This is a genomic window from Hymenobacter psychrophilus, assembly GCF_900107135.1.
In the GTDB taxonomy this organism is placed as follows: Bacteria; Bacteroidota; Bacteroidia; order Cytophagales; family Hymenobacteraceae; genus Hymenobacter; species Hymenobacter psychrophilus.
The window spans coordinates 344,319-401,806 of the sequence record NZ_FNOV01000002.1; the positions used below are offsets into that span (position 1 = coordinate 344,319).

The 57,488-nt window shown below is 62.8% G+C and carries 46 protein-coding genes and 3 tRNA genes (2 of these 49 cut by a window edge); 19 read left to right on the forward strand and 30 right to left on the reverse strand.

The window, feature by feature from the left end; all coding sequences use genetic code 11:
- On the forward strand, positions 1-363 hold the 3' end of the coding sequence (locus BLW21_RS03925; protein WP_245711801.1) for a bile acid:sodium symporter family protein. 696 nt of this gene lie to the left of the window's left edge; the window shows 363 of its 1,059 coding nt (coding positions 697-1,059); its start codon lies beyond the left edge, outside the window; it ends in the stop codon at positions 361-363.
- A gap of 128 nt (positions 364-491) precedes the next feature.
- Entirely contained in the window at positions 492-944 is a 453-nt protein-coding gene (locus BLW21_RS03930) for an ankyrin repeat domain-containing protein (RefSeq protein WP_175470850.1), read from the forward strand.
- Between the two features lie 103 nt (positions 945-1,047).
- Here the strand turns inward: BLW21_RS03930 and BLW21_RS03935 are convergent, their stop codons facing one another.
- The gene (locus BLW21_RS03935) at positions 1,048-3,717 is read right to left on the reverse strand and encodes an MGH1-like glycoside hydrolase domain-containing protein (protein WP_092738330.1); all 2,670 of its coding nucleotides are present in this window, start codon (positions 3,715-3,717) and stop codon (positions 1,048-1,050) included.
- A gap of 234 nt (positions 3,718-3,951) precedes the next feature.
- Entirely contained in the window at positions 3,952-4,830 is an 879-nt protein-coding gene (locus BLW21_RS03940) for a sterol desaturase family protein (protein ID WP_092738136.1), read from the reverse strand.
- Between the two features lie 341 nt (positions 4,831-5,171).
- Here BLW21_RS03940 and BLW21_RS03945 point away from each other — a divergent pair, with 341 nt between their 5' ends.
- Entirely contained in the window at positions 5,172-6,716 is a 1,545-nt protein-coding gene (locus BLW21_RS03945; RefSeq protein ID WP_092738138.1) for a SulP family inorganic anion transporter, read from the forward strand.
- A 153-nt stretch (positions 6,717-6,869) separates the two neighbouring features.
- On the opposite strand, the gene BLW21_RS03950 is transcribed toward BLW21_RS03945, so the two are convergent.
- From BLW21_RS03950 to BLW21_RS03990, 9 genes are all read right to left on the reverse strand, one after another.
- Entirely contained in the window at positions 6,870-7,817 is a 948-nt protein-coding gene (locus tag BLW21_RS03950; RefSeq protein ID WP_092738140.1) for a radical SAM protein, read from the reverse strand.
- A gap of 230 nt (positions 7,818-8,047) precedes the next feature.
- Positions 8,048-8,791: an ABC transporter ATP-binding protein gene (locus BLW21_RS03955; RefSeq protein ID WP_092738142.1), complete on the reverse strand. Its 744-nt coding sequence runs from the start codon at positions 8,789-8,791 to the stop codon at positions 8,048-8,050.
- Between the two features lie 221 nt (positions 8,792-9,012).
- On the reverse strand, positions 9,013-9,666 hold the full coding sequence (locus tag BLW21_RS03960) for a hypothetical protein (protein WP_092738144.1): 654 nt from the start codon (positions 9,664-9,666) through the stop codon (positions 9,013-9,015).
- Positions 9,659-10,279, reverse strand: a complete 621-nt coding sequence (locus tag BLW21_RS03965) for a hypothetical protein (protein WP_092738146.1) — start codon at positions 10,277-10,279, stop codon at positions 9,659-9,661. Before BLW21_RS03965 ends, BLW21_RS03960 begins: the two co-directional genes overlap by 8 nt.
- Positions 10,280-10,517: 238 nt before the next feature.
- Positions 10,518-11,279 carry an ABC transporter permease gene (locus BLW21_RS03970; RefSeq protein ID WP_092738148.1) on the reverse strand — a complete coding sequence of 254 codons (762 nt, stop codon included), beginning with the start codon at positions 11,277-11,279 and terminating at the stop codon, positions 10,518-10,520.
- A 180-nt stretch (positions 11,280-11,459) separates the two neighbouring features.
- Entirely contained in the window at positions 11,460-12,305 is an 846-nt protein-coding gene (locus BLW21_RS03975; protein ID WP_092738150.1) for an ABC transporter permease subunit, read from the reverse strand.
- Positions 12,306-12,535: 230 nt separating this feature from the next.
- Complete coding sequence (locus BLW21_RS03980) at positions 12,536-13,753, reverse strand: ABC transporter substrate-binding protein (protein ID WP_092738152.1); 1,218 nt, start codon at positions 13,751-13,753, stop codon at positions 12,536-12,538.
- A 167-nt stretch (positions 13,754-13,920) separates the two neighbouring features.
- Positions 13,921-16,962 carry a TonB-dependent receptor plug domain-containing protein gene (locus BLW21_RS03985; RefSeq protein WP_092738153.1) on the reverse strand — a complete coding sequence of 1,014 codons (3,042 nt, stop codon included), beginning with the start codon at positions 16,960-16,962 and terminating at the stop codon, positions 13,921-13,923.
- 110 nt (positions 16,963-17,072) lie between these two features.
- Positions 17,073-17,807 (reverse strand): TIGR04282 family arsenosugar biosynthesis glycosyltransferase, encoded by a 735-nt coding sequence (locus BLW21_RS03990; RefSeq protein ID WP_175470851.1) that lies wholly within the window; start codon positions 17,805-17,807, stop codon positions 17,073-17,075.
- Positions 17,808-17,947: 140 nt separating this feature from the next.
- On the opposite strand from BLW21_RS03990, the gene BLW21_RS03995 reads away from it, so the two are divergent.
- The 3 genes from BLW21_RS03995 (at position 17,948) to BLW21_RS04005 (ending at position 21,125) form a co-directional block, all read left to right on the forward strand.
- Complete coding sequence (locus BLW21_RS03995) at positions 17,948-19,006, forward strand: aldo/keto reductase (protein WP_092738155.1); 1,059 nt, start codon at positions 17,948-17,950, stop codon at positions 19,004-19,006.
- Between the two features lie 159 nt (positions 19,007-19,165).
- Complete coding sequence (locus BLW21_RS04000) at positions 19,166-20,158, forward strand: aldo/keto reductase (protein WP_092738156.1); 993 nt, start codon at positions 19,166-19,168, stop codon at positions 20,156-20,158.
- 28 nt (positions 20,159-20,186) lie between these two features.
- Positions 20,187-21,125: a helix-turn-helix domain-containing protein gene (locus tag BLW21_RS04005; RefSeq protein ID WP_245711802.1), complete on the forward strand. Its 939-nt coding sequence runs from the start codon at positions 20,187-20,189 to the stop codon at positions 21,123-21,125.
- 7 nt (positions 21,126-21,132) lie between these two features.
- Here BLW21_RS04005 and BLW21_RS04010 read toward each other — a convergent pair whose 3' ends face one another.
- Both BLW21_RS04010 and BLW21_RS04015 read right to left on the reverse strand, forming a co-directional pair.
- Entirely contained in the window at positions 21,133-22,017 is an 885-nt protein-coding gene (locus BLW21_RS04010; RefSeq protein ID WP_092738158.1) for an SDR family oxidoreductase, read from the reverse strand.
- Between the two features lie 50 nt (positions 22,018-22,067).
- Positions 22,068-23,051: an NAD-dependent epimerase/dehydratase family protein gene (locus BLW21_RS04015; RefSeq protein ID WP_245711803.1), complete on the reverse strand. Its 984-nt coding sequence runs from the start codon at positions 23,049-23,051 to the stop codon at positions 22,068-22,070.
- A gap of 103 nt (positions 23,052-23,154) precedes the next feature.
- On the opposite strand from BLW21_RS04015, the gene BLW21_RS04020 reads away from it, so the two are divergent.
- On the forward strand, positions 23,155-24,459 hold the full coding sequence (locus BLW21_RS04020) for a S41 family peptidase (protein ID WP_139255073.1): 1,305 nt from the start codon (positions 23,155-23,157) through the stop codon (positions 24,457-24,459).
- Positions 24,460-24,545: 86 nt separating this feature from the next.
- Here the strand turns inward: BLW21_RS04020 and BLW21_RS04025 are convergent, their stop codons facing one another.
- Positions 24,546-25,244, reverse strand: coding sequence for a TIGR04283 family arsenosugar biosynthesis glycosyltransferase (locus BLW21_RS04025; RefSeq protein WP_092738161.1), 699 nt, complete (start codon positions 25,242-25,244; stop codon positions 24,546-24,548).
- Between the two features lie 231 nt (positions 25,245-25,475).
- Between BLW21_RS04025 and BLW21_RS04030 the strand changes: the two genes are divergently transcribed.
- The 4 genes from BLW21_RS04030 to BLW21_RS04045 all read left to right on the forward strand — a co-directional run bounded on the left by BLW21_RS04030 (position 25,476) and on the right by BLW21_RS04045 (position 29,494).
- Complete coding sequence (locus tag BLW21_RS04030; RefSeq protein WP_092738162.1) at positions 25,476-26,255, forward strand: DUF547 domain-containing protein; 780 nt, start codon at positions 25,476-25,478, stop codon at positions 26,253-26,255.
- A gap of 122 nt (positions 26,256-26,377) precedes the next feature.
- Complete coding sequence (locus BLW21_RS04035; RefSeq protein ID WP_092738163.1) at positions 26,378-26,983, forward strand: DUF6134 family protein; 606 nt, start codon at positions 26,378-26,380, stop codon at positions 26,981-26,983.
- 197 nt (positions 26,984-27,180) lie between these two features.
- Entirely contained in the window at positions 27,181-28,377 is a 1,197-nt protein-coding gene (locus tag BLW21_RS04040) for an MFS transporter (protein WP_092738164.1), read from the forward strand.
- Positions 28,378-28,528: 151 nt separating this feature from the next.
- Positions 28,529-29,494 carry a hypothetical protein gene (locus BLW21_RS04045; protein WP_092738165.1) on the forward strand — a complete coding sequence of 322 codons (966 nt, stop codon included), beginning with the start codon at positions 28,529-28,531 and terminating at the stop codon, positions 29,492-29,494.
- Positions 29,495-29,664: 170 nt separating this feature from the next.
- On the opposite strand, the gene BLW21_RS04050 is transcribed toward BLW21_RS04045, so the two are convergent.
- The 11 genes from BLW21_RS04050 to BLW21_RS04100 form a co-directional block, all read right to left on the reverse strand.
- Complete coding sequence (locus BLW21_RS04050) at positions 29,665-30,006, reverse strand: hypothetical protein (RefSeq protein ID WP_092738166.1); 342 nt, start codon at positions 30,004-30,006, stop codon at positions 29,665-29,667.
- Between the two features lie 270 nt (positions 30,007-30,276).
- Positions 30,277-32,508: a xanthine dehydrogenase family protein molybdopterin-binding subunit gene (locus BLW21_RS04055; RefSeq protein ID WP_092738167.1), complete on the reverse strand. Its 2,232-nt coding sequence runs from the start codon at positions 32,506-32,508 to the stop codon at positions 30,277-30,279.
- A gap of 228 nt (positions 32,509-32,736) precedes the next feature.
- Complete coding sequence (locus BLW21_RS04060) at positions 32,737-33,756, reverse strand: FAD binding domain-containing protein (RefSeq protein ID WP_092738168.1); 1,020 nt, start codon at positions 33,754-33,756, stop codon at positions 32,737-32,739.
- Between the two features lie 78 nt (positions 33,757-33,834).
- Positions 33,835-34,371, reverse strand: a complete 537-nt coding sequence (locus tag BLW21_RS04065) for a (2Fe-2S)-binding protein (RefSeq protein WP_175470852.1) — start codon at positions 34,369-34,371, stop codon at positions 33,835-33,837.
- Between the two features lie 392 nt (positions 34,372-34,763).
- Complete coding sequence (locus BLW21_RS04070) at positions 34,764-36,005, reverse strand: serine hydrolase domain-containing protein (RefSeq protein ID WP_092738169.1); 1,242 nt, start codon at positions 36,003-36,005, stop codon at positions 34,764-34,766.
- A 287-nt stretch (positions 36,006-36,292) separates the two neighbouring features.
- Entirely contained in the window at positions 36,293-36,592 is a 300-nt protein-coding gene (locus BLW21_RS04075; protein WP_092738170.1) for a putative quinol monooxygenase, read from the reverse strand.
- A gap of 167 nt (positions 36,593-36,759) precedes the next feature.
- Positions 36,760-39,387: a TonB-dependent receptor gene (locus BLW21_RS04080; protein ID WP_217633833.1), complete on the reverse strand. Its 2,628-nt coding sequence runs from the start codon at positions 39,385-39,387 to the stop codon at positions 36,760-36,762.
- A 33-nt stretch (positions 39,388-39,420) separates the two neighbouring features.
- Positions 39,421-39,714, reverse strand: a complete 294-nt coding sequence (locus BLW21_RS04085) for a hypothetical protein (RefSeq protein ID WP_092738171.1) — start codon at positions 39,712-39,714, stop codon at positions 39,421-39,423.
- A 117-nt stretch (positions 39,715-39,831) separates the two neighbouring features.
- A tRNA-Arg gene (locus BLW21_RS04090) sits at positions 39,832-39,905 on the reverse strand.
- A 100-nt stretch (positions 39,906-40,005) separates the two neighbouring features.
- Positions 40,006-40,079: transfer RNA gene (locus tag BLW21_RS04095), tRNA-Pro, on the reverse strand.
- A gap of 93 nt (positions 40,080-40,172) precedes the next feature.
- Positions 40,173-40,260, reverse strand: a tRNA-Ser gene (locus tag BLW21_RS04100).
- A 191-nt stretch (positions 40,261-40,451) separates the two neighbouring features.
- Here BLW21_RS04100 and BLW21_RS04105 point away from each other — a divergent pair.
- From BLW21_RS04105 to BLW21_RS04120, 4 genes are all read left to right on the forward strand, one after another.
- A complete protein-coding gene (locus BLW21_RS04105; protein ID WP_139255074.1) occupies positions 40,452-41,453 on the forward strand; it encodes a VWA domain-containing protein in 1,002 nt (333 codons plus the stop codon).
- Positions 41,450-42,427 carry a hypothetical protein gene (locus BLW21_RS04110; protein WP_092738173.1) on the forward strand — a complete coding sequence of 326 codons (978 nt, stop codon included), beginning with the start codon at positions 41,450-41,452 and terminating at the stop codon, positions 42,425-42,427. The genes BLW21_RS04105 and BLW21_RS04110 overlap by 4 nt, the downstream gene beginning before the upstream one ends.
- 272 nt (positions 42,428-42,699) lie before the next feature.
- Entirely contained in the window at positions 42,700-43,881 is a 1,182-nt protein-coding gene (locus BLW21_RS04115; RefSeq protein ID WP_317040217.1) for an acetyl-CoA C-acyltransferase, read from the forward strand.
- A gap of 135 nt (positions 43,882-44,016) precedes the next feature.
- Positions 44,017-45,441: a toxin-antitoxin system YwqK family antitoxin gene (locus BLW21_RS04120; protein WP_092738174.1), complete on the forward strand. Its 1,425-nt coding sequence runs from the start codon at positions 44,017-44,019 to the stop codon at positions 45,439-45,441.
- Between the two features lie 183 nt (positions 45,442-45,624).
- On the opposite strand, the gene BLW21_RS04125 is transcribed toward BLW21_RS04120, so the two are convergent.
- A complete protein-coding gene (locus tag BLW21_RS04125) occupies positions 45,625-47,406 on the reverse strand; it encodes a DUF885 domain-containing protein (protein ID WP_092738175.1) in 1,782 nt (593 codons plus the stop codon).
- A gap of 220 nt (positions 47,407-47,626) precedes the next feature.
- Between BLW21_RS04125 and BLW21_RS04130 the strand changes: the two genes are divergently transcribed.
- The 3 genes from BLW21_RS04130 (at position 47,627) to BLW21_RS04140 (ending at position 52,829) form a co-directional block, all read left to right on the forward strand.
- A complete protein-coding gene (locus tag BLW21_RS04130; protein ID WP_092738176.1) occupies positions 47,627-48,130 on the forward strand; it encodes a hypothetical protein in 504 nt (167 codons plus the stop codon).
- 412 nt (positions 48,131-48,542) lie between these two features.
- Positions 48,543-52,232, forward strand: a complete 3,690-nt coding sequence (locus BLW21_RS04135) for a type IIG restriction enzyme/methyltransferase (RefSeq protein WP_092738177.1) — start codon at positions 48,543-48,545, stop codon at positions 52,230-52,232.
- Positions 52,233-52,352: 120 nt separating this feature from the next.
- Positions 52,353-52,829, forward strand: coding sequence for a hypothetical protein (locus BLW21_RS04140; RefSeq protein WP_092738178.1), 477 nt, complete (start codon positions 52,353-52,355; stop codon positions 52,827-52,829).
- A gap of 429 nt (positions 52,830-53,258) precedes the next feature.
- Here the strand turns inward: BLW21_RS04140 and BLW21_RS04145 are convergent, their stop codons facing one another.
- From BLW21_RS04145 to BLW21_RS04160, 4 genes are all read right to left on the reverse strand, one after another.
- Entirely contained in the window at positions 53,259-53,711 is a 453-nt protein-coding gene (locus BLW21_RS04145) for a hypothetical protein (RefSeq protein ID WP_092738179.1), read from the reverse strand.
- 54 nt (positions 53,712-53,765) lie between these two features.
- Positions 53,766-54,221, reverse strand: a complete 456-nt coding sequence (locus BLW21_RS04150) for a hypothetical protein (protein WP_092738180.1) — start codon at positions 54,219-54,221, stop codon at positions 53,766-53,768.
- A 216-nt stretch (positions 54,222-54,437) separates the two neighbouring features.
- A complete protein-coding gene (locus BLW21_RS04155; protein ID WP_092738181.1) occupies positions 54,438-54,896 on the reverse strand; it encodes a hypothetical protein in 459 nt (152 codons plus the stop codon).
- 78 nt (positions 54,897-54,974) lie between these two features.
- Entirely contained in the window at positions 54,975-55,988 is a 1,014-nt protein-coding gene (locus tag BLW21_RS04160; RefSeq protein WP_139255075.1) for an endonuclease/exonuclease/phosphatase family protein, read from the reverse strand.
- A gap of 106 nt (positions 55,989-56,094) precedes the next feature.
- Here BLW21_RS04160 and BLW21_RS04165 point away from each other — a divergent pair, with 106 nt between their 5' ends.
- Positions 56,095-57,488, forward strand: partial view of a DNA/RNA non-specific endonuclease gene (locus BLW21_RS04165; RefSeq protein ID WP_092738183.1) — the 5' portion only. It continues 67 nt past the right edge of the window; only the first 1,394 of its 1,461 coding nucleotides appear in the window; the start codon lies at positions 56,095-56,097; its stop codon lies off the right edge, out of view.

The following is a 57,488-nucleotide window of genomic DNA, read 5'->3' on the forward strand; positions in this document are numbered from 1 at the left end:
TTCACCTCGTTCTGCGAGTCGTTTGCCCAAGGCGTATTCCGCAGCTACGCACCGGCCACGGTGGCGCTGCTGGGCGCAGGCATGGTGGGGTTGTATTTTGGGGTATTTGGGCTGGTGGCCGGGGCCAGCCGGCTATTGGGCTTCGCGGCTCCCGACCGCACCACGGCCATTTTCTGCGGCTCCAAAAAGTCGCTGGTGCATGGCAGCGTGTTTGCCAGTCTGCTGTTTCCCGGGGCCGCTGCTACCGGGGCGCTGCTGCTGCCGCTCATGCTCTACCACGCTCTGCAAATCGTGCTGGCCAGCATCATGGCCCAGCAGTTTGGGCGGGCAGCCCTGCGCGCCGAAGCCCAACCGGAGAGCTAGGCAAAATTGACTTTTAGGCTGATACCAGCCGGATCGGAAAGTTCTTAAACGAAATGCCTGACAGCAGATTTTCCTCCGAAATCGTATCTTCCGACCGTTTTCCCTATATTTCACGCCTGCTTTCCGGAATGAAAAAACTTCTTCTTGTTTTTGCGCTATTTCTGACCGGCGCCACCGTAGCCGTGGCCCAGACGACGCCTACCCAGAAAGTGTATTCGGCAGTAGTCAAAAATAATCCTGCCGATGTGGAGGCGCTACTCGCGGCCGGCGCCGACGCCAACGCGCCGGTCGAAATGATGCCCGGCTTCCCGACCACCTTCCTGGTTATTGCCGCCGGCAATGGCCACTTGGCCGTGGTAAAAGCCCTGCTCCAAAATAAGGCGCAGATAGATAAAACCGATTCCTTCCAGATGACCCCGCTCATGGCCGCTGCCGCCAACGGCAGCCTCGATGTGGTAGAGTTTCTGCTGGCTAACGGTGCCAACCCCAAGGCCAAGGACAAGGAAGGCAAAGACGTACTGGCCGCCGCCAAAGAAGGCGAGAACGAACAGGTTATTAAGCTAATAAAAAGCAAGATGTAAATTTCAAATCAAGGAGAAAAAGCCAAAAGTAAAAGCCGTTGAACAAACCAAGGGGTGATGTTCAACGGCTTTTACTTTTGGCTTTTTCTCCTTGATCTACATTCTATTTCGACTTCTTCCCGCCCAAAAGCCGTACCACGAGGCCGGTCCAGCCGGTTTGGTGGCTGGCGCCGAGGCCGCGGCCGGTGTCGCCGTGGAAGTACTCGTGGAAGAGCAGGTGGTCGCGGAAGTGCGGGTCGGTCTGCATTAGCTCGTCGCCATTGAAGGCCGGGCGCAGGCCGTTGGCGTCCTTCAGGAAAAGTCGCGTTAGGCGCTCCGAAAGAGCCTCGGCAATTTGTTGGAGCGTGTGCATGTTGCCCGATCCGGTCGGGTATTCCACCTGGAAAGCGTCGCCGTAGTAAGCGTAAAAGCGCTGCAACGACTCAATGATGAGGTAGTTGATGGGAAACCAGATGGGTCCGCGCCAGTTGCTGTTGCCCCCGAACATGCTGCTTTCGGCTTCGCCGGGCACATACTGCACCGTGAAGTCGGTTTCGGGGGTGTGGTACACGTAGGGGTTGGCCAGGTGGTCGCGCGACAGGGAGCGAATGCCGTAGTCGGAGAGGAACTCGGTTTCGTCGAGCATGCGGTGCAGCAGGGCCCGCAGGCGCGAGCGGCGCAGCAGGCTTAGCAGGTGGCGGGCACCTTTACCGTCGCCGTCGGTTCCCTTCTCGCGCCAGCGCGACACGAGCTGGGCCAGGTGCGGGCGGTTTTCGAGCAGCCAGCGGGCCCGCTCCGTGAAGTCGGGCAGCTCGCTGAGTAGCTCCTCGTCAATCACTTCCACGGCAAACAACGGAATCAATCCTACGATAGAGCGCACTTTGAGCATGGTGCGGGCACCGTCGGGGGTGTGCAGCACGTCGTAGTAGAACTGGTCGTCCTCGTCCCAGAGGTTGAACTGGCCGTCGCCGCCGCGCGTCATGGCATCGGCGATGTAGAGGAAGTGCTCGAAGAATTTGCCGGCCATTTCCTGGTACACCGAGTTGGTGCGGGCCAGCTCCATGGCAATGCGCATCAGGTTGAGGGCAAACATGGCCATCCAGCTCGTGCCGTCCGACTGCTCGATGTGGCCGCCGGTGGGCAGCGGGGCCGAGCGGTCGAATACGCCGATGTTGTCGAGACCCAGAAAACCGCCCTCAAACACGTTTCGCTCGCTTTTGTCCTTGCGGTTTACCCACCAGGTAAAGTTGAGCACCAGCTTGTGGAACACGGCTTCGAGGAAAGCCGGGTCGCCGTGGCCATTGCGCTTCTTGTCCATCTGGTACACCCGCCAAGTGGCCCAGGCATGCACCGGCGGGTTCACATCGGACAGGTGCCACTCGTAGGCCGGCAGCTGGCCGTTGGGGTGCATGTACCAGTCGCGGCACAGCAGCCGGAGCTGGTTTTTGGCGAATTCGGCATCCACCATGGCCAGCGGAATGCAGTGAAAAGCCAGGTCCCAGGCCGCGTACCAGGGGTATTCCCAAGTATCAGGCATCGAAATGATGTCGTGGTTGCGCAGGTGACGCCAGTTGTGGTTGCGGCCCTTGCGGCGGCGGGTGGCGGGCACCCGTGGCAGGGCCGGGTCGCCGTCGAGCCATTGGGCCACATCGTAGTAGTAGAACTGCTTGCTCCAGAGCATGCCCGCGAAAGCCTGACGCTGCACGTTGCGGGCGTCGGTAGCATCGGCAGGCAAATCCTGCTGAATGCCCTCGTAAAACTCGTCGGCCTCGCGCTGACGGGCTTCGAACACGGCCCCAAAATCGGCGAAGGGCATTTCCAGCGCGGCCTGGGTCAGGCGCACCTGTACGGTAACCGACTCGCCGGCCGGCACCTCGAACTGGTAGTGAGCGGCCATTTTGGTACCCCGGCGAGCCGGATTTACGGCCGTTGGGTCGCCCTCCACCACGTAGTCGTTGATGCCATCCTTGAAGTAGCGGCCGGGGTTATGGTAGTCGGCCATGCTCCCGGTGCGGTAGGCATTGGTGTCGTTGTCGCAGAACAGCAGCTCGGCCGCCGGCTGGTCGCAGTAGCAGTAGTACTGGCCCAGCGCAGGATGGGCGGCCAGGGCCGTGCCGGGAGCATGGGCGGCCAGCACCGGCCGAACCTCCTGACCGGGGTAGCCCCAACTCCAGGTGTTGCGGAACCACAGCTGGGGCAGCACATGCAGCGGCGCCGCTTCGGGCCCGCGGTTGTGGGCCCTAATGCGCAGCAGCATGTCATCGGGGCCGGCTTTTGCGTACTCGATGAACACATCAAAGTAGCGCTGCTGGTCGAACACGCCGGTATCGAGCAGCTCGAATTCGGGCTCCTGGCGGGTGCGGGCGGCACTTTCGCGCCGGAGCTGCTCGTACGGAAATTCGGCCTGCGGATACTTGTAAAGCATCCGCATGTAGGAGTGCGTGGGGGTGCTGTCGAGGTAGTAGTACAGCTCCTTCACGTCCTCACCGTGGTTGCCTTCGGGGTTGGTCAGGCCAAAGAGGCGCTCCTTAAGCAGTTCGTCCTGCCCGTTCCAGAGGCCCACGGCCAGGCACAGGCGCTGCTCATCGTCGCTGATGCCACCAATGCCATCCTCGCCCCAACGGTAGGCGGTACTGCGGGCCTCGTCGTGAGGCAGGAAGCTCCAGGCCTGTCCGTCGGGGCTATAGTCTTCGCGGACTGTGCCCCACTGTCGCTCAGTGAGGTAGGGGCCGAATTTCTTCCAGGGAGTGGTCAGGGCATTGGCATCGGCCAGCCGCAGTTGTTCGTGCGTCATAAATAGAATCGGGCCGGCCAAAGGCCGCCGGTTCAGGAAACCAGAAATCAGGCCCTGTTAAGCTGGCAAAGATACCGGGTTATGGGTTGCCAGTGATGAGTTACCAGCAAAAAACCCTGTCATCCTGAGCGGAGCGAAGGACCTTACCACGTAACAACGACCTGTGCTTACGTGATAAGGTCCTTCGCTCCGCTCAGGATGACAGGGTTTTTCCTTGCAAACGTTTTCTCCCGCTTACTCCGCCAGCTCCGTCATCGGCTTGGCGTACTCGGGGTGTTCGGGCACCTCGCCGTTGGGCAACGCCCAGGTATCCTGGGGTTCCAGGGGCAGGGCCAGCAGGCGGGCCACGGTTTGGCCGGCCGGGTCGGCGTAGGCGGGCACCCCGATGGTGAGGTCCTGCTGGGGCACGTTGAGGCGCAGGGTGCGGTGGAGCCGGTCCCAGAGCGTAAGCACGACGCCGAAGTTGCTCTGCGTTTCGCGGTCGACCATGGAGTGGTGAATGCCGTGGGCCCGGGGCGTAACCATGAACGGGGCCAGGCGGCGCTCTACTTTGAAGGGCAGCTCCAGGTTGGTGTGGTGGAAGGCGGTGCAGGCTTCAAACACCACCTCGAAGCCCAGGGCCGTGGAGCCGCGCACGCCCATTAGGGCCGCAATACCGGCCCGATACGGAATGCTGGCCAGCATCTCGCCGAAATGGAAGCGCCAGCCGGTGGTCAGGTCCATATCGAGGTCGGAGTGGTGGACGCGGTGGAAACGCCAGAGCAGCGGCGAGTGCAGCAGCCGGTGCCAGGAGTAGCCCAGGTAGTCGAGCAGCAGCACTTCGGCCAGCATGCGGGCCGGCTCGGGCAGGCGCGAGAGGGGCGTGCGGTACGGGGCCATCAGGTTGCCCAGGCCTACCATGGCGGGCAGCAGCGTCAGGCGCATGGCGGGCATGGAAGGAGCCGCCAGCACCGCGTTGCGTACCCACCGCTCGGTGCGGGGCCGGGTGCGCTGGCGCAACGGCCGGCGGGTTTCAAGCAGCAGCAACCCCAGGCCCACCACGGCCAGAATGGGCGTGGCGTATTTATCGAAGCGCTTGAGCAGCGGGTGAGAGGTAGGAAATAGGTTCATCATTTGTCAGTTGCTGGTTGTCAGATACGGGAAGTAAACAAAGAACGTCATTCCGAGCGGAGCCGAGGAATCTCGCGTGCTGACATTGTGCTAGTAATCATACGTCAGGATTACCATTGCACGCGAGATTCCTCGGCTCCGCTCGGAATGACGTTCTACTAACAACTGACAACCAACAACTGCTACCCAATAACTGAATCCGTACCTTTGCGGGCGCTTATGCTCTTTTTCGGTTTCCCCATCTTTCAGCTGACCCCACCCTGAGGCCGGGTCCTTAGCTTGTCCGCCGCCGCTCCTGATTCCAGGGGCTGGCGGCTTTTCTTTGGCCTTTTTCAACCGCATTTATGCAACAAGTCCTGCACTACTTCACGCAGTATAAAGTCAATTACAAGAACGAAATCCTTTCGGGCCTAACGGTAGCTTTGGCCCTGATTCCGGAGGCCGTGGCCTTTTCCATCATTGCCGGCGTGCCCCCGCTGGTGGGCCTATACGCGGCCTTCATGATGGGCCTCGTAACTTCGGTGCTCGGCGGCCGGCCGGGCATGATTTCCGGGGCGACCGGGGCCGTGGCCGTGGTGCTGGTGGCGCTGGCCAAAACGCACGGGGTCGAGTACATCTTCGCTACCGTGATTTTGGCGGGCCTGCTACAGGTGCTGGCGGGCGTGCTGCGCCTGGGCAAGTTCATCCGGCTGGTGCCCCACTCCGTGATGTTCGGCTTCGTTAATGGCCTGGCCATCATTATCTTCCTGTCGCAGCTGGTCCAGTTCCAGGCCGTGGGGGCCGATGGGACGTTGCACTGGCTGACGGGAACTGCGCTGCTGACGATGGCGGGCCTCGTGGGCCTCACCATTGCCATCATCGTGCTGCTGCCGCGCCTGACGAAGGTGGTGCCGGCCTCACTGACGGCCATTCTGGTGGTTTCGGCGCTGGTTATCGGCTTCGGCATCAACACCAAAACGGTGGGCGACATTGCCTCGATTCAGGGCGGCTTCCCTCCCTTCCACATCCCGAGCGTGCCGTTCACGCTGGGCACCCTGGGCCTGATTTTCCCCTACGCCGCCATCGTGGCCGGGGTGGGTCTGATTGAGAGCCTGCTCACGCTGAACCTGATCGACGAAATCACCGAAACCCGGGGCCGCAGCAACAAGGAGTGTGTGGCCCAGGGTACGGCCAACATCCTCTCGGGCCTGTTTTCGGGCATGGGTGGCTGCGCCATGATCGGCCAGAGCCTCATCAACATCTCCTCCGGGGCCCGGGCCCGCCTTTCGGGCATAGTGGCCTCCATTATGCTGCTGGTGTTCATCATGTTCGGCGCTTCGCTGATTGAGCAGGTGCCGATGGCGGCCCTCACCGGCCTCATGATTATGGTGTCGGTGGGCACTTTCGAGTGGGCTTCGCTCAAAACGTTCGGCAAAATGCCGGTTTCCGACCTCGTGGTAATGATTCTGGTGACTTTGATTACGGTCGTGCTCCACAACCTGGCCCTGGCCGTGCTCATCGGGGTAGTTATTGCGGCGCTGGTATTCGCCTGGGAGAATGCTCGCCGCATCCGGGCCCGCAAGCACCTCGACGAGGCCGGCGTGAAGCACTACGAAATCTTCGGGCCGCTGTTCTTCGGCTCGGTGCAGGCCTTCGCGGAGAAGTTCGACGTAGCCGACGACCCTACCGAAGTCATCATCGACTTCGCCGAAAGCCGGGTGACCGATATGTCGGCCATCGAAGCCCTCAACAAGCTCACCGAGCGCTACCATCGCCTGGGTAAAACCGTGCACCTGCGCCACCTCAGCCCCGACTGCCGCCACCTGCTCCAGCGCGCCGACTCCCTCATCGACGTGAATATCCTGGAAGACCCGACGTACCACGTCGCGGGGGCGGATTTGATGTACTAGACATTTATTGGTTGAATTAGAAACCGCCTGTCATCCTGACGAAGGAAGGACCTTATAACGTTGCAGCACGTCGTTTCAACGTTCGTGCAAGCGTAATAAGGTCCTTCCTTCGTCAGGATGACAGGCGGTTTCTACGTCCTGTTTTTCACTAATTTACGCCAACACCTTCGGCTCTTCTGAGGCTACCAGCGGGCCTTCGAAGTGCTGCTCAAAGAACTCGTCGCACCACTTGCATACATTCTGAAGGTCCTCGGTACGGGCCAGGGCGTGGGCTTCCGAGACGCCGATGGATTCGCCCATTTTCCAGGGCTCGCCCGCGTTGAGGCGCTGCATGATTTCCGATTTGGAGGCCCGTAGCAGCACATCGGCCACCTTTTCCTTGCGGGCGTCGCCGAGGGGGAACTTGGTGCCGGGGCAGCAGGGGTTGATTTTCCAGAGCTGGATGCTGATTTCCTGGGGCAGCTCGGTGCCGCCCAAAAAGCCCTTCGCGCCCGAGAGAATGGCGCAGAAGTTATGGCTGGGGTCCTTGAGCCAGATGTCTTTTTCCAGGGCCCGGCCGCGGGCCCAGTTGCCGCCCAGCCACATATCCTCGCTGGCGCCCCAGTAGCCCCAGCTCAGGCGGTGCTCCTCGATGGTGGTCAGGTGCTCCTTGTCGATGAGCGGGTCGTGGTCGTCACCGTTTACGCCGCGGCTTTCGAACAGGTCGGCCAGCGTCATCAGCCGGGCCCCAGCAGCCTTGTGGTAGCGGTCGATGCTGGCAATATCGAAGCGGGTAACGCCCTTTTCGATGAGCAGATCCAGGATTTTCTCGGTGAGCAAGTCGCCGTTGGTTTGCAGCATAATCTGGGTGCGGCCCTGGTACTTGCGCTGCAAGGCCTCCAGAATGGAGTAGAGCTTGACCTTATCGGCCAGCGGCTCGCCGCCCGACAGAATCAGGCGGTCCACCCGCTCGGGCAGGTTGTCAATAATTCGGAAGCAATCCTGGACACTGATGCGTGTGCCCTGGGGCCCGGAGCTGTTGTAGCAATGGTCGCACTTGTCGTTGCAGACCTGGGTAAATACCCAGTAAATGGATTCGCAGTGCGTGAAATCGGTCTTCATTCGGTGATTTTAGGGGATGCGGGTTGCTGTCTAAAACTTAGAAGCTATAGCTAGTTCCCCTCCTTGGAAAGGAGGGGTTAGGGGTGGTTGATGATGGAAGAACAGCTGCTAGGTCGCCCTTAATAACCGTTCTGCTAGCTTCCACCACCCCTAACCCCTCCTTTCCAAGGAGGGGAACTAGATTCTAACTCTAGTCAGTGCGCAACTTGAGTTAACGGTCATTCTATTGTTCATTCGGCAACCGATAGGTTAGCCGTGCGCTGGATATTCTCCCAGAAAGACAGCTCGGCGGCAATATTGGTGCGCGGGTCCTGGATAAACTCGGCCACCGTGGCGAAGCTGGTGAGCACGCCCCGCTCCAGGTAGCCGAGGCGGGAGCCCACGGTGAGGGCCTCGCGGCTGTCGTGGGTGACGAAGATGGAGGTGATGCCGTGCTGGCGGCTGACACAGCCGAAGAGCTCCTGCATGGCGGCGCGGGTCTGGGCGTCGAGGTTGCCGAAGGGCTCGTCGAGGAGCAGCAGGCGCGGCCGGATGATGAGCGCCCGCCCGAACGACACCCGTTGCCGCTGCCCGCCCGAGAGCTGGTGGGGTGCCTTCTGGGCATGCTCGCTCAGCTCCAGCTCGGCCAGCAACTCCGTTACCTGCCGCTTGATTTCCGCCTCCTTCACCTTGCGAATCCGCAGCCCGAAGGCCACGTTCTCGAACACCGTGAGGTGCGGGAACAGCAGCGGCTCCTGGTACAGGTACACCATCTGCCGCTCGTTGGGCGGCACGGGCAACAAATCCTGGCCGTGGAGCGTGAGCGTGCCGGTATCGGGCGTTTCGAGGCCGGCCAGGATCTTGAGCAGGGTGGTTTTGCCGCAGCCGGAGCGCCCGAGCACCGCCAGTACCTCGCCCTCGGCCAGCCGCAGCGAAATGTCGCGCAGCACGGGTTGGTCGTGGAAGTGTTTGGAGAGGTGGGAAACGGTGAGCATGGGGTGGGTTTGAGGGTTTGGGGGGGGCGGGGGGACTGAGTTGATGGGGGACTGGAGGCTGAGGGATTAGGTTGGCAGAGGTTTAGGGACCTGTCATCCTGAGCTTGCGAAGGACCTTATCATGTTTGAACGAATCGTTATGACGTGGCAAGGTCCTTCGCAAGCTCAGGATGACAGAACCGCAACCCAGTTCCTCAGCCCCCGAGTCCCTCACAAACTCATTACACCACCGCCCCTACCCCGTACGCAGCCGCGTCAATCGTCATGCGGGCGGCGCTGGGCTGTTCGCCGCTGAGCCAGTACGTGAGGCGGTCGACGTAGTTATCGAGGTGGGTGATTTGCTGGACGCCGTGCTCCACCAGCGGGTCGAGGGTGGTGGCCAGCAGGGTGCCGCCGTAGGCGTGGGTCTGCCAGGTGATAACGTCGCCGGTGGCGTTGGTCTGGATGATTTCGGCCGATTCGGGGACGCGGGTGTACACGCCGTGGGTGTGCCAGCAGGCCTGGCGGGGAGTGAGGCCCTGGTAAACGGGGTGGTCGTAGTTGGTTTCCGAAACCGGCGGGTTCGTGGGGTCGTCTACCCACCAGTAGTTGTTCACGGGGCGGTCTTCCCACTGGGCATCGAGCCAAGCGGTGGAGGAGTCGCCCTCCAGAAACACCTTCTTGCCGGCCTTCAGGAAGTCGTAGATAATGGCCTGCTTCTCGGTCAGCACCTGCTGGTTCGACTGGAACGGGATGGCCAGCGCGTCGAGGTGCTGCACGGCTTCGGCCGTGAGCTCGTGCACGTAGAGCAGCTCGTACAAGTCGCGGTACTTGGGGGCCGTAGCCAGGGCGTAGTGCGACCACACGCCGTTGAAAATCAAGCCAATCTTAGCCATGAGCGGGAACGGTTTCTGAGGAAAGCAGACGAAGAAAATTGCGATACATCACCACCAGCGCGGTTTCCGATTTACCGGCGTAGGTTACATCGGCCAGCGGGCCGCTGGCTGTGAGCAGCATACGGCCCGGGGTGCTCACCTCATCGAGCACCACAATCGGGCGCTGCCAGGTGTCGGCCAGCAGCACCTCGGCCCCGGGGGCGGCCTGAATGTAGCCGCAGGACCACCAGCCGCTCATGCCGTGGGAGAAGTTGAGCTCGTCGAGGTCCAGGTTTTCGAGCAGGCCGTGGGCGTCGGGGCCGGGGGTGTAGCGCAGGTCCAGGGTGCGGCGGGAGTTATCCATTACCCACTGGTTGCCGGGGACCCAGGCCGTGAAAAACCCGTCGCAGCACATCAGGGCCTTGCCGGCAGCGAGGAAGGCGCGCACCTGCTCCTTTATTTTGAGCATTGCCACGTGGTCGGAGCCGTTGGGCACTACCAGCAGGTCATAGGGCGTGAGGTCGGGGGCAAAGTCGCGGGTAACGGGGCAGATGGTGTACTGCACCAGCTCATTGGAAACGTAGTACTTCTCCAGCCCCTGGAGGCCGTTGGAAATCAGCAGGGCTTGTAGCATGTTGGTGGGTAGTGGTTCCTAGTTGTCAGTGCGTGCGTTTCGTTCTGCCGTTTCGCCTCACCCCCCGGCCCCCTCTCCGAAAAAGGAGAGGGGGAGCCAGACGACTACGGTTACTGGAGACTGACTTGGTAACAGGTTGTAATGCACAGACGATTATATTGTGAGTGCCTAGCTATTAGCGTTGAGTGGTTGGTTAGTGATTGAGCGAGCAGGTGGCCGAACTGACAACTGTTTAAAGCTACGGCTTTCGCAGCAGGGCAGATTTATTGGCCAGTAACAGCAGCGCCGGTGGCAGCAGCAGCAGCAGCGAAGCCACGGCGGCCAGCGGGCCGTTGGCCTCGCCCACGTAGGTGAACACCTGCACCGTTAGGGTGCGGACCTTGCCCACGCTCAGCACGTTGGTCAGGCCGAAGTCAAACCAGCCCAGCAGGAAGGTCTGGACCAGGGTGGTGCGCAGCAGCGGGGCGGCCAGGGGCAGCAGCACCCGGCGCAGGGCCTGGCGGGGCGTGCAGCCAAGGGTGCGGGCCAGCTGCTCGTACTCGGTGGCGCGCTGGGTCCAGAAGCTGCTCAGCAGCAGCGTGGCGAAGGGCAGCGCCACCACCAGCAGCCCCAGCAGCACCCCACCCACCGAGCCCGAGAGGTGCATCCGGATGATGAACGGCTGAATAAGTACGGCCAACAGCACCGGCGGCAGCGCGTAGGGCAGGTAGCTCAGGGCCGTCCAGCGGCCCGGCCGGCGGCTGCGGGCCACGGCCCGCGCCACCACGAAGCCCCCGGCCGTGGCCAGCACCGCCACGGCCCCGGCCAGCAGCAGACTCTGGCCCAGGCCAGTCAGCAAATCGTTATCCGCCGCCACCAGCCCCCGCAAGGGCTCCAGCGAGTAGGCGGGCGGCAGCGCGTCCGGAAAGCGCCACCCCTCTCCCACCGCCAGCAACCCCAGCAGCCCAAACGGCAGGGCGAAGAGAATCAGTAGGAAGAAGATGAGGAGTCTGGAGCGCATTTTTTGAATTAAAAATTAAAAGTAAAAAGTTAAAAATGGCTGTTCTTTTTACTTCCTGACTTCAAATTTGAAGGAGCGAAGACGAGGTTAGGTCAGGCGAAGCTGTTTAGAAAGTCAGCTCCGGCAATGCAATTCGATACAGCGGTTTCGTAAACGGTGGACCTGGATAATTTTTCACTTTTAATTTTTCACTTTTAATTTCAAAACCCGCAGCAGCACCAGAATCAAACCCAGCAGGCCCGCGGCCACCAGGAAACCGGCCAGGTAGGCGGCGGGCAGCTCGCGCAGGTCGAAGCGCTGGAGCTTGGTGGCGATGAACACGCTCAACATCTGGGGGTACGGGCGGCCCAGCAGCAGCGGGATGTCGTAGGCCCCGAGGGTGGCAATGAAGCTGAGCAGCACCGTGGGCGCGGCCCGGCGCAGCAGCACCGGCGCGGCCACCCGCCGCCGGAACTGCCCCGCGCTGGCCCCGAGCGTACTCGTGAGCTGGCCCAGCTCCGCCAGCCGGCTTTCCTGGTATATGGCCTGGAACAGTAGCGTCAGGAACGGAAACGTGAGCAGCACGTGGGCCCCGATGATGCCCAGCCCGGTCGCATCCTGCACCAGCTCTGGAAACGCCTCAATGCTGCCGGTGAGGCCCAGCTGAGAGCTGAGGCGCGAGAGCCAGCCGGCCCGGCTCAGCAGCTGGAACAGGTAGAAAGCCATGACCAGCGCGGGCATCACCAGCGGCACATAGAGCAGCCCCGGCAACGGCCCGCGCCGCAGCGTGGGCTGGGCCCGCAGCACCAGCAGTAGCGCCAGCCCCACCGAAACTCCCACCGAAGCCACCGCAATCCACAGGCTGTAAGCCGCCGCGTAGAGCAGCCCCGTATCGTGGGCCAGGGCCTGCCAGTAGCGCCCCGTGAAGCCCTCGGCCAGCGGCCCCACCACGCCCACGCTGCCCAGCAGCGCATACCCCAGCCCCGCCAGCGGCAGACCGATGACGAGCAGGGCGTAGAGCGGGAGAATGGGTTTGAGGGGTTTCATAATACGTCGTTCTGGCGTCGCGCCTCACCCCCCGGCCCCCTCTCCGAAAAAGGAGAGGGGGTGCCAGACGATTTGAGTCGATGGCCGCTGCAACAGGATGGACATAACGGCCGGTTTTTCGCTAACCGAAACCATCTATTTCGTCAGGCTCCCCCTCTCCCCCTGGAGAGGGGGCCGGGGGGTGAGGCGCGACGGAAGAACGACACACCCGAGTTGCTTCACACAAATACTTACTTCTCCATTACCTGCGTCCGGAAGTCCTTGAACAGGCGGGTCATGTACTCCGGGTCGGGTTCCATGAGGGCCAGGCCCTGGATGTTCTCCCGTTTGGGGGCGTAGCGGCGCGAGGGCAGCTGCTGAAACTGCTGGCGCTGCGCCGGGGTGAGGGCGGCCAGGTTGAGTACCGTGTGGTCGCCCCACACGTCGGGGTCCATCTTTTTGAGCTGGGCCTCGGGCGAAATCAGGAAGTTGATGACCAGCATAGCCGCCTCGGGGTGTTGGGCCCCGCGCACGATGCCCAGGTAGTGCGAGTTCTGGATGGTGCCGGGCGCGGGCACGTAAGCGCGGGCCGTAGCCGGAAACACCTTTTGGTTGATCTTATTGTCTACCTCCGCATCGTTATTCGAGAAGGTGAAGGCCACCTCGCCGTTGGCAAACAGCTGGTGTAGCGGAGCCAACTGCTCGGGGAAGGTCTTGCCCTGCTTCCAGAAGTAGGGCTTGCTGGCGTTAATGGTCTTCCACAGCTCGCCCGACCACTTGGCATACACGGCCTCATCGAACTTGCCCTGGAACTGCTTCGGGTCGCCCGACAGCGCCATCATCCACGATTTAAGCAGGGTCATGCCCGTGAACTCGTTCGGGATGGTGAACTGGCCGGGGTGGGCCCGCACGAAGGCCGGCAGCTCGGCAAACGACTTCGGCGGGGCGGCTACCCGGGCCGAGTCGTAGATGAAGTTGAACTGCACGTTGCCCCAGGGGGCCTCCATGCCAGCCACGGGCTGCTGGAAATCAGTATTGATGAACGGGTTTTCCAGGTCGAGCAGGCGGGCGTTGGGCAGCTTCTCGACGAAGGGGCCGAGCAACGCGTTTACCTGCCGGAGCTGGTAGAACGTTTCGCCGTTTATCCAGACCAGATCGGCCTCGCTGGGCTGGCCGGCCTGCTGCTCAGCGGCCAGCGTCTGCACCAGCTGGGCGCCCTGGCCGGCGGCTAGCTGCAGCTCGATGCCGTAGCGGCGCTTTACCTCGGGCTTCACGTAGGTGCTCATGTAGGCATTGATGAGCGGGTCGCCCATCCACATGAGCATGCTCACCGGCTGGCTCTTACCCGCAGCCTCAATTTGCGGCCAGGTCTGAGCCAGCGTCTGCTCGGGCGTTTTGGCCTGTTCGCCCGCGCCGCAGGCGGTCAGCAGGGTAAGCAGCGGCAGGAATAGAAAGGAGGTTTTTTTCATGCTAGAAATTCTACAACCAGAAAATTAAAATTAGCTCCCCTCCTCAGATGAGGAGGGGTTGGGGGTGGTTGAATACCGCTGAACGACAACTAGAAACTAGTTCTAGAAGACGTGCCGCTAGCATCAACCACCCCCAACCCCTCCTTTCCAAGGAGGGGAGCTACGTTCTAAAACGCGTACCGGGCACCGAACTGGAACTGGCGGGGGGCGCTGGCGTTCTTGCGCACGATGCCCGAGCCGGCGGGGCCCACCTGAATCTGGTTGCTTTGGGTGGCGTTGTTGGCGTAGCCGCTCAGGTTCTGGGTGTTGAAGACGTTGAACACATCGGCCCGGAATTCCAGGCGGCTCAGCTTTTCGCCGAAGTGTAGGTTGTACTGGGCGCCCACGTCAATGGTTTTCGACCAGGGCAGGCGGTCGGAGTTGCGGCTTTCGCCGGGCTGGCGGTCGGCGTTGCCCACGTAGGCGGTGCTGAACGAGCTGCCGTCGCCGTTCAGGTCGTTGGTGACGCTACCCGGAGCGCCGCCCGGCAGCGGATAGGTTCCGGCCACGCGGTTGATGGGCTGGCCGCTCTGCACCAGCGCTGCCACGTTCAAATTGAAGTTGCGGATGGGCTGGTAGAAGCCCAGCACGTTGAACACGTGGGTACGGTCGTTGATGGAGTTGGCGTATTCCGAGCCGTACTGGTTGGCGTTCTGGGCCCGGAAGTTGATATCCTCGGTGTCGTTTTTGAGGTTGGACAGCGTGTAGGTGAAGCGGTAGCCGTACTGGTCGTCGGCCAGCAGGTCCTTCTTCAGGTTCACGTTCAGGGCCAGGTAGCGCGAGCGGCCGGCGGTTTCGCTCACGATAATGTCGCGGGCCACGCCGCGCACCCGCTGGCCGTTGATGAGGGCGTAGGGGCCGTTGGCGTCGCTCAGAATCGGGACCGGGCGGCTGGCATCGGCCTGGGCCGGGGTGCGCACTACCACGTTGGCGGGGTCGGTTACGGGGTAGTTGGCCGCCCCGTTCAGGCTGGCCAGCCGCAGCAAATTCGACGAGCGGTTGTACACGGCATCCACGTAAAACAGCGTTTTGGCGCTCACCTGGTACTGGTAGCCCAACGTGCTCTGCTGGGTGTAGGGGTTCTGGTAGCCGTTGGGGTTGAGGATGCGCCGCTCGTTGCTGAACGCCGCCTCGCGCTGCCCCTGCAAGCTGGCCGCCGAGGGCCCGTTGAGGTAGGTGGTATTGTTGAACGAGGCCCCGGCGTTGCCGGCAAATGTCACCCGGTCGAGGTCAGTATCGGCGGGCAGCGCGCCCACCCGCACCAGCTCGGTTAGCTGGGCGCGGTAGTCGGCCGAGGTGGTGTTCTGCTGCAAAGCGTCGCTGTAGATGGCGTACTGTACCTTGTCGTAGAACAGGCCGTAGCCGCCGCGCAGGCTGCTGCGCTCCGTCAGCTGGTAGTTGAAGCTGGCCCGGGGCGCGATGTTGTTGAAGTCACCCTTGTCGGAGCCGCCCTTCGAGAGGTTGTCGTAATCGTAGCGCAAACCCAGCGTCAGGTTCAGGCGGTCGGTTACGGCCACCAGGTCTTCGAGGTAGATGTTGTACAGGTTCTGCGTAGTGCCGAACGAGGCCGGCCGCAGCTCCACGCCGTAGTTAACCACCTGCACATCGGCCGGAATATCGTTGATGCTCAGGTTGCCGCCGAGGTTGCGGGCCCGCAGCGCCGCCAGCTGGGCCGCGCTCAGCTGCACCGTGTAGCTGCCGTTGGGGTTGCCGCCGCCAAACAGCGAGTGCTGGGAGCTGATCAGGCCAAAACCCGCCTTAAAGGTGTTGCGGCCGGCCAGGTAGGTGAATTTCTGCTGGCCCTGCCAGGTGTTTTCCAGCGCATCGAACAGGTAGCCGGGGTGGCCGAGCACGGCAATAGTCTGCCCGTCGGGGCCGCGCACGCCCACGTCGGGGCTGTTGGGGTTGTCGGCCGCGGCGTAGTTCCAACGGAAGCGCGCGTACTGCAGGCTGGTTTCGGAAGTGATTCGCTCGCCCACGTACACGTTCTGCGAGGCAATGCTCACCGAATTGCGGTCCTGCTGGTTGCCGGCCGAGTTGAAGTTCACGCCCCCATCGAGGCCGCCGCCCTGCCGCTCAATATTCACAATACCCACGTTGGCCCGCAACGACGAGGTGAACCGCTCGTTCCAGCGCTGGTCGAGGCGGGTGCTCAGGTAGCTGAAGCGGTTCTGGCCGCGCACCGTTTCGTTCACGCCCAGTGCGGGCGAGTTCAGCAGGTTGTCCTTGAGGTCGAAGGTCTGCTCGGCGTTGAGGTAGAAGAACGTTTTGTCCTTCACCAGCGCCCCGCCCACGCCAAACCCGAACTGCTGGCGCTGGAAGCCACTTTTCACCTGGTTGCCGGAAAGGTCGCGCTGGGCAAAATCCGATTTGCCATCAATGCCCGGACCGGGCCGCGTGAGGTAGAACGCCTCCCCCGTCAGCTCATTGGAGCCCGACTTGGTCGTCACGTTGACAATGCCGTTGGCCGAGTTGCCGTACTCGGTCGAGAAGTTGTTGGTCAGCACGTTCAGGTTCTGCACGAAACCCGTCGGAATGGCGAAGCGCTGGCCGCCCAAAAAGTTCTCGTTGTTGTCGAGCCCGTCGATCAGGTAGTTGGTGTACAGGCCGTTGGCCCCGTTGATGCTCACGTTGGGCGCCTCGGTGAAGAAGCCGGTGGCCTGCGTGACGTTGGGCAGGCGGTAGAGGGCGCGGGTGATGTCGCGGGCCTCAATGGGCACCTGGCGCAGTTCCCGGGCCGAGAGCTGGGAGGCCACCTCGGCGTTCTGGGTGTTGAGGGTGGTGGCGTTGGGGGCCCGCACCGTTACCTCGCCCAGGGCCTGGCCGTTAGCGCGGGGCAGCACCAGCGTCACGCTCGGGCTGGAGTTGGCCCGCAGCAGGATGTTGGCCTCGCGCACCTGCTGAAACTGGTCCGACAGGTCGGTGCTCACGGCGTAGGAGCCGGCCGTGCTCAGCCCCCGAAACCGGACTTTACCCTGGTTGTCACTGGTTTGCTGGGTACTGAAGCCGATGGCGGCGTTGTCGAGGTGTACCACCTGGCCCACCACCGGCTGGCGGTTGCGCACGTCCACCACGGATACCACCAAATCAACGGATTGGGCCAGCGCCGCCGACACGGGCAGCACCAGCAAGCCCAGCGTAGACGCCGCGCGAGAGGAAAATTTACTCATCTGAAAAAAAGCCGAAAGCCTGAAAACGAAAAACCCAAATACCCCCGCCAGCCGGCCGGCAGCCCCCCCGGGCTACCCCACCGCCCACCCAGAGGCCATGCACGAAGTTTTCAGCAAGCAGGCGGCCCGCGCAACGGCAGCGGCGCGGCTACGGCCGCCACCCGCGGGCGGAGCCGAAGCGCCCGGCCAGCCGGCGGGGCAGGTTGCCGCAGCTGCTGGAGGCGGCGGCGCAGGGCGGCGGCGGGCAGCTGGCGCAGCAGCCGGGCCAAATCGTGGGCATTGTTCACCCCGGCCAGGGGCCGGAGCCGGCACACGGTGGCCCCGGCGCGGTGCAGGCAGCGGGCCAGGGCCGCGCCCAGCACGGCGCTCTGCCAGGGCAGCGCGGCCCAGGCATCGGCCGCGAAAAAGTGCCGGCTCACGCCCAGCAGGTACACGCCTCCATCGGGGTCGGGGCCCAGCACGGCGTCGGCCGTTTCGAGGCTGGCTACGGCTTGGCGCAGCCGGGCGGGCGTGAGTTGGGGGCAGTCGTTGCCGATAACTACCAGCCGCTCGTAGCCCTGCCCGAAACCGTAGGCTAGGGCCGAGCTCAGGCGCTGCCCGAATGTGCGCCCCACCTGCAGCTCGGGGCCGGCATACAGAAAATCGACGCCCGCTTGCCGGGCCGTGGCCGTGGCCTGGGCAATGAGCTGCGCGGCCACTGCGGCATCGGTCCCGCGGCCGCCGCCAAACGACTTGTGCGCGGCCTCCTCGCCTGCCGGGCGGGTAAAAAGCAGAACGGCAGTAGTAGTGCGAGAAGCGGCAGAAAGCACGGGGCGGGCGAAATTGGGCAGGGTTGCAACCGGCAAATTGCCGACTATTGCGTTGGGAGGCGCAATGTACGGTAGCGCCGGTTAGAGTGGATTGGCAGAGGCAAAGCCGGTAACCCATCATTTATCCATTTGGCCCACCCGATTGTTCTGCATTTTTCCAACCATCTCCCCCGCTCATGACTTCCCTTACCACCTACCGCGCCCTAGGCCGCTCCGGCCTTATCATCAGTCCGCTTACGCTGGGCACCATGACCTTCGGCACCTCCCGCTGGGGGGCCGCGGAGCCGGACGCCCGCGCTATTTTTAACGCCTACGTCGAGGCCGGGGGAAACTCTATCGATACGGCCGATATTTATTCGGGCGGCACGAGCGAGGAGCTGGTGGGCCGGTTCGTGGCCGAGGGCCACCGCCGCGACGAGCTGGTGCTGGCCACCAAGTTTGGCTTTTCGGCCCAGCAGGGCAACCCCAACGCCGGCGGCAACGGCCGCAAGCAGATTCACCGGGCCCTCGAAGGCTCCTTGCGCCGCCTCGGCACCGACTACATCGACCTGTACTGGCTGCACGTCTGGGACCAGGTGACGCCGGCCGACGAGGTGCTGCAAACGCTGGGCGACTTGGTGCGGGCAGGCAAAATACGCTACTTCGGCCTCTCGGATATGCCCGCCTGGTACGCCACCCAGCTCGCCACGCTGGCCCGCGCCCACGGCGTGCCCGGGCCTATTGCCATGCAGCTCGAATACTCGCTGGTGGCCCGCACCCTCGAAACCGAATACGTACCCGCCGCCCGCGCCTGCGGCCTTGGCATTATGCCCTGGAGCCCGCTGGCGGGCGGTTTTCTGGCCGGCAAGTACGAGCAGAGCGCCGAAGGCACCCAGCCGGCCGGCGGCGAGGGCCGCCTCAGCGGAGCCAACCCGTTCTCGGGCCCGTTCACTAAATTCACGGCCCGCAACTGGCAGATTCTGGCGGCCCTGCGCGAAGTAGCCGGCCAGCTCGACCGGCCCCTGGCCCAGGTGGCCCTGGCCTGGACGCTGACCCGGCCCGGCATCACGAGCACGCTCATCGGAGCCAGCCGCCCCGCCCAGGTGCCCGACAACCTGGCGGCACTAGAAATTGAATTCAGCCCCGACCAGCTGACCACCCTCAACCACGCCAGCGCCCCCGAGGCCCCGGAGTTTTTCTCGGCCGGCCTGAAGCAGGCGGTTTTTGGCGGGGTTGAGGTGCAGGGCTGGGAGTAGGCTTAGATGCAGGCGAAAGCCGCGTTTTGTATTGCGGAAACTGCGGTTTGTGTAACACCGGCACCAAGTCGGAGCCAGACCTTTGTGGAGTAGATAGCGAGTGGCTGAGTGCATCGCCGCCCGTTATCATTTCTCTTCACCATTGCCTCCTTACGCAGTATGAGCAACCTCAAAAAAGTAGCCTTGGGCAGCCAGGGCCTGGAAGTATCCATCGAAGGGCTGGGCTGCATGGGTATGTCGGACTTTAGCGGCGGCACCATTTACGGCCCCACCAACGACGCCGAAAGCCTCGCCACCATCCATCGGGCCCAGGAGTTGGGCATCACCATGCTCGACACGGCCGACGTGTACGGTCCCTTTCACAACGAGCAGCTGCTGGGCCGCGCCCTGGCCGGCCGCCGCACGCAGTTCACCGTTGCCACCAAGTTCGGGTTTGAAATCGGCGACGATGGCCAGTGGAACTACCAGTACAACGGCCGGCCGGAATACGTGCGCAAGTCCATCGAACGGTCGTTGCGGCACTTGAACACCGACTACATCGACCTTTACTACCTGCACCGCGTGGATGCCAGCACGCCCATTGAAGACACTGTGGGGGCCATGAGCCGGCTGGTGGAAGAAGGCAAAGTCCGCTACCTGGGCCTGAGCGAGGTATCGGCCGACGAGCTGCGCCGGGGCCACGCCGTGCACCCCATTTCGGCCCTGGAAACCGAATACTCGCTCTTCGACCGGACGGTGGAGGAAAACGGCATGCTGGCCCTGACCCGGAAGCTGGGCATCGGTTTTGTGGGCTACTCGCCACTGGGCCGGGGGTTTTTGTCGGGCCAAATCAAGCACCCCGACGACTTCGCGGCCGATGATTCGCGGCGCATGTTTCCGCGCTACCAGGGCGAGAATTTTGTTCGGAATCTGGAGCTGGTGGCAAAGCTGGAGGCCCTGGCTCAGGCTAAAGGAGTTACGTCGGCCCAGCTGGCCCTGGCCTGGGTGCTGGCCCAGGGCGTGGTGACCATTCCGGGCACCAAGCGCCGCGCCTATCTGGCCGCCAACGTGGCCGCTGCCGACATTGTCCTCAGCCCAGCCGAGCTGGCCGAACTCGATGCCATCATGCCGGTGGGCAGCGTGGCCGGCGCGGCGTATCCGAGCTTTGGCTGAAGCCAACCGTCCTTCTTTTCTCATTCCCATGAAGCAGCCCGCCCAGGAGTTCCAGGTGCTGGAAACTGTAACCGACTACACCCGCTTTTACGAGCTGCCCGCCCCGGCCCATCCGCTGCTGACGCTCATCGACCTGCAGCCGTCCGGCGGCGCTGGCCCGGCCGCCAGCCGCCCGGAGGTGCTGGGCCCGGTGGTGCCGGGACTGTACACGGTGTTTCTGAAGCGTAACCTCAACGGCCCGCTCTATTACGGGCACCACACCTACGATTTTCGGGAGGGCGTGATGGGTTTTTCGGCCCCGGGGCAGGTGTTTCGGGTGGCCCGGGAGCTCGACACCTCCCGGTTGAGCGGCTGGATGCTGGTGTTCCACCCCGACCTGCTGCGGCACCATCCGCTGGCCCGGAAAATAGCCAGCTACGGGTTTTTCGCCTACGATGTGCACGAAGCCCTGCACCTCTCGGCGTCGGAGGAAGCCCTGCTCGATACGCTGCTGCTGGGCCTGCGGCAGGAATATGAGCGGCCCATTGATGCCTTCAGCCAGGATGTGCTGGTGGCCCAGCTGGAAGTGCTGCTCCACTATGCCAACCGCTTCTACCACCGCCAGTTTCTAACCCGCCGCACCGCCGGCCACGACTTGCTGCAGCGGTTTGAGGCGCTGCTGGCCGCCTACTTCACGCCCGGCGCGGCGCGGCCCCTGCCCACCGTGCGCTATTTCGCCGACGAGCTGCACGTGTCAGTCGCCTACCTCAGCGACCTGCTCCGGACGCTCACCCACCAGAATGCCCAGCAGCATATCCACCACGCCCTCATCGAGCGGGCTAAGCACTTACTGCTGAGCACCAACCTGACTATCAGCGAAACGGCGTTCCAGTTGGGGTTCGAGTATCCGCAGTATTTCAGCCGCTTGTTCAAGCGCAAAACGGGCCGTAGCCCAGCGGCCTTCCGCACCGAAGGCTGGTTCCAGTAGGCGCGGGTTACTCGTAGAAATTCCGCATCCGGCGCATGGTTGTCAGCACCACCCAGTCGCCGAGGCGGGGGAAGTTGCCGTGGACGATGGCAATGAGCCAGCCCAGGGCCGAAATAACGGTGCGCTGCTTCCGCTTGCGGATGTGGCGCAGGATGATGGCGGCCACTTCGGCCTGGGTTTTCTGCCAACGGGGCTTGCGGTAGGCAATGGGCACGGGCTGGCCGGCCGCATCGAGCACGCGCTTGTCGTCGTCGTTTTCGGTGAAGCCGATGTGCACCACCCCGAAGTGCACGCCCGTCCCGTCGAGCTCCAGGCGCAGGGTGTGGGCCAGATTGGTGAGGGCGGCCTTGCCGGCGCAGTAGGCCGAGCCGCTGGGCATGCCGTTCAGCGCCGAAATCGAGGAAATAAACGTGACGCTGCCCTGGCTTTTGAGCAGGTGCGGCAGGGCGGCCTTGAGCGGAAACACGGCCCCGTACACGTTGCTGTCAAGCACCCGCTTAAACACCTCGGGGCTCATGTCGAGGAAGTAGGCGCGCTGCGAGATGCTGGCGTTGGCAATCAGGATATCGAGCCGGCCAAACACCTGGATGGCCGTTTGCACCAGCGCCTCGCAGGCGGCGTAATCGGTGATGTCGGCCAGGCTGGTGGCCACGGTGGCTCCGGCGGCCTCGAGCTGCCGGCGGGTGGCTTCGAGGCAGTCGGCGCGGCGGCCGTTGAGCACCACGGCGGCCCCGGCCGCGCACAAGGCCCGGGCCGTTTCGCGCCCAATGCCCGACTCCGAGCCCGTGACAATAGCTACCTGCCCGGCCAAGGGGCCGGCCGTAGGCAGGGCGCGGCGCGCAACCGGGGCAGCAGCGGCGGCAACAGGTTCAGAAATTTGAGTGAGTACCATTAACAAGGATTCGAGCACGGCCGGGGCCAGGCGTAGTGCAAAGATACGGGTTAAACGTACCGATGGGCTTTAAACCACGCAAAAGCCTCCGTAATGGCCTGGGCCACCGGGGTTTGGGGCAGACCCAGTTCGCGGCGCGCTTTCTCGACCCCGAAATAATGGCCGTCGTTGGCTACGGCCGTCATGGCGGCGTTCAGGCGGCCCGGCTGGCCCGTGAGACGGGCTTGCAGGCTGCACAGTTGGCCATACAGCTGAGCCAGGCCGGCCGGCAGGGGCCAGCGCGGAGCCGGCACGTTCAGCAACCCAGCCATCAGGGCGAAGGCCTCGCGGTAGCGCAGGTTCTCGTTGCCCAAAATGTACGACTCCCCCACGCTACCCATAGTCAGCGCATTCACAGTGGCCACGGCCACGTCGCGCACGTGCACGTAGTTTTTGCCGCCGGGCGGGTAGCCGGGCACCCTGCCCCGGTAAATCTCCAGCAGCAGCGCCCCGGAAGTCGGTTTCCGGTCCTCGGGCCCGAGCATAAAGGTGGGATGCACCAACACGGCCGGCAGCTGCTCGTCGGCCACGGCGGCCAGCACCAGGTCGGTGGCGGCGCGCTTGCTGTCCATGTAGTCGAGGCCGTAGCGGGTGCCGGCGTAGGGCCGGGTTTCGTCGCCGGGGTTTTGCTGGGTTCCGAAGCCGAAGACGTTGGCCGTGCCCACGTACACCAGCCGCCCCACGGCGGCCCGGCGGGCCTCGGCCAGCACGGCGCGGGTGCCCTCCACGTTCACCGTCCAAAGTGCCGGGTTGCGGGCCGGATTCACGCTGGCCAGCGCGGCGGCATGGATAATAGCCCCGCAGCCCTCGGCCGCGCCGGTCAGGGTGGCGGGCTGGGTGAGGTCGCCGGGCCAGTATTCCACATTCCAGTCGGTGGGGAAGGGCGGCGCGGTGCCGGGTCGCACCAGCACCCGCACGGCGTGGCCCCGGCGGTGCAGTTCGGCCACTAAGTGCCGGCCCAAAAACCCGTTGGCCCCGGTAACAAGGACGTCCAATGGCCGCAAACAATCATTGGCCGGCCCAGGCGCGCGGCTCTTTACATTGTCTGATATTGCAGGGTTATTTCGCGACTCCATTCTCCGGTTGATTCGTCTTTTTATGCCTTATTCTCTGCATGCTTCTTTGGGCAATTTATTCGCTGGACTGGTTGTTTGCCTGGCCCCCTATTCCGGGCAGGCCCAGTCGGTGCCCGCGGCGGCGGCCGTGCCCGGTTTGGCAGCCAGTCCCGCGCCGGGTAGCTCCTTCGATTCGGCCGCCGCTTGGCTGGAGTTCACCGAGCTGGTGCGCATGCAGTACGCCTATTTTACGCGCCCCGGGATTGATGGTGAGGCTATTCTGACCGACTTCAAGCTCAGAGCCCAGGCGGCCACCACCAAGGCGGCCTTCCGCGACGTGCTGCAACTCATTGCCCACAATTTTGCCGATCCACATTTTATCGTTGGCCCGCTCGATACGCTGGACTACAACGTGGTGCCGACCAATTCGGATCTGGTAGCGCAGTACAGGGACGGAAAGTATACGGTGGTTGATGTCAGGAGTGAGAGTGAGGCGCAAAGGCAGGAGATTCGCCCCGGCGCCCAGGTTGTCCGCATCGATGGTTTGGCCCCCCAGGCGGCGGTAGAGGCCGTGATGGGACGGCCGCTGGCAGCTCTGTCCGGCGTGCAGATTGATGCCGGAATTACCATCGCCCTGGCGGGGCGGCGGCAGCACACCCGCCAGCTTACGCTGCAAAATGGCCGCCAGTCCCGCACCTATACCCTGCTCTCGCCCGAGGTGCAAGCCCGGCTCCTGCGGAAGGATTCGGCACTGAGCACCGAGCAGCGGGGCCGTGTAACCGTTATCCGTTTCAATAACTCGCTGGGCAACAACGCCACCATTGCGGCTTTCCGGGAGGCGCTGGCAGCGGCCCAGTCGTCGGCCGGACTGGTACTCGACTTTCGCAATACGCCCAGCGGCGGCAACACCACCGTTGCCCGCAGCATTATGGGCCATTTCGTGCGCACCGAAAAGCCCTATCAAGTGCATGTAGTGCCCGGGGAGGAACGCCGCTACGGAGTGCCCCGCAAGTTTGTGGAATACGTGCTGCCGCTGGCACCCTATTTCGGCGGGAAAGTACTGGTGCTCGGGGGCCACTGGACGGGTAGTATGGGCGAGGGGTTGCTGGTTGGATTTTCGGCGTTGGGAGTGCCCACGGCCGGCTCCGAGCTGGCCGACTTGCTCGGGGCGTTGTTCAACGACAAGCTCAGCCACTGCGACGCCCTAATTGATTTGGGGAAAGAGCAGCTGTTCCAGGTGAATGGCGAGCCGCGGGAAAATTTTGTTCCCACGCTTTACCGGCCGGCCAGCGAGGGAACCGCCGAGCGGGATGAGCTGCTGGAGCAAGCCATTCGGGCAGTGGAATAGAAACCGGCCACCGTTGCCTCCGGTAGTCAGCGTCGCCAAGGAGCCGCCACCTAACCAAAGAACAAAAGCGACTCACCAAAACCTACCTACCGGTGGTTGATGAGGGTTTTGTAGGTGCGGCCGATGCGGGCGGGCTCCACTTTCAGGAAGTAAAGCGCGAAGGCCGTAAGGTTGGCCAGCTGCACCCGCAGCCAGCTGTTCTGCTCGTATTTGCGGGCCGATACCACCACGCTTTCGGGCACGATATGGAACGCGGCTACTCGGCGGATGCGCTGGATAATCTCGAAATCCTCCATCACCACAAACCGCTCGTTGAAGCCGCCCAGCTGCCCGAATAGCTCCCTGGTAATAAACAACGTCTGGTCGCCGCCGCGGCTCATGAGGCCCGGAAAGCGGGTGCCGTAGCTGTTGAGGCGCAGCATGGGGTGGGTCGAGTCGAAGCGGAAGCGGTAGCAGCCGGCGGGGTAGCCCGCCGCCACGGCCTGCCCGATAGTGGCCACGTAGCCCGGGCAGATACCCACGTCGGCGTGCACGAAATACAGGATGCGGCCGGTGGCGTGGGCCGCGCCGTAGTTCATTTGGGCGGCGCGGCCGGGGTGCGGGGCCCGCAGCACGGTGGCCCCGGCGGCCTCGGCCACCGCGGCCGTGCCATCGGCACTGTGGGCATCGACTACCAGAATTTCTATCGCCTCGCCGGAGGGGGCATGCTGGCGCAGCTGCTGCACCAGCCCGGCAATGTGGGGCGCTTCGTTATAGGTAGGAATGATGACGCTAAGCTCGGGCATGGACAGCTAAAAAGGAGGGCAATTTGCGTAATTCCCGGCGGCCACGAAGCACAGCCGGCTTGGCAGATACGTAAAGCCGGGACCGGCTAGTTTGCGCAGGTGAGCAATCCGGCGGCCGCGCGCAACGCGTTTATTGCAACGGGTAACGCCACGGCCGGGTTTTTGCCCGTATGCCTTAACTACTTGGCAAAATTGCCCCGGCCGCTGGCCATTTCTTTTACATTCCGACCCATGCTTTTTTTCCGCAATTTTCTGCTGACGGCGCTTAGCGCTTCTACCCTTTCGGTGACGGCATGCAACGGCCCCGCCGAAACTGCCACCGCTCCGGCGGCCCTGGCAGCCACACCGGCCGCGGCAGCGGCCTTCGACCACAGCGCCTTCGACCGGCTGCTGAAAAAGTACGTCGATGCCCGGGGACGGGTAAACTACAAGGGCTTCAGGAGCGAGGAAAAGGATTTCGATGCCTACCTGGCCCGCCTCAGCCAGAACCCGCCCAAGGCCACCGACGCCCAGGCCGAGCAGATGGCCTTCTGGATTAACGCCTACAACGCCTACACCATCCGGCTCATTCTCGACAATTATCCGCTCAAGAGCATCAAGGATATCGGGGAGCCTTGGAAGAAGGTATTCTTCAGCATCGGAGGCACCAAAATGAGCCTCGACGACATCGAGCACGGCATTCTGCGCAAGAAGTTCGATGATCCGCGCATTCACTTTGCGCTGGTGTGTGCCTCCATCTCGTGCCCGCCGCTGCGCCCCGAGGCTTACACCGCCGCCCGCCTCAGTGCCCAGCTCGATGCCCAGGGCCGAGCCTTCCTCAACGACACCGGCAAAAACAAGCTTAACGCCCAAAGCGCCCAGCTTTCCAACTACTTCAACTGGTACAAAGACGACTGGAACAAGAACGGCCAGTCGGTAGTGAAGTGGGTGAACAAGTACGCCAAAACCAACATCAGCGACAACACCAAGATTGGCTACCTGGACTACAACTGGAACCTGAACGAGCAATAGGTATAGTACCTGTCATCCTGAGCTTGCGAAGGACCTTATTCCATTCGACCTGATGTAACCATCAGTTGAGCGGGGTAAGGTCCTTCGCAAGCTCAGGATGACAGCGGTTTTTTGATGTCCGTATGAAGCTTTTCTTATCACTAGTGCTGCTGCTGCTGCTGCCCTTCCTCACCCGGGCCCAAACACCCGAAACGCGACGCTATGCCATTGAGGTGGCGGGCCTGCGGGTGGGCACCATGACGGCCACGCGCCAGCTGCCCACGCCTGCCAACCCCGAAACCGTGAGCACGCTCACCAGCGACGTGCAGGTGGATATTCTGTTCTACCACCTCATCATCTACTACAAGGTAACCAACTACATGCGCGGCGGTCAGCTGCGGCTGTCTACCGTGGATGCCCGCACCAACCAGGGCAACTTTTCGTCGCGCACCGAGTGGAAGAACGACCACTACGACATTGTGGCCAACCAGTACAAGTACCAGTACAAGGCCACCGAAACCAGGCCCATACGCTACACGGTTACCGATATGTTTTTCGGGGAGCCCACCGGCCAGAACCGCGCCTTTGCGGAGTATTTCGGCGACTTTTTCGTGGTGAAGCCCGGCAAGCCCGGGCGCTACCAGGCCACCCGCGCCGGCCGCGAAGACGAGTACCAGTACCAGAACGGCCAGTTGGTTACGCTGATCAAGAAGAATCCCCTCAAGAACTTCATCATCCGGCTGCTATAGAGCGCATGCGTACTTAAAACGATGTAGGGGCGGGGCTTGTCCCCGCCCGCCGTTCGCACCGCTGCAACGATAATCGTTCAACGGCGGGCGGGGACAAGCCCCCCCCCCACCTGTTCAAGCCACTACGCTCCCAACCCGTTTCTACAAACCCCGGCCGAAACGGCTACTTTGCGGGCTCCTACCCTGCTCCCGTTCTCATGTCCCGCATTCTTCCCACCATTGTGCTGGCGCAGTTCTGCTGCACGTCGCTGTGGTTTGCCGGCAACGCCGTGGCCCCCGAGCTGGCGGCCCGCGTAGCCCAGCCGGCCGGCTTCGTGGCCGCCCTCACCAGCGCCGTGCAGCTGGGCTTTATTGCCGGCACGCTGGTATTTGCGCTGCTGGCCCTGGCCGATAGGTTTTCGCCCTCGCGGGTGTTTTTTACGAGTGCGCTGCTGGCGGCGGGCTGCAACTTGGCCCTTAACCTGCCGGGCCTGGGGGCCGAGGGGCTGCTGACGGCGCGGGTGCTCACCGGATTTTTTCTGGCCGGCATCTACCCGGTGGGCATGAAGATCGCGGCCGACTATTACGAGGCCGGGCTGGGCCGCTCGCTGGGCTTTTTGGTAGGCGCGCTGGTACTGGGCACGGCTTTTCCGCACCTGCTGCGTGGCCTGCTGACGGACCCCGGCGGCGCGGGCGGCGCACTGCCGTGGCAAACCGTAACCACTACCACCTCGGCGCTGGCAGCCCTGGGCGGACTGGCCCTGGTGCTGCTCGTGCCCGATGGCCCCCACCGCCGCCCCGGCCAGCGCCTGCGCCCCGCCGCGCTGCTGGCCGGCTTCCGCGAGCCGCAGTTTCGGGCCGCGGCCTTCGGCTACTTCGGCCACATGTGGGAGCTGTACACGTTCTGGGCCTTCGTGCCGGCGGTGCTCACGGCCTTTAACGCCGCACGGCCGGCCGAGGCGGCGCTGCCGGTGTCGCTGCTCTCGTTCGGTATTATTGGGGGGGGCAGCCTGGCCTGCGTGGGGGCGGGCCTGCTGGCGCAGCGGCGCGGGGCCCGGCCGGTGGCGGCGGGGGCGCTGGCGTTGTCGGGGCTGTGCTGTCTGGGGTCGCCGCTGGTGCTGGGCAGCGCTTCGGCGCCGCTGCTGCTGGCGTTTCTGGGGTTCTGGGGGCTGGTGGTAGTGGCCGACTCGCCCCTGTTCTCGACGCTGGTAGCCCGGCACGCCCCGGCCCCCACCCGCGCCACGGCCCTCACGCTGGTTACCTGCCTGGGCTTCGCCCTCACCATCGTCAGCATCCAGCTCACGAGCCTGCTCGCCCGCTCCCTCGATCCGCGCTACCTGTTTCTGCCGCTGGCCATCGGTCCGGCGCTGGGGTTGTGGGCGTTGTTTGGGCGGAGGCGGGACTTGGCTGCGTGAAGCATCGATAGTGCCCACGTCACTAAGAAGCATTCTTTATCTTGTGCGTATCTGGATATAGTACCTAGCTTCGCATATCATCTAAGTTGCACAACCAGTAAGCCTTATTGTAATTTGGGCGACATAATTGACAGAAATACGAAATAGAGTTATGATCAATAGCGATGTAAAAGTTTTGCGCAGAAACACCTTAGAAGTTCACTACTTCTTTAATGATGACACACACACGATGGACGCTGTGGTTCAAAACAGGTGTGAATATGAACTTCTTGGGATTGCCAAAGAAGTTGCTTCTATGTTCGGTGTTGCAATCTATATCGAAACAGAACCTTTAGCGGATGGTGGACTGAAGAGATGGTTCAGCCTTATATCTAAAGAGGAAGACAAAAAGGCAAATATTACAACTGCCTTATTGACAGCACTAATAATGGCTATAGTCGTCAATCCTTTAAGTAAATTGACGGATAAATCAATAGAAAATATATTTGAAGACAGTGAAGTAAAAGAACTTGAAAAGGAAAAATTAAAACTTGAAGTAGAGAAACTAAAACAAGATACTTATATTATCAATCATAAACTCGAAGAAAATAATATTATAAAAAAGAAAAAATCAAACTTTTATGAATCTTTAGATAAATATCCTAAAATAAAAGCAGTTTCTTTTACAGTAGATACTCAAAAAACAAGAGAGGTCATAATTAAAAAGAAAATGTTTAACGAGTTTATCCTCGTAAGCAATGATATAGATCCAATTGAAATCGAAGATACTAGCATAGAAATCATTTCACCAGTCCTAAAAAAAGGCAACTACAAGTGGATGGGAATATATAACGGGATTCCCACTGCGTTCAATATGAAATCTAACGAATTTAAATCTTTAGTACAAACCGGCGCTATTCAATTTAAAAATGGATCAACTATAAACTGCTCTTTATACATAAACAAGAAAATTGATAATCAAGGACATGAGAAAGTAACTAGTTATGACATAATGAGAGTTAATAGTTATTTTGAAAACAATAAACCTGTAGAAACACCAGAGGGCAAACAACATAGAAGAGCAAAGGCGGCAGACAAGCAACAACTCAATCTATTTGCAATCAACGATAATAATTAACCAAATTTCACCACACAAAAGCGCCCCGAAACCTCACGGTTCTGGGGCGTTTTGCGTTACGTCAGCGGCATCAGTTACAGCAGCTTATCAAGCATGATGGGCAGGTCGCGGACGCGCTTGCCTGTGGCGTGGAAAACGGCGTTGGCAACGGCGGCCGGCGAAGCGCTAGGTTATTTGGGCAGCGAGGTGCTGGCGGCGGTGAGGGCCTGGCCGAGTTGGCGCAGCTTGCGGCTGACATCTTCGGCCACGTCTTCGTCGGCGGCTTTGGTGGTCAGCTGGCCCAGGGCGTCGAGCGTGTGGGCGATGTTGGCGCTGTCGTTGGTGCTGATGTAGTCTTTCAGGTTCTTCAGCTCCAGCGCAATTTCGCCCTGGGAACCGGGGCCGGTGAGGTCGAGCTGGCCAATCCAGCTGTCAATCTGGTTGGTGGCGGGGGCAGCGGTGAGGTCGCCGGTAACGGCTTTGATAGCATCATTGAGCGCCTCGCTCGCGGCGTAGGAAGTTGAATCTGACATAGCGAATTAAGTTGGTGGAACCCTTGGGTTTACTGTTGCCAGCGCGGAAAGGTTAGGCAGCGTGGCTCGTTCTGCCCGAATACAACAATAAGCCGCCCCGCGACCATTCGGTTGCGGGGCGGCTTAGTATCAGAGCCTATATTGTTGTGGACAAGCTGTTTGCTTGGAATTCAGTAGTCGAAGTTGTGTAGAAACTTCTAAGCCTCTGCCTTACCTGAATGCCGTTGGAAGAGCTAACAGCTGATGGCTTCAAGCTACTAGCTAAACCACTTACAGCAGCTTGTCGAGCATGATGGGCAGGTCGCGGACGCGCTTGCCGGTTGCGTGGAAGACGGCGTTGGCAATGGCGGCCGTGACGCCGAGCATGCCGACTTCACCAATGCCCTTCACGCCGAGCGGGTTCACGATGTCGTCGTCTTCGTGGACGAAGATGGCGTCGATGTGGGGAATGTCAGCGTTGACGGGGATGTGGTACTCGGCGAAGTTGTGGTTCACGTAACGGCCGAACTTATGATCCATGATGGTTTCCTCCATCAGGGCCATACCCAGGCCCCAAATCACCGAGCCCAGCACCTGCGAGCGGGCCGTTTTCTGGTTGAGGATGCGGCCAGCGGCCACGGCACTCACTACCCGGGTTACTTTTATGGTACCCAGATCCTCATCTACCTCCACCTCGGCGAAAGCCACGTTGTGGGAGTGCATGGAGTAACCCTGCTGCTTGGCCATGTTGGGCGTGGCCGAGCTATCGGCTTCGAGCTGGGTTTCGCCGCTGGCCTGCAGCACGTCGCGCAACACCACGGCCTGGTCGTGGTCGAGGCGCAGGCGCAACTGGCCATTCACGAACTCCACCTCGTCGAACTTCGCGCCTTTCAGCGGCGAGTCGTCCTGCTTCTGAGCCAGCTTGAGGATTTTCTCGCCCAGTGCGTCGCAGGCGTTTTTCACGGCCGTGCCCACCGAGGCGGCAGTCCAGGAGCCGCCCTGGATGGGGGCTTCGGGCTGGTCGGTGTCGCCCAGCTCGAACGTCACGGCTTCGAGGGGCAAGCCCAGCGTTTCGGCCGCAATCTGGGTCATGATGGTGTAGGTGCCGGTACCATTTTCGCCGGTGCCGCTGCGCACCGTCAGGTGGCCGTCGGCCGAAATCAGGGCCTTGGCGGCCGATTTATTCTGGGTGGCATCCCAGACGCCGCCGCCCATGCCCATGCCCACCAGCTTGCCGTTGGCGCGCATCGAGCGGGGCTCCTGGGTACGCTTTTCCCAACCGAATTTGGCCGCGCCCTGCTGGTAGCACTCGCGTAGCTTCTTGCTCGAAAAGGGCTTGTCCACGTTCTGGTCGCGGTCGGCGTAGTTGCGCAGCCGGAATTCGAGCGGGTCGAGGCCGGCGGCGTAGGCCATTTCGTCCATGGCCACCTCCAGGCCCACATTTCCCGAGGCCGCGCCCGGCGCCCGCATATCCTGGGGCGAGTAAATGTCGAGCTTGGCCAGCTCGTAGCCCAGCTTCACATTGTCGCACTGGTAGAGCATGCCCGACCAGTTAACGATGTTCTCGGTGTAGTCCTCGAACTGGGAGGTTTCGTGGAGGGCGTGGTGCTGCAAGGCGGCCAGCGTGCCGTCGGGGTTGGTACCCATCTTCACCACCTGCAGGGTATTGGGCCGGTGGCCGATGCTGAACATCTGCTGGCGCGTAAGCGTGACGCGCACCGAGCGCTTGAGCTCCAGCGCGGCCAGTACGCCCATAAACACCGAGTACTGGGGCCGCAGCCCCGAGCCGAAGCCGCCGCCCATAAACTGGTTCACCACCCGCACGTCGTCCTTGCCCAGCCCGAACACGCCCATCAGGTAGTTCTTGACGTTGAACACGCCCTGGGTTTTATCGTAGGCCGTTATCTGGCCGTCGCCGCGCCACTCCACGGTGGTCGTGAACAGCTCCATGGGGTTGTGGTGCTGAGCCCCGTGGGCGTATTCGGCCTCCATCTGGTGGGTGGCGTTTACCCAGGCTTTGTCGGGGTTGCCCCGGGGTGGCGGTGGCGGCTGGAAGCCGGTTTTGCCTTTGCCAGGCACAAAGCCTTCGGCCCGCTTGGTTTCGAGGTTGGTTTCGTGCGCTTCCTGCTCGTAATCGATGCGCAGCAGGGCGGCGGCGTAGCGGGCCAGCTCGAAGGTATCGGCCACTACCAGGGCCACGGGCTGCTGGTTGAAGGTGATGTCGGGCTCGTGCAGGGGCCGGAAGGGCGAGCCGCCGGGCGCAATCTGGTCCTTGTAGCTCTTATCGAACCAAGCAAGGTGAGGCACGTTATCGTGCGAGAACACCTCCAGTACGCCCGGCAGCGCCCGCACCTCGTCGGCGTGGATGGCGACTATTTTGCCCTTGGCGATGGGGCTGCTCACTACGTAGCCGTAGGCCAGATTGGGCACGTTGAATTCGCCCGAGTAGTGCGCCGTACCCGATACTTTTAGCGGCCCGTCTACGCGGTTCGGGCCTTTACCGATATGGTTGGTCTGGCTCATGGTTTGGAGTTTGTAGCTGTTTGACGGCTTTGTAATAGCGATGTAGGGGCGGGGCTTGTCTCCGCCTGCCGTTCAACGGTCCGGGTCTGAATCGTTGAACGGCTCGGCGTTGAATCTTTCAACGGCGGGCGGGGGCAAGCCCCGCCCCTACATCGTTCTGCATGGCACGAAGCTGGCCGGGTCGTTCCGGCGGCTCCGTTCAAAGGCGGATGGAATGACCGGCTGCCCCTATTGGCCGCCCAAATACATGTCGCCGGCCTGCTGCTGGCCTTCGGCAGCCTGCTTGAGGGCCCGCACGATGGCCCGGCGGGCCAGCTCAATTTTGAAGTCGTTGGAGCCCTGGCCCACGGCGTTGGCCACCACGTGGGCGGCCACGCGGCCGAAGGTTTCGGCAGTGGCGGGCTGCCCCTTGAGCAGGTCTTCGGCCGATTGGTCGCGCCAGGGCTTGTGGGCCACCCCGCCCAGGGCCAGGCGGGCCTCCTTTATAGTGTCGCCGTCCATTTCCAGGCCCACGGCCACGCTCACCAGCGCAAAAGCATAGGAGTGCCGGTCGCGGAGCTTGAGGTAGGCGAAGTTTTTGGCAAAGCCTTTTTCCGGCAAATCGAGCGAAGTGATTAACTCGCCTTCAGCCAGGGTATTGTCGAACTCGGGTTGGTCGCCGGGCAGGCGGTGAAAATCCTCGAAGGCGATGGTCCGCTCGCCATTGGGGCCGCTCACGCGCACGGTGGGCGCGAGGGCCGCCAGGGCCACGCACATATCCGAGGGGTGGGTGGCAATGCAGGCCTCACTGGTGCCCAGAATGCCGCATACCCGGTTGTAGCCTCCGATGGCCGAGCAGCCCGAGCCGGGCTCGCGCTTGTTGCAGGGCGTGGCCACGTCGTAGAAGTAGTAACAGCGGGTGCGCTGCATGAGGTTGCCGCCGTTGGTGGCCGCGTTGCGCAACTGGGGCGAGGCCCCGGCCAGAATGGCCTGGTTCAGCAGCGGATACCGCTTCTTAACGTCTTCGTTCCAGGCCGTATCGGAGTTGGTGGCCGTGGCCCCCAGGCGCAGTCCGCCGTCGGGCAAATCTTCAATTTTGGAAAGCGGCAGCTTGGCCACATTAACCAGATGCGCGGGTTGCTCCACGTTCATCTTCATCAGGTCGATGAGGTTGGTACCGCCGCCAATGTAGGCCGAGGCCACATGGCCGGCCTTGTCGCGCACCGCGTCGGCGACGTCGGTGGCGCGGGAGTAGGTAAAGGGATGCATGGTGTTAGAGCTTAGAAGTTAGCGCTTAGTGCTTGGCACATTCAATCTGTAATCGTTGAGTCAATCAGGTTCTAAGCTCTATGCTCCAACATCTGAGCTCTCTTTATCAACGACTTCCTTCACCGCGTCCAGAATGCCCACGTAGGCGCCGCAACGGCAGAGGTTGCCGCTCATCAACTCCTTTATTTCGGCTTCGGAGTGGGCGCGTCCTTCGTTGAGCAGGCCCTGGGCCGAACAGATCTGGCCGGGCGTGCAGTAGCCGCACTGGAAGGCGTCGTGGTCGACGAAGGCCTGTTGCAACGGGCTCAGGTTTTCGGGGGTGCCCAGGCCCTCAATGGTCGTAATGTCATCGTCTTCGTGCATCACGGCCAGCGTGAGGCAGCTGTTGATGCGGAGGCCGTTCACGAGCACCGTGCAGGCGCCGCACTGACCATGGTCGCAGCCCTTTTTAGTGCCCGTGAGGTGGGCGTACTCGCGCAGCGCGTCGAGCAGGCTGGTCCAGGGGGCGAGTTGCAGGGTGCGGGTTTCGCCGTTGATGTGCAGGCGAACCGGGCCAGTAGGCACCGGGGCCGGCACGCCCCCAGTATAAGGGGTGCTGGTAAGTGGTTGCGACATAAATAGGGCTGTGGTGGTGAAGGAGAAAGACGCCTGATGCCGCCGGCATGTTGCCGGCAGGCACCTTTTCTGTACGCCCGCAACGGCTACAGCGTTATGATTCGCGCCATGTTTTTTTGGCTCTAAAACCAACAAAGCGGTCAACCGCACTTTATATAGCAGGTCTGGCCCCGCGAAACACCGCTGGCTTCTACTTCTGATAGCACTTTGCGGCTCCTCCCCTTCCCTGGCTACGCCTGCAGTGCAAGTGCGTCTGTAAGTCGACCCGGTAACTCACTCCTTCACCTGCCGCTACCGCCTCACCCTACCCGCCTCCGATACGCCGTTGGTGGTGCGGCTGAGCCGGAGTAGCCGCTTTGAGCTGCAACCGATACCAGATTGGAACCGGATTGCTAACGCGCTATCCGGTTTTGGTATTTTTCCAGGGTTCTCCAGATGCTGTACATCGCCACCTCACCGGCCCGGTCGGAGTAGCTGGTATTCAGGAGCAAAAGTCGGCCGACACCGGATTCAGGGTCGAAAAACATAAGTGCCACCACGCCGGGGTCGCCGCCGGTATGCCCAATATAGCCGGTGTAGCCGAAGCCCATAGTGATGCCCACATTATAGGATTCGCTGTAGGGGTTGCGCTCGTTGCGGTCCTCGAAGTTGCCGGCCGCCAATTGAGGCCGAAATAGTTCGCGGTAGCTTGCCGGCCCTAGTATACTACCCTGCCCTTGGTAGCCACGAATCAGCTCGCGCAGGTACTTACCCAGGTCGGCAACTGATGCCCGGAAGCCCCCGTCGGGATACGTGGCGCACTCGTAGTAAGGCAGCGGTACGGCGGGCAGCAGGTAGAGCCGGGCGTGCCGGGAGGCGGCAACGTCGGCAAAGCGCCAGCCCGAGTCCCGCATGCGTAGTGGGCGGGTAAGGTAGCGGGCCGTGAAGTCGGGAAACGGCTGCTTGCTGACCAGTTCCACCACGTAAGCCGCCAGCGAAGCGCCCACATTGGAATACTCATACAGCTCGCCCGGACGGCGGGCCAGATATCCCTTCGGCTGGTACCACTTGCCCCCCGGCGTCAGCACACGCTGCAAAAATACGGGCAAGCTAACCGCCGAATCAGCGGGAACAAACGTCTGCTCGCCCTCCAGGGCCAGCGGCAGGCCCGTTAGGTCCTGATTGGGCCGGAGGTAGTAGTTCTTGCTCAGGTAAAAGTCGTTGTCGCGGATGCCGGACGTGTGGGTAGCCAGGTGCCGGAGCGTAATCGGGGCGTCGGGAAAGTGGGGGTTGACGACCGGGAAGGGCAGGTACTGGTTGATGGGGTCGTCGAGCCTGAGCAACCCTAATTCCTGCGCCTTGAGCAAGGCGAAGCCAATCAGTGTTTTGGACACCGACGCAATGGGCTGGACGGTATGGCTATCGTAGGGCCTGCGGGCCTGCACATCGGCAAAACCAAAACCGCGCTGGTAAAGAACCCCTCGGGCGTTCACGATGGCCACCCCAAACCCGTTGGTATGGCCCTGGCCGAGCACGGCCTGCAGTTCCGCCGTTAGCGAGTCGAGGGCTGCTTGGCGCCGGTTCGGCTGGGCGCTGGCCGGCAGAACAATGCCGAACACGAGGCAGAGCAGCAGGACCGCAAGGTTTTGGCGCATAACATCAGAGGGGCAAGTAATAAGGAGCAGCGTAACCGGCAACTACCGGCAACTACCAGCAGCAAATAAAAGCCTCTTTGGCCACATGAGCTACTGCCCGATTGCCTGGGACTGGTTAGCAGCTTCTTACGGTTGCCGGATTTCTTACCTCAGGCAACTCCAAACCCGTTGCCTGACGAGCGGACACACCTCGTTATTTACCCCTTAAAAAAAACAGCGCGCGAACCCGTTTTCGGATTCGCGCTACTTTACTACAGTGCCTTGTACATGGGCAGTAGCCCGAAACGTTACGCGCCTTTGGAGGCCAGAATGTCGAGCATCTCTACGGCCGGAGCCGAGGAAAACAGGTCGGGGGCCTGGGCAAAAAGGGCCTCAGCTACCTTACCGCCCAAGTGCTCTTTACGGCCGGACTCATCGGCAAACGTATCGAAGATGCCAAAGGTCGAAGGGCCCATCTGCACCCCGTACCAAGTGGCGGTACCGGGCTCCTGCTCTACCAGGGCGAGGCCACCGCGCAGAAAATCGGCTACTTCCTGCTCTTTACCGGGCTTGGCTTCGAGACGTACAAACAATCCTACTTTTACCATGATTGTGGGGCTTAAAGGGTTGGCAAGTAGGACCGGCTCAACAGTAGAATGTTCACGGCAACACTTTACTAAGCCCTGGAACGTCATGCCTGGGCAAGCGGGCGCCAGACGAAGTATGACGTCTGCTTGCCCTGTAGCAGCGTATTCTGCCTGTTCTGGCTCCTCCCCTACAGCCCGTAAGTAACCTGCGCATAGTACAACCCGCCCACGCTGGGGCCGCCAAGATAGCTGACGTAATAGTGGTTGAGGACGTTGCTGGCGCCGAACTTAAGCCGCAGGTTGGGCGCGGGCAGGTGGTAGCTGAGCTGGGCATCGAGCGTGCCGTAGGCCGGCACGGTGCCGCTGACGAGGAAGGTTTCGGAAAAGTAGCTTGTCTGCCAGCGGTAGTTGAGGCCGAAGCCCAGGTGGCGATACACGTTTTCGTGGGCTAGGTTGAGGTTGTAGCTCCAGCGCGGCGTGTTGAAGCCGGCCTCCAGCCCGTCGGCGGCTTCGGTGCGGGCCAGGCGGGCGTAGGTGGTGCTGGCGCCGGCCAGCAGGCCACCGGGCACATCGTAGCGCAGGCCCAGCGAGCCGCCATAGTTATACACGCGGCTGCGCGAGTTGGTCCAGAGGCGGTAGCGGGCCTGGGTGGCGCGGGCATTGAGGGCGGTGGCCACGGCGTTGGGGCTGGCTCCGGCCGGCAGGGGCTGCCCATCGGGGGCCAGCGGCACGTAGGCTTCCACCTGGGCAATAAAGTCGCGGTAGGTATTGTAGTAGAAATCCACGTCGGCCAGCAGCCGGCCGCCGGGCAGCGCGGCCGCCTTGTAGCCTACCTCCCAGGAGCGCACGAACTCGGGCCTCAGGTAGGTGTAGGGAGTACGCGTGAGCAGGTTCTGGCTGGCGGCCACGGCTAGGCTCCGGCTGAGCCCGCCGGTATTCACGGCCTGAGTTACGGCCGCGTTAAAGGCCTCAATGGAGCTGCGCAGGTAGCTGTTCTCGAACACCCCGTCCGACATCACCCGCAGCCCCCCAATGCGCTTTACCTGCCCGCTGTTCACGTTGGAAAACCCCTCGAACAAGCTCGGGAAGCGGTAGCCGCTCTGGTAGCTGAGCCGAAAGTTGTGGCGGGCCGTGGGCGAGTACACGGCCGTTAGCCGGGGGTTGAACCGGGTGCTGAAATACCGGTTCTTGTCGGCCCGCAGCGTGGCCGTGAGGCGGAGCTTCTCGCCCGGCAGCAGCCGCGCCCCAACCTGCGCAAAACCGCCGGTTTTGCCGTAGGCCAGGGTGCTGAACTGGTCGCGGCCGGGGTTGGGGTTGATGAAATAGTTGCCATCAGGCTGCACAAAATAGGTGCGGTGGTCGGCCCCCACCAGCACATCGGCCCAGACCGGCAGCCCCTTACCCCCGCCCTGGCGCAGGGACGCGCCCAGGTTGGCCTGCACTTCGGCGTGCAGCAAATCGGCCCGCACCCGCAGGGCCGCGCCCTGGTCCCAGTTGTTGATGTCGGCCAGGGCGTTCAGGCGCTGCCGGAACGCCGAAGTACCGGGCTGCAGGCGGCCGGTATCGGCAAAAGCACGAGCGGCGGCGTGGGCCGCGGCCACCGGCTGGCCCTGCCCCACGGCCCGGTTCCACTCGGCGGTATAGTCGGCGTTCCAGGCGTTGTCGGGCTTGAAGCTGCGGTCGAGGTTTTCGGCGGCCGAGCGCAGGTTATAGCTTTTGCCGGTGTTTTCCTGCGTGAAATAGGCCCGCGCCTGCACCACGGGCGTCGTCAGCTGCAGGGCATGTTGCTGCAGGCGGTAGTCGGCCAGCTGAAAGCGGTTGCTGCGCTGGTACACATTATCGAACCGGGCACCCCGGTAGGTGTAGGCCAGCTCGGTGCGGGTGTTCGGTTTGTAGTGCAGGGCCGCATCGTATTTCAGCGTCTGCAAATGGTAGTCCACCACGTCGCGCTCCAAATAGCCAGTACGGGCCACCTGGTAGCTTTTACCGCCCAGCGTCAGCGTGCTGCGGTTTGATGATTCGTTGCCGTAGCTGCTCACCGGGTCGCGGGCGGGATTCTCGGGTCCCAGCAGGCCGGTGCTGGCGTTGCCGTTGGGATTAAGCTCGGTCGGGTCGGTGGCCATCCAGTCGTAGCCCCGCAGGTAGGTGCCGTTCACCTTAAACGCCCACTTCGGCCCCAGCACCCGGGCGTAGCGCAGGCTGGTTTCGGCGTATGGCCGCGTGCCGGTATTAGCGTCGTTCACGTGGTTGACGCCCACTTTCTGCTGCAAACTCAGGCCCTCACTTAAAAACGGGTTGCGGGTGCTGAAATTAGCCAGTCCGTTGAGCGCGTTGAGCCCGTAGAGCGCGGCAGCCGTACCCGGCACTATTTCCACACTTTTAATATCCAGGTCGCTCGGCCCAAGCACGTTGCCAATCGGCCCGCCAATGTGGGGAGCCTGGTTATCAATGCCATCGACGAGTTGGGCGAAGCGCACATTGGTCGTGTTGGCGAAGCCGCGGGCATTGAGCACCTTAAACCCCAGGCTGGGCGTGAGCACCTGCACGCCCTTTACCTGCTCTAGGGCATCGAAAAACGAAGGCGCGGGCGACAGCCGCAGCGCCCGCGCAGTCAGCTTCTCCACCGTCACCGGCGACTGCAAAATGCTTTCCTCTACCTTGGAAGCCGCTACTACCACCTCGCCCAGCATCACCGGCCGCCGAGTAGTATCAGGTGGCGCAACCTGCTGCGCCAGCGCCGGGCTGGCCACTGTAGCGGCCGTGGCAGTTAGCCCAACCAGCGCCCGGCGGCAGGTTCCGCGTAAAGAATGCTTCATGGGGCAACAGCACCGATTGGTGGCCGGGTGGGTTCAGACGAAGACACTCTCCTCAATGGCCATCGAAATGTCCACTTCCTCCAGCGGTGGCACCAGCGAAAAGCGCGACTCGTGGAAATTAGCCTCGGGGAAGCCCGGCGCTACGGCCGCGTTGTTGATTTGGTGCAGCGTAATGCCGAAGCCGTTGTGCGTATCGTACACGTCGCGCACAGTGTAAATGGGGCCGCGCTTCGGCGTCTGAATATTGGGATTCTGCACCAGCAGCATAGTAAAGTCGTCGTTGGTGCAGATAACTTCCTGGCCAGGATGGAAAAGGGGCGCTTTCATAAGGGCAAAGATAAGGGGCAGCCGGGCAGCAGTTGCTTTAGCCGCACTCTTGGCGAAGCAGCGAAGCCGGCCACAAAAAAACCACTTAGTACAGTCGCTAAGTGGTTTTTCTCGCTGTACCCCGTACACGATTCGAACGTGTGACCGCCTGCTTAGAAGGCAGGTGCTCTATCCAGCTGAGCTAACGAGGCAGGTTGGGTTAACAAAGTAAACCGCACTATTGAATAATAGGGCGCGTTCTAAAAAGCAAAAAGCCGCCCGCCCCAAAGGCGGGCTGACGGCTAAATGTTGTCGGGGTGGCAGGATTCGAACCTGCGGCCTCCTGCTCCCAAAGCAGGCGCGATACCGGGCTACGCTACACCCCGAAAAATAATTAGTAATTGACAATTAGTAATGAATACCAATTGGAGAACCAATAATTATTCATTACTAATTGTCAATTACTAATTCACACAAAGCGGAGAGAGGGGGATTCGAACCCCCGGTAGCCTTTAGAGCTACGGCAGTTTAGCAAACTACTGGTTTCAGCCACTCACCCATCTCTCCTGAAGGGTTGTCCTTTCCGGTTGAAAGGTGTTGCAAATATACGAGCCGGATGGAGATTCAAACCCTGTTCCGAAAAATATCTTCCATCTTGCCACTGCATTTGGGGCTTGCAGGCCGCAAATTGGCACTTTCTGACTGAGAAACGGCCCCACCCTTTTGGTTGGTTGTATTGTGAACATGAACCCGTTACCGTGTCGTTGAACTGGGCGTATCTGCCGGGCTGGCCGGAAACGGCAGCGGCGCTTATTTTTTTATTTTTTTACCTGGGCTACGCGCTCCGGACCCGCCGGCTGGCTGCTCCGCTGGGTCAGCACGGCGGCCGGCTGAGCTGGAAACTGGCCTTGCGCCTGCTCTATTGCGGCCTGCTGGGCGCCGCTTTGCTAGGTCCGGCCTACGGCCTCACCCAGCACCCGGTGCGCACGGCCGGCAAAGACGTGTGGCTGCTCGTGGATTTGTCGCGCTCGATGAACGCGCCCGACGTGGCCCCCTCGCGGCTGCAGAAGCTGAAGGCCGAACTGACCACGCTGGTGCACCGCTTTCCGGCCGACCGGCTGGGACTGATTGTGTTTGCCGGCGAAGCCTACGTGCAATGCCCGCTTACGTATGACCAGGACGCGCTGCAACTGTTCGTGAGCACGCTGCAAACCGGCCTCGTGCCGGCCGGCACCACCGATCTGGCACCTCCGCTCAAGCTCGTACTGGCGCGCCTGACCCCGGTTGCCGCGCCCGCCGGGCCGGCGGCGGCCGAGGTTCCGCCCCGCGCGACGGCCGTCGTGCTGGCCACCGACGGCGAGGATTTTGGCGAGAACCTGGAACCGACAGTGCGGGTGCTGGCCCGCTCCGGGGCCCGCGTATTTACGATGGGTGTGGGCACTACGGAGGGCAGCCGCATTCCGCTTCCTGATGGCCGGCCGGGCTACGTGCGCGACGCCCGGGGCCGCGACGCCGTAACGCGACTAGTGCCTACTCCACTGCGCCGCTTGGCCGAGCAGACCGGCGGCCAATACTTCGAGCTGACCGACCAGCGCAACGAGTTTCCACTGCTGCTCACTGCCCTCAACCAGATAGAGGGCCAGACCCAGCAGGTACGCACCGTGGCCGTGGCCGACAACCGCTACCGCTACCCGCTGGCGCTGGCGTTGCTGCTCATCGGGCTCGATATTCTGCTGACCGTGAAAGTTATCCGGCCATGAAAATCCTGCTGACTACGCTGCTCCTGCTGTTCAACTTCTGGGACAGCCTCACCCGCATCCACGACCGCAACGCGGCCGTGCAGCGCGGAGCTGCCGCCTACGCCAACCGGCAGTACGCCGAGGCTGCCCTGGCCTACCGCGAGGCCGCCCTGGAGCTTGACGCCACCGACGACGCGCTGTGGCTGAACCTGGCCCACGCTACCCTGCGGGCCGGTCGGCCCGGCGAGGCCCGCACCTATTATGGGCACTTACTAACCAGCCCCAACCGGCAAATGCGGAGCGTGGCGCTGCAGCAGTTGGCCGCCCTGGCCGCCAGCCGGGGCGAGTATGCACCTGCCGTAGCCCTGCTGCGGCAGGCGCTGCTGGCCGATGCTGGTAACGCGGGCGCCCGCTACAACTATGAGGTGCTGCGCCGCTTTTTAGCTGGCCGCACTACCCCGCCCCCGCCGCCCCCACCCGGCACCGATGGCAGCCCTAAAAAGCAGCCGGATGGCCCCCGCGAGCAACAACCGCAACCCAAAGCCGGTCCTGATGCTTCAGGCCAACGCCCCGACCCCACCCAGCCCAACGACCCGGGCAGCCCGCCCCAGGCTCGTCCCGACGCTGGCGGCCGATCCGACCCGACCCAGCCTTCTGCCGCGCCCGGCGGTGCGGCCAGCGGCGGTTTCCGGCCCGGCGCGGGGGCCGAGCGCAACGTGGCCCAAGGACGCGAGGCGGGTACGGTGCGCGGCCTCAGCAACGAAGAAAACGGCCCCGCCGCCCCCAACGGCAGCAGCGGCCGCGGCGGCACCGAAGCCGCCGCCCTCAACGAAGCCAACCAGCAAACCCAGCGCGCCCGCCTGCAACAAATGAACCTGAGCCCCGGCCAGGCCCGCCAGCTGCTCGAAGCCCTGCGCACCGCCGAGCAGCAGTACCTGCAGCAACTTCCCCGCAAAGCCACCGCCCCCCGCGACGAAACCAAACCGGCATGGTAGCGGGGAAGCAAGGTGATGGGTAAAGAGGTGAGGTGAGGATGGGAGATTGTCATTCTGAGCATGTGGCGCATCAAGCCAGGGTGCACAGCCGTAGTCGAAGCATCTCGCGTGCCACAGTAACTCCTGACGACAGGGTTACCATTGCACGCGAGATGCTTCGCGCTACTCAGAATGACAACTGCCCCATCACCCCACCATCACCCCACACACCACCTCACTATTTCACCTTTCGTACCTTTAGGGTCTAACCTCAACCCCACCCCACCTAACTTATGCAAATCAAGGAAGTAGTAATCGTAGCCGCCGTACGCACGCCTATCGGTTCGTTTGGCGGCAGCCTGGCCTCGTTGTCGGCTGTAGAGTTGGGCGCTATTGCCATTAAGGGCGCTTTGGAAAAAGCCGGCGTCGATGGCAAAGAGGTGCAGCAGGTAATTATGGGCAACGTGATTTCGGCCAACCTGGGCCAGGCTCCGGCCCGCCAGGCCGCCAAGAAAGCCGGCCTGCCCGACACCGTGGAGTGCACAACCGTGAACAAAGTATGTGCCTCGGGCTCGAAAGCCATTATGTACGGCGCCCAGGCCATTATGCTGGGCCAGGCCGATGTAGTGATGGCAGGCGGCATGGAGAGCATGAGCAACGTGCCCTACTACCTCGACAAAGCCCGTTTCGGGGCCAAGTACGGCAACGGCCAGATGATTGACGGCCTGATGAAGGACGGCCTTTGGGACCCCTACAACGACTACGCCATGGGCAACGCCGCCGATGCCACCGCTGCCCACTACGGCATCACGCGCGAAGACCAGGACGCCTTTGCCCAGCAGAGCTACGAGCGTAGCGCCGCCGCTGCCAAAGCCGGCAAAAAGAAGGACGAAATCGTACCCGTTACCATCACGGTGCGCGGCAAGGAAACCGTTATTTCTGACGACGAGGAGTACCTGAAGGCTGATTTTGCTAAGTTTTCCAGCCTGCGGGCCGCCTTCACCAAGGAGGGCACCGTAACGGCCGCCAACGCCTCTACCCTCAACGACGGAGCCGCCGCCGTGCTGCTGATGAGCCGCGAGAAAGCCGACGAATTGGGCATCAAGCCGATAGCCATCATCCGGGGCTTCGCCGATGCCGAGCAGGCGCCCGAGTGGTTCACCACTACCCCGTCGCTGGCTATTCCGAAGGCATTGAAGAACGCCGGTTTGGAGGCTTCCGATGTGGATTTCTACGAAATTAACGAGGCTTTCTCGGTGGTTTCGCTGGCCAACAACAAGCTGCTGAACCTGGAAGGCACCAAGGTGAACGTGTACGGCGGCGCCGTGTCGCTGGGCCACCCGCTGGGTGCTTCCGGCGCGCGCATCGTTACCACGCTGCTGAACGTGATGGAGAACGAGGGCGGCAAAATCGGCGTCACCGGCATCTGCAACGGTGGTGGCGGCGCCAGCAGCATTGTGCTGGAAAGAGTTTAACAGCCGATTAGCCCGGATTCTCCGGGCACTTTTTGCGTTAAGTTTAGAAGCCCTGCCGCACATTTTGCGGCAGGGCTTTTGATTACCGGGCTGTCTGCAACGCACTACTTCGTCCTTTTCGCCGTTCTTGTCGCTATGAGATTTCTGCCCGTCCTGATTTTCCTTCTCACTGCCACCAGCGCCGCCCAGGCCCAGAAGCTGCGGCGGCTAACGACGTACTTCGACTCGACGCGGGTACACCCACGGGAAAAGTTTGCGGCAATTGTGGGAACCGATACCGTGATGCAGGGACCATACAAGCGGTTTTATTATACCGGTAAGCTCGAAGCCCAGACCCGCTACACGGCTGGCAAGCGCGACTCGGCCTACGTGGAGTTCCACCCCAACGGCGGGCGGCGGCTGGAGGTAACCTACCAGGATGGCGTGCGCCAGGGGCCCTTCAAAACCTATTACGACACTGGTAAGCTGGCCCAGGAAGGCTCTTTTGCCGACGATGAGCCCAACGGCGAGTTGCGCTACTTTTTCCCCGATGGCCGCATCAAACTGGAAACGACGCTGGCTAAGGGCCAGCCCAGCGGCTTGGTACGCGAGTTATACGATTCGGGCAAGCCCAAAGCCGAAATCACGTTTACCGACGGCCAGGCCAACGGGCCGGTGCGCACCTACTACGAAAACGGCCAGCTGGAAAGCGAGGGCAGCTACCGCCGCGGGCTGCTGGCCGGCCCCTACAAAACGTACTACGACAACGGCCAGCCCGAAACCGAAGTGCTGGCCGACCAGACCGGCCGCGGCCGCTACCGCAGCTACTACCGCTCGGGCCAGCTCCAGACCGAGGGCACCTACGTGGCCGTGCCGCTGGTGGGCCGGGCCGTGAAAAACCCACTCGGCGACGACCTCACCAAGCAGGCCCGCGCCCTGGCCGGCGGCACCAACAACCTCGACGGTCCCGCCAAGGCCTACTACGAGAACGGCGCCGTCAAGAGCACCATGACCTACCGCCAAGGCACGCTGGTGGGCACCCAGCAGGATTTTTACGAGTCGGGCAAGCCCAGGCAGAAGACCGAGTACACCAGCCAGGCCCGCGACCGGAAAATTACCAGCTACTTCGAGGACGGCACGGTGCAACGCGAGCAGCAGTACAAGAACAACCTGCCCGTAGGCCAGTGGCGCAGCTACTTTCCCGGTGGCAAGCAGGTGCAGCAGCTCCAAACTTACCAGAACGGCCGCCTCGGCGGCGAACAGCTAACCTACTACCCGACCGGCACGCTCAGAAGCAAACTGCTGAATGAGAACGGCAAGGCCGCCGGCCTGGGCCAGGAGTTCTACCCCTCGGGCAAGCTGCAGGCCGAAACCACCTACGTGCGCGGCCTGCGCACCGGGCCCTACCGCCTGCTGCGCGAAGACGGCACGCCCGAAGCCAGCGGCGCCTTCCGCAACGGCAAGGAAACCGGCGTCTGGCTTTACTACGGCCCCGACGGCACCACCGTCAAGGAGCGCAAAACCTACCGCAACGGCCAGGTAGTGCTGCCCGGCAGCGGCGCGCCCCTGAAGAAGAAGTAGGCAGAAAAGAGCCCCAGCGGGGCGGCATATCGGTAGCACACCCACGACAACAAGCTAAAGCCCCAGCGGGGCGACACCAGCCGTAGAACGATTAGTGCCGCCCCGCTGGGGCTTTGGGTTCGATGCAATAATGTTTACTACCAATATGTCGCCCCACTGGGGCTGTGGTCGCCCACGCACCCCCTACTTCTTCTCCTTCGCCAGCATCATATCCCGAATGTACTTCACCGGGGCGCTGCCGTAGCTGAGAAACTGCTCGTGGAAAGCTTTCAGGCTGAAATCCTTGGCTTGTTTCTGCTTGAGCTCCTCGCGCAGGTCGTAGATTTCGGTGTAGCCGGTGAAGTAGGAGCTGAGCTGCACCTGGCTCAAGGTGGCGCGCAGCCACTTGTTGCGGGCTTCGGCGTCTTCCTGGAAACCGTCGCGGCGCAGCATTGCCACGGCCTGGGCTTCGGTGAGATTGCCGGCCTGCACCTCGTGGTCGAGGATGGCGTTGAGCGTGACGCGCATGTTCCACTTGTCCCACATGAGCCAGAACTCGTCGGTGTTGCCGCCGTAGCCGCTTTCCAGCATCATGCGCTCGGCGTACACGGCCCAGCCCTCAATCATGGCCCCGTTGCCGAGGATGGATTTGATGAGCGAGGGCGAGCGGTTGGCGTACACGAGCTGCGTATAATGGCCCGGAATAGCCTCGTGGATGTTGAGAATCTGGAGCGTGTAGGTGTTGTACTCGCGCAGGTAGCTCTCGGCCTGGGGCGCCGGCAAATCCACAATGGGCTCCACATTGTAGTAGGTGTCGGCCCCCTTGTCGTAGGGGCCGGGGGCCGATACACTGGCCCCGGCACCGCTGCCGCGCATGTAGAGCGGGGTTTCGCGCACGACCAGCGGCTGGGTCGGGTCCTGGGTCAGCAAGTCGTGCTCATTCACCCAGCGCACCAGTTCGGGCATTTGCTCGCGCACGGCGTCAACGAAGCGCTGGGGCGTGGCGTGCTCGCGCGAGAGGGCCGCTACCACGTCGCGCACAATGGCCAGCGTGTCTTTCGGCACGGCCTGGTACTGCACGTATTTGGGGTAGATGCGCAGGGCCCGGGCTTTCATATCCTTTAGCAGTTCCTGGCGGTGCGTGAGGGCCTTTTGATATACCTGCTCGGCCGAATAAGTGCTCTGGATATCGAGGGCAAACTTGCGGGCAAACAGCGCGGGCCCGATGCGGAAAGGCCGGAAGTTGCCCGCCGGCAGTACCTCCCGCTGCAGAAAGCTGATGTAGCCCTCCATTGCCAGCCGGGTGGTGGCCACACGGCCGCGCAACTCCTCCTTCTCGGCCTCGGTCAGGCCCGATTTGGCCACCGAATCGAGCAACGCCGGGCCGAACACCGACAGGCCGCCCTGGTTCTGGCGGATGGCCAGGTTGGTGTGCTCGCGGGTGGGCCGCTTGATGCTTTGCTTGGCGGCCTCGTAGTAGTCGGTGGCCTGAATGAGCTTGTGGCTGATGGCGCGCAGGCGGCGGTCGAGGGGGGCGTAGCGGCCGTTGAGCAGCTCGGCCACCGAACCGCCCACGTTGTAGTTGGCCGGGTTCCACTCCCAGCTGCGCAGCGTGTCGGCGTAGAAGCGGGCCGAGGCCAGGTAGTTCTGCATCAGCCGGTAGTCAGTCTGGTTGTTCACCGACAGCTTGCCTAGCTCGAACGTCTGCATCTCCTTGGTCCGGCGGGCAATAGCCTGGGCCTCCGTCTGCCGCCGACCGGCCGAGGGCACCACCAGCAGTGAGTCGTAGCGGTGGAAGCCCTGCGAGGAAGCCCACTCGGGGTTGTAGTACCAGAGCGAGTCGATGAACCGGTTTTTGTAGTCGTCGAACGTAGCGTCGGCGGTGGCTGCGGTACCGGTGGCGGGCTTGGTGCCCGGGTCGCAGGCGGCCAGCGAGCAGGCACCGGCCAGCAGCACGGCGGCGGGCAGGAAGTAGCGGTGTTTCATGGGAAGGAGTTAGGCGGGCAAGGTACGCGGCAAGGACGAGAGTACGACGGCCGGCGTTGCGCGGGCGTTTCCGGCAATGCGGCCCCCGAGCACCCACCCCCAGCGCCCCGCTTATCTTCCGGCCCGCCTTTCCGGCCTGGTCTTTTTCGCAACGCGGCTCCCATCTCTGGCGTAGCGTTTGCACTGGCCGCCCGGCGTTCGTTGCCCTTGTCTGCTTCCTATGAAACTTATGCTCGCCGCACTGCTGGCATTGCTCCTGGCCCAGCCGGCCCGCGCCCAGTCCCTCACCCGCCTCGACGGGGCCAATGGTTTCCGCGGCCTGGCCTTCGGGGCGCCGCTTACCGAGGCGCTGCACCTGCAGCTGCTGCGCGACAAAGGCGACGAGAAGGTGTACGAGCGCCTCGACGAGCAGCTGCAGGTAGGAGGATTCCGGGCGGCGCGTATTCACTACAAGTTTTTCCGGGGCCAGTTTGCGGCCGTCACCATCATCGTGAAAGGCAACACCGAAACGCGCAAGGTGCGGCCCGCGCTGGAGGCCCTCTACGGCCCCGGCCAGCTCGAAAGCTTCAGTTGCAAGTGGCAGGGAGCCCTGGTGGCCCTCTCTTACGCCTCCCTCTCCGACGAGCAGACCATCCTGGCCATGAGCAGCCGCCCGCTGGCCGCCCAGATGCAGCAGGCCAGCGCCCCCGCCAACACCACCAAGCTCAAAATCAAGCGGAAGTAACCCCCGGCCCGGCCCCGCTCCTGCCCCGGCGGCCCACCGCGGCACCCCTACTCCCCAACTTCCTCTCTGTGTGCCGCCCTGGCGTGGCGCCTCACCCCCTAGCCCCCTCTCCGAAAAAGGAGAGGGGGGACTAGTTTTTAGCTTTTTAGTCTAGGAAACTAGCTCCCCTCCTTGGAAAGGAGGGGCTGGGGGTGGTTGATGCTAGCGGAACGACGACCAACACCGGTACCAATTCCCGTTCAACGAAGTCAACCACCCCCAGCCCCTCCTTTCCAAGGAGGGGAGCTAGCTTTCTACCCCTCTAAAAAACTACAAGCCAGTCCCCCCTCTCCTTTTTCGGAGAGGGGGCTAGGGGGTGAGGCGCCCCGTGAGGCCGAGCCGAACCGGCAGGCTCCCTATCTTGCCGCCCACTATGAAACTCGCCCCTATCCTGCCCTCCCAGGCCCTCGACCTCGCCTTCCGCCGCCAGAAAACCGCCCGCGCCACCCTCGACGCCTTCGAGGCCGCCCGCCTCCAGCTCCTCCACGAGCTCGATGCCACCAAGGACGAGGCCGATATGGTGCAGCCGCTCAGCCGGTTCTTCGGCCGCGTGGGGCTGGGGGGCTACTACCTCAACTCGCACGGCAAGCGCGACCTGGTGCTGCGCACCGGCCCCGCGCCCGCCGACCCGTTCGGGGTGCTCTTCGAGCTCAAGCACCGCAAAAACCCCGGCGAGATGGTGCGGCCCGACGACTTCAACCGCAAGGCCCTGCACGAGCTGCTGCTGTATTACTTCCAGGAGCGCACCGCCGAGCAGCAGCTGCCCGAATTGCGCCAGCTGGTGCTCACGACCGGCTACGAGTGGTTTATCATCGACGCCCACGAGTTTCACCGGGTGTTCTGGAAGTACACGGCCCTGCGCCAGCACTTCCAGAAGTACAAGCAGGGCCAAACCACCAGCCCCGACACGGCCGACTTCTACAAGGCCGCCCGCGAATTGCTCGACCAGCGCGAAGGCGAGCCCCTGCGCTTCACCCACTTCAGCCTCGACCCGCACGACGAGCAGGGCCGGCGGCGGCCCCTGGGCGAGCGGGAGCGGCTGTGGCTGAGCAAGGTGTTCTCGCCGCCCCATTTGCTCAAGGAGCCCTTCGCCCAGGATGCCAACACGCTCAACCGCGCCTTTTACGAGGAGCTGCTGTACCTGATGGGGCTGGAGGAAGTGAAGGACAAGGGCCGCAAACTCATTCAGCGGTGCGCGCCCGAGCGGCGGCAGCGCGGCTCGCTGCTGGAGAACACGCTGGTGCAGCTGCGGGCCGAAGACATGCTGCGCAACCTGCCCCCCGAGCAGCTGGCCAGCTACGGCCCCAGCCCCGCCGAGCAGGCCACCGGCGTGGCCCTGGAGCTGGGCCTCACCTGGATCAGCCGCCTGCTGTTTCTTAAGCTGCTGGAGGGCCAGCTGCGCCGCTACCACCAGCCCGGCCCCGACGAGGCCTTCCGCTTCCTCGACCCGCGCCAGCTCCAGGAGTACGACCAGCTCAACCTGCTCTTTTATCGGGTACTGAATAGGCCCGCCGCCGAGCGGGAACGGCCCGAGGCCGACCAATACGGGCAGGTGCCCTACCTGAACTCGTCGTTGTTTGAGCCGAGTGCGCTGGAACGGCTGACGCTGCGCATTTCGGGGCTCGATGACAAGGTGGAGCTGCCGCTGCTGGGGGCCGAAACCAAGCGGCGCGGCAGCCGCTCGGTGCTGCGCCAGGAGGCCGGCGGCCCCGCCCCCTCGGCCCTCACCTATCTGCTGCGGTTTCTCGATGCCTACGACTTCGCCTCCGAGGGCTCGGAGCAGGTCGAGGAAGCCGACGCGGCCGAGCGGCCCCTGATTTCGGCGGCCGTGCTCGGGCTCATCTTCGAGAAGATAAACGGCTACCGCGACGGCTCGTTCTACACGCCCGGCTTCATTACCATGTACATGTGCCGCCACACGCTACGGCGGGCCGTGGTGGGCCACTTCAACGGGCGCTATGGCTGGCAGGCCGACGATGTGCCCGCGTTGCGCGAGCTGCTGGCCGAGGCCGGCCGCGCCCGCCGGCCCGAGTTCAGCGCGGCGTTTAACGAGCTGCGGGTGCTTGATCCGGCTGTCGGCTCGGGGCACTTTCTGGTGAGTGCGCTCAATGAGTTGCTGGTGCTCAAGAGCGAGCTGCGCCTGCTGCTCGATGCCGAGGGCGAGCTGCTGCCCTACACCCTCACGGTGGCCCGCGACGAGCTGGTGATTCTCGACCGCGACTACGAAAACCTGTTCGAGTACCGCGCTACGTTTGAGGCCGCCACCGGCCAGCGGCGCGTGAGCCAGCCCCACACCCGCCTGCAAAGCGCCCTGTTCCGCGAGAAGCGCCTGCTCATTGAGCACTGCCTCTACGGCGTCGACCTCAACCCCAACTCGGTGCGCATTTGCCGCCTGCGGCTCTGGATTGAGCTGCTCAAGCACGCCTACTACACCCCCGAAAGCCAGTACCAGGAGCTCGAAACCCTGCCCAACCTCGAACTGAATGTGCGGGCGGGCAACTCGCTCATCAGCCGCTACCCCCTGCAGAGCGACCTGACGGAGGTGTTCCGCAAAAAGGACTTCTCGCTGGCCGCCTACCGCCGGGCCGTGTCGGGGTTTTTCTCGGCGCGGGGGCGCGAGCAGAAACTAGTGCTCGAAGATTTCCTGCAACGCCTCAAAGACCAGTTCCGCACCGATATCCAGCGCCACGACCCGCTGCTCAAGCGCATTGCCCGCGCCCGCGACGAGATGACGCGGGCCGAGCTCGACCAAAAGCCCGACCTGTTCGGCAAGGCTCGCCTGAGCGAGGAGGAGGGCCGGGTCAAGCAGACCAGCGCCCGCCAGAGCCTGGAAAAGCTGGAGCACGAGCGCCAGCAGCGCGAGCAGGGCACCCTCTACCGCGAGGCCTTCGAGTGGCGCTTCGAGTTTCCGGAGGTGTTGCGGCCCGATGGCTCGTTCCGGGGCTTCGATGCCGTGCTGGGCAACCCGCCCTATGGGTCCGCAAAGCAGGAAATCACAAGCAGATATGTAAGTTCAAAGGGCAATTCCGACTTATATAGCGCCTTTATAGAGCAAGCGATAAACCTAACAACACCAAATGGTATAGCTTCATTTATCGTCCCGGTTAGTTGGCTGTCTGGAGATAAGTATTCTTCCTTGAGAGAGCAGGTAAGTAAGACCTCTGAGCTTACTTTAGGTATTATATTACCCTACGGAGTGTTTACCGAGGCATTTGTAGACACCGGAATTTTCTCGTTTAAGAAAAATGTGGGCAAGCCTGACCCCAAATCTTACCAAACCGACGTTTTTCAATTCGGTCCCAAGACTACTATTGCAGGCGACCTACTTGATAACATTACTTTTTCTCAAATCGATAGTGAGCAATGGACCACTAAGAAAGGCATGTCAATCGTTTTTGACAATAGTATAGAGCTTCTGAAAGAAAAGATGAGCGCAAAGAGCGTTTTGTTAGGCTCAATATCTGTTTCTGCACGAGGCATTCTTGCTAATCCAGAAGATATATTTCAGGAGGAACAAGATTTGGCAGAACGACTATTTGTAGGTTCAGCTAGACGATACAGTTTACAAGAAGAATATTCGTGGGTACTCTATGGCGATAATCTAAAAGAGAAGCCTTCGACCAAATCAGTCTTTCAAGGGACTAGATTACTAGTTCGGAGATTAATAAGTAGACAGTTTAGAGTTCAAGCGACTATTACTGAGTCTGATTTTGTGAGTAAAAAAGATATTTACACTCTAAAAGTCACCAATGCAGACTATAATCCATACTACATACTGGGTATTGTCAACTCAGAAGTTGTTTCTCGAACCATTACAGGCAGTTCTACTATTGCGACGAAAAACGATTTTTCTCAGTTGGGCCTGAATGATTTAAGAGGCATTCCGATTCCGGCCGCCACGGCGGAGCAGCAGGCGCCCATAGCTGCGCTGGTCGAGCAGGTGCTGGCCGCCAAAGCCCTGCACCCCGCCGCCGACACTGCCGAGGCCGAGCAGCAGCTCGATGCGCTGGTGGCCGCCCTCTACGGCCTCAGCGACGACGAAATTTCGCTGCTCGGCGGCTAAGGCAGGGCGGGCACTTGCCCAACTCGCTAATATGTCGCACCTTATGGCCGCCAACCCCGGCCGTTGCGCTCCGGCGCGGGGGCAGCTGGTTTCCTTTCCCATCCTTTTATCCCCCATTTTATGCCCAATCAGTTTTCGCAGGACATTCCGGCCGCCGCCCTTAAGCAGGCCCAAACCGCCCTCGACGATTTCCGCACCGCCATCGAGCAGTACCTGCACGCCCTCACCCCCGACGAGCGCCGCACCATGCTCCGCATGGCCGACAAAACCGTGGCCTTCGTGCAAAAAACCGCCGACTATGCCGCCAACACCCCCGCCTTCGTGCCGACGTTCGTGAGCGTGCCCGAGCTGACGCAGGACCTGAAGGGTGTGCAGCAGCTCACGCCCCTCTACCAGCAGCTGGCCCAGCTCACCGAGCTGATGGACTCCACCGTGATGCTGGCCGGCTCCGAGGCCTACGGCGCGGCGCTCACCATTTATAAAAACATCAAGTTTATGGCCGAAAACAAGCAGCCCGGCGCCCAAACCGCCTACGACGACCTCAAGCAGCGCTTCCCCGGCCGCTCGGTGGCCACCCCCCGCCCCGACCGCAGCTAGCCCGTTGGGGGGCAATGGTCCGGCGGCCTCCCAACCTGGCCCGCCGCCCACCCAAACCACCCCGTCGCCCACCCATTCCGGCCCGACTTGCACCCAAGTTGGCCCAACTTCCCCTTAAAAAGGCCCGCCGCCGCGCCAACTTGGCCCGGTGTCGGGCCTTTTTGGTGCGATGCCGGGCCAATGTGGCCCGGCCGTGGTGTTCGGAACACCTTTTTGGCGTGTTATTGGCCCCTATGGTGGCCGCACCCCCTAGCCCCCTCTCCAGGGGGAGAGGGGGGACTAGTTTTTAGTTCTTTTAGTCTAGTTGTGGCTGCGTTAGCTCTAGAAAGCTAGTTTTTAGTCCCCCCTCTCCCCCCGGAGAGGGGGCTAGGGGGTGAGGCAACCATAGGGGCCGACCAGGAACGGAGCCCAGCAGGTTCCTTCCGCGCCCTATTGCGCCGCCGAGTTGTAATAGGCCGCCGTGCCGCCCAGCGCCTGGGCAATGGCTTCCAGCTCGGGCCACTCGTAGCTGGTGCCCAGCAGTCCGCCCCGGCGCACCGCCCGCGCCGCACTAATGGGTTCGTTGAACACAATCCAGCGGGCCCGTAGCAGCAGCTGGTGGCCCTGCACCTGCACAAACACGGCCAGCACGTTGTTGTGCTTGATGGCGGTGAAGTCGGTGGTGAGCGTGAGCAGGTCGGCGTCGGAGTGGCCCAGGCTGTAGCCGCGGGCAGCCAGCACGGCGGCCGCCCGTTGCCAGGCGGCCCGGCCCTCATCGAGCAGTGTGAGCACAACGGTATCGTCGGAGCGCTCGGGCTGGGCGTGCAGCGCGGGGAGCTGGGCAACGGCCGGGGCCGCACCCAGCGCCAGCAGCAACACCAGAAACAGAAGCTTTTTAAGCATAACAAAGGCTTTAGAAAACAGAAAACGGCCCCGGCGGGCAGCCGGGCCGGGCAGTTAGTTGCTGATGGAGCGGGTGTACTGCGCGGTACCGCCCAGCAGCCGGGCCACTTGCTCCACTTCTTCCCAGTAGCGGCTGGTGCCCCCCAGCCAGCGCCCCCAGTCTTGCACGTTCAGCCAAGTTCTTGCCGACTCGGAGCCGCTGCTGGGCGTGTAGGCTTGCAGGCGAAGCTCGTGGCCTTCCACTACCACCAGCAGGCCCATTACGCCGATGTTCTCCACGTCGATAGGTTCGGTAGTAAGCGTGAGCAGCTCGGGGCTGGCGTAGCGGATGGGGTAGCCGCGCTGGGCCAGCAGCCGGCCCACGCGCTGCCAGGCGGCGCGGTCGGCGTCGGGCAGCAGCAGAATAACGGTATCGTCGTGGTCGGTGGGCTGGGCGTGGCGGCCGTCGGTTTGGGCGAGGGCGGGCAGTTGCAGCAACAGCAGAACGAGCAGCAGGGGCAGGTAGCGCATGGGTTAGGGGGGGTATAAGGGAGGTTTACATACCCCGCGCCCCATGCAAGAAACCCGCCAGTTGTGGCAGGCTGGCCGCTCACCGGGCCTTTCATCCCTATTTTAATCCAGCAGCACCGCCTCGGCCAGCAGCGGGAAGTGGTTGGAGCCGCCGTTGGGCCGCCAGCGCGGCCCTGGCCGCCGGCCCGGCCGCACCGGCGGCCCGGCGCCGGCCCTTTAGCGCACCGTTAGCCGGGCGTAGCGCACCGGGCCACCCAACTCGCGGGCAATCAGCTCCAGCTCCTGCCAGCCCTCGCTCTCGCCGCCCAGCGGGGCGCTACGCCGCACCGCAACAATCTGGCTGGGCGAGCCCACCACCGTAATGGCCTCCAGGCGGCCGCGCAAAATCAGCTGGTGTCCCCGCACCAGCGCCGATACGCTCAGGCTGGCGGTGCGGCTGATGGGGTTGAAGGCCGTAGTGAGGGCCAGCAGGTTCACGTCGCTGTGGGCAAACGGATAGCCGCGGTCGGCCAGCACCCGGGCCACGCGCTGCCAGGCCGCCGCCCCTTCCTCGGGCAGCTCCAGCACCAGCGTGTTGTCGTTTTTGTCGGGGGTGGTAGTGCCAACAATGGCTTTCTGAGCAAAAACGGCCGGGCTGGTGCAGGCCAGCAGCGCCACGAGTAGCAGGGTTTTCATGCGCGTACGAAGTAAGGGTTGACGGATGGGTAGAAGCTGCGCCTGGATGCGCAATAACCCGGCCGGTTTCCCTTGCCTTTAGTCCACCAGCACCAGCTCGGCCAGCAGCGGAAAGTGGTCGGAGCCGATATCGGGCAGCCGCTCCAGCCGGCTCACCCGAAACTGCTTGGTCACGAACAGGTGGTCGAGCGGCCAGCGCATCAGCCACACCCGCGCATCGAAGGTGCTGAACAGCCCCCGGCCCAGGCGCACGTTGTGCAGCTCGCCGCTGGCCTCGAACATGCGGGTAGTATGCGACCACGACACGTCGTTGAAGTCGCCCAGTACCAGCGCCGGGCCGGGGTTCTGCTGCACCTGCTGGCCCACCTGCAGCAGGGCCAGATCGGGCGTACCGAGGCTGGTGGGGTGGCGGCTGGGCACCGGCGGCGTGGGGTGCACGGCGTACAGGCGCACCAGCCGGCCGTTGGGCAGGCGCACCCCCGTGCTGATGGTGGGCACGTTGGGCTCCTGAAAAGTATGCACCTGCGGGTTTTCCAGCGGCAGGCGCGCATACAGCACCATGCCGTAGGTGTTGGGCCGGGGCAGCTCGATGACGTACGGATACGTCCGGCGCAGGGGGCGGAGTGCGTTTACCCAGCCCTGATCGGTTTCCAGGGCCAGCACCAGGTCGGGCTGCTGCTCGGCCACGCGGGCCAGCAGCAGGTCGGCGCGGGTGTTTTTTTGCAGCACATTGGCTTCGAGCAGGCGCAGGCGGGCGGTGGTATCGGCGGCTTCGGCCGGGGTGGCATCGGGCACGGGCCGGGGAGCCAGCGGCAGGTAGGGCAGCAGGAAGTACAGCTGAATACCGGCCCCCAGCCCGGCCAGCACCAGCACCGTCCGTCGGGTGGCCTGCCGCTGCCGCCGCCCCAGTCCCAGCAGTCCCGCCAGCCCCAGCAGCACGGCCAGGTGCGTTAGTAGCAGCTGGAAACGCGGGAAGTCGAGCACCTTCAGCCACCACACCTGGGCCGTCAGCAACGAAAGCAGCGTAAGCAGCAGTGCCAGCACACTGATGACAAGAAGCAGATGGAGCAGGAAGCGTTGCAGGCGGGGCATAGGCAGCAGGAAAAGGAGACGGAATAGTAGCCCTTTTACGGCTGGTCGGCGAAAGATGAACATCTGCCCCGGCGTTGGATACTATCCGGCCGGGTATATTGCCCCCATGATTCGCCTTGCCCCCGCCCTGCTCTCGCTGCTGCTGAACGCCTGCTCGCCGCCGCCCACCGAAACCCTGCGCCCGCCTGCCCCTACCGGCCCGCCGGCCATTGCCGTGCAGAGTGCCCCCGCCCAGGCCGCCAGCCGCTTCCCCGAAACCTTCGAGGCGGGCAGCAAGGGCAGCTACGCCCCCGGCTCCGAAACGCTGGGCACGGGCCCCTGGCAGCTCACCGAGGCCCTCATTGGCACCTCGGAGCAGGACCACAAGCACGGCGCCCGCGCCGCCCGCCTACGCGCCGGCGGCCGCCTGACCATGAGCTTCGATGCCCCCGCCGGCGTGCAGACCATCCGCATCAGCTCGGCCGCTTACGGGCAGGATGCGGCCAGCACCTGGGAGCTGTGGGGCAGCCAGGACGGGGGGCGCAGCTACCGCCGCATCGGGGCCGCCGTGCGCACCCAGGGCCCGCGCCTGCTTACCACCACCTTCGAAGGCGGCAGCGCCCGGGCCCTGCGCCTGGAAATCCGCAAAACCGACACCGGCGCCGGCCGCCTCAACATCGACGACATCGGCCTGGAAACCGGCACCGGCGCGGCTGTGGTTGGCGGCGGGGCGGGCCAGCCGGGCCCGCTGCCGGGCCAAACCAGTCCGCCGCCGCCGCCGGTTCGTCCAACTACCGGCGTCGCGGCTTCCCAACCGGCCGAAACCCAACCGGCCGACAACCTGGCCCTCGGCAACCCCAGCGGGGCCACGGCCTCGTTGAGCACGCCCAACAACTACCTGCTTGCGCGGCCCCAGTACGCGGTGGGCTACCACGCCCGCCGGGGCACGCCCACCTGGGTGAGCTGGCACCTGAGCGCCGCCGACCGCGGCCAGGCGCCCCGCCAGGACGATTTCCGGGCCGACCCGGCTTTGCCCCGGCAGTTTTACGCCGTGTCGCCCCGCTCCTACTCGGGTTCGGGCTTCGACCGGGGCCACAACTGCCCCAGCGCCGACCGCAGCCGCACGCTCGACGATAACTCGGCTACTTTCCTGATGACCAACATGATTCCGCAGGCCGCCAACAACAACCAGCGCACCTGGGGCAACCTCGAAGAGTGGACCCGCGCGCAGGTAGAGCGCGGGCAGGAGGTATACATCATCATGGGCAGCTACGGGCAGGGGGGCACCGGCCTGCAGGGTTTCAAAACGACCATCGACGAGGGCCGTGTAACCGTGCCGGCCCGCGTTTGGAAAGTGCTGGTACTGCTGCCCGAAGGCGGCAACGACCTGCAGCGGATAGCAGCCGGCCAGGCTCGCCTCATTGCCATCGATACGCCCAACGACCAGCAGGTAAGCCCCGACTGGAGCCGCTACCGCGTGAGTATCGACGCGCTGGAAGCCGCCACCGGCCTCGACCTGCT

Coding starts and splice junctions, on each gene's coding strand:
- BLW21_RS04000 (WP_092738156.1), top strand. CDS start 19,166: ATGAGCAACCTCAAAAAAGTAGCCTTGGGCAGCCAGGGCCTGGAAGTA.
- BLW21_RS03970 (WP_092738148.1), bottom strand. CDS start 11,279: ATGCGCTCCAGACTCCTCATCTTCTTCCTACTGATTCTCTTCGCCCTG.
- BLW21_RS04155 (WP_092738181.1), bottom strand. CDS start 54,896: ATGAAAACCCTGCTACTCGTGGCGCTGCTGGCCTGCACCAGCCCGGCC.
- BLW21_RS03980 (WP_092738152.1), bottom strand. CDS start 13,753: ATGAAAAAAACCTCCTTTCTATTCCTGCCGCTGCTTACCCTGCTGACC.
- BLW21_RS04150 (WP_092738180.1), bottom strand. CDS start 54,221: ATGCGCTACCTGCCCCTGCTGCTCGTTCTGCTGTTGCTGCAACTGCCC.
- BLW21_RS04035 (WP_092738163.1), top strand. CDS start 26,378: ATGAAGCTTTTCTTATCACTAGTGCTGCTGCTGCTGCTGCCCTTCCTC.
- BLW21_RS04145 (WP_092738179.1), bottom strand. CDS start 53,711: ATGCTTAAAAAGCTTCTGTTTCTGGTGTTGCTGCTGGCGCTGGGTGCG.
- BLW21_RS03955 (WP_092738142.1), bottom strand. CDS start 8,791: ATGCTCACCGTTTCCCACCTCTCCAAACACTTCCACGACCAACCCGTG.
- BLW21_RS03965 (WP_092738146.1), bottom strand. CDS start 10,279: ATGCTACAAGCCCTGCTGATTTCCAACGGCCTCCAGGGGCTGGAGAAG.
- BLW21_RS04055 (WP_092738167.1), bottom strand. CDS start 32,508: ATGAGCCAGACCAACCATATCGGTAAAGGCCCGAACCGCGTAGACGGG.
- BLW21_RS03985 (WP_092738153.1), bottom strand. CDS start 16,962: ATGAGTAAATTTTCCTCTCGCGCGGCGTCTACGCTGGGCTTGCTGGTG.
- BLW21_RS03935 (WP_092738330.1), bottom strand. CDS start 3,717: ATGACGCACGAACAACTGCGGCTGGCCGATGCCAATGCCCTGACCACT.
- BLW21_RS03995 (WP_092738155.1), top strand. CDS start 17,948: ATGACTTCCCTTACCACCTACCGCGCCCTAGGCCGCTCCGGCCTTATC.
- BLW21_RS03940 (WP_092738136.1), bottom strand. CDS start 4,830: ATGATGAACCTATTTCCTACCTCTCACCCGCTGCTCAAGCGCTTCGAT.
- BLW21_RS04130 (WP_092738176.1), top strand. CDS start 47,627: ATGAAACTTATGCTCGCCGCACTGCTGGCATTGCTCCTGGCCCAGCCG.
- BLW21_RS04020 (WP_139255073.1), top strand. CDS start 23,155: ATGCCTTATTCTCTGCATGCTTCTTTGGGCAATTTATTCGCTGGACTG.
- BLW21_RS04135 (WP_092738177.1), top strand. CDS start 48,543: ATGAAACTCGCCCCTATCCTGCCCTCCCAGGCCCTCGACCTCGCCTTC.
- BLW21_RS04040 (WP_092738164.1), top strand. CDS start 27,181: ATGTCCCGCATTCTTCCCACCATTGTGCTGGCGCAGTTCTGCTGCACG.
- BLW21_RS04005 (WP_245711802.1), top strand. CDS start 20,187: ATGAAGCAGCCCGCCCAGGAGTTCCAGGTGCTGGAAACTGTAACCGAC.
- BLW21_RS04070 (WP_092738169.1), bottom strand. CDS start 36,005: ATGCGCCAAAACCTTGCGGTCCTGCTGCTCTGCCTCGTGTTCGGCATT.
- BLW21_RS04115 (WP_317040217.1), top strand. CDS start 42,700: ATGCAAATCAAGGAAGTAGTAATCGTAGCCGCCGTACGCACGCCTATC.
- BLW21_RS04060 (WP_092738168.1), bottom strand. CDS start 33,756: ATGCATCCCTTTACCTACTCCCGCGCCACCGACGTCGCCGACGCGGTG.
- BLW21_RS04010 (WP_092738158.1), bottom strand. CDS start 22,017: ATGGTACTCACTCAAATTTCTGAACCTGTTGCCGCCGCTGCTGCCCCG.
- BLW21_RS04080 (WP_217633833.1), bottom strand. CDS start 39,387: ATGAAGCATTCTTTACGCGGAACCTGCCGCCGGGCGCTGGTTGGGCTA.
- BLW21_RS03945 (WP_092738138.1), top strand. CDS start 5,172: ATGCAACAAGTCCTGCACTACTTCACGCAGTATAAAGTCAATTACAAG.
- BLW21_RS04075 (WP_092738170.1), bottom strand. CDS start 36,592: ATGGTAAAAGTAGGATTGTTTGTACGTCTCGAAGCCAAGCCCGGTAAA.
- BLW21_RS03960 (WP_092738144.1), bottom strand. CDS start 9,666: ATGGCTAAGATTGGCTTGATTTTCAACGGCGTGTGGTCGCACTACGCC.
- BLW21_RS04065 (WP_175470852.1), bottom strand. CDS start 34,371: ATGTCGCAACCACTTACCAGCACCCCTTATACTGGGGGCGTGCCGGCC.
- BLW21_RS03975 (WP_092738150.1), bottom strand. CDS start 12,305: ATGAAACCCCTCAAACCCATTCTCCCGCTCTACGCCCTGCTCGTCATC.
- BLW21_RS04085 (WP_092738171.1), bottom strand. CDS start 39,714: ATGAAAGCGCCCCTTTTCCATCCTGGCCAGGAAGTTATCTGCACCAAC.
- BLW21_RS04025 (WP_092738161.1), bottom strand. CDS start 25,244: ATGCCCGAGCTTAGCGTCATCATTCCTACCTATAACGAAGCGCCCCAC.
- BLW21_RS04030 (WP_092738162.1), top strand. CDS start 25,476: ATGCTTTTTTTCCGCAATTTTCTGCTGACGGCGCTTAGCGCTTCTACC.
- BLW21_RS04120 (WP_092738174.1), top strand. CDS start 44,017: ATGAGATTTCTGCCCGTCCTGATTTTCCTTCTCACTGCCACCAGCGCC.
- BLW21_RS04160 (WP_139255075.1), bottom strand. CDS start 55,988: ATGCCCCGCCTGCAACGCTTCCTGCTCCATCTGCTTCTTGTCATCAGT.
- BLW21_RS04110 (WP_092738173.1), top strand. CDS start 41,450: ATGAAAATCCTGCTGACTACGCTGCTCCTGCTGTTCAACTTCTGGGAC.
- BLW21_RS04125 (WP_092738175.1), bottom strand. CDS start 47,406: ATGAAACACCGCTACTTCCTGCCCGCCGCCGTGCTGCTGGCCGGTGCC.
- BLW21_RS03950 (WP_092738140.1), bottom strand. CDS start 7,817: ATGAAGACCGATTTCACGCACTGCGAATCCATTTACTGGGTATTTACC.
- BLW21_RS03930 (WP_175470850.1), top strand. CDS start 492: ATGAAAAAACTTCTTCTTGTTTTTGCGCTATTTCTGACCGGCGCCACC.
- BLW21_RS04045 (WP_092738165.1), top strand. CDS start 28,529: ATGATCAATAGCGATGTAAAAGTTTTGCGCAGAAACACCTTAGAAGTT.
- BLW21_RS04140 (WP_092738178.1), top strand. CDS start 52,353: ATGCCCAATCAGTTTTCGCAGGACATTCCGGCCGCCGCCCTTAAGCAG.
- BLW21_RS04050 (WP_092738166.1), bottom strand. CDS start 30,006: ATGTCAGATTCAACTTCCTACGCCGCGAGCGAGGCGCTCAATGATGCT.